The sequence below is a fragment of the Kitasatospora sp. NPDC085895 genome, assembly GCF_040702125.1.
In the GTDB taxonomy this organism is placed as follows: domain Bacteria; phylum Actinomycetota; class Actinomycetes; order Streptomycetales; family Streptomycetaceae; genus Kitasatospora; species Kitasatospora arboriphila.
This window is the reverse complement of record NZ_JBFBJY010000027.1, coordinates 1-57,671: the sequence shown is the minus strand read 5'-3', so window position 1 is coordinate 57,671 and position 57,671 is coordinate 1. Positions and strand designations below refer to the sequence as shown.

The following is a 57,671-nucleotide window of genomic DNA, read 5'->3' as shown; positions in this document are numbered from 1 at the left end:
GGTCGTAGGCGTGCGACTGGCAGTCGATGTCGAAGCCGACCCGGGTGCCGATGCCGTGCACCACCATGTGCAGCGGGCGGGAGGCGGTGACCAGCGGGTCCTTCATGCGCAGCGAGCCGGCCGCGGCGTTGCGCGGGTTCATGAACAGCCGGACCATCGCCCGCGGCCGTCTGCCCTCCTTGGCCCGCTCCTCGTTCTCCAGGCGGCGGCGCTCGTTCTCGGCGGCGAAGGAGGCGTTCAGCGCCTCGAAGGCCTCCGTCGGGAAGTACACCTCGCCGCGGATCTCGACCAGCTCGGGGACGTTGTCGCCCTGCAGCCGGTGCGGGATCTCCTTGATGGTGCGCACGTTGGCGGTGATGTCCTCGCCGACCCGGCCGTCGCCGCGGGTCGCGGCCAGCACCAGCTCGCCGCGCTCGTAGGTGAGGTTGACGGCGAGGCCGTCCACCTTGAGCTCACACAGGTAGTGGTAGTCGAGGCCGTCGAGCTCGCGGGCGACGCGCTCGGCCCAGGCGGCGAGCTCCTCGTCGTCCATCGCGTTGTCGAGGCTGAGCAGGCGCTCCCGGTGCTCCACCGAGGCGAAGCCCTCGGCGACGGCGCCGCCCACCTTCTGGGTGGGCGACTCGGGCGTGCAGAGCACCGGGTGCTCGGCCTCGATCGCCTGCAACTCCCGCATCAGCAGGTCGAACTCGGCGTCGCTGACGACCGGCGCGTCCTGCTCGTAGTAGCGGACGCGGTGGTCCTCCACCTCGGCCGCCAGCTCGGCGTGCCGCCTGCGGACCTCCGCGGGAACGTCCTCCCAGCCCTCGACCGCCGCCACCGTGCGCCTCCTACCGTCTCACTCCGGGTTGTCCGCCAGGCTCTGCGCGGCCCTGGCGCTGTGCGTCAGCGCCCGGCGCGCGTACGCGGGGGACGCCCCCGCCAGCCCGCAGGTCGGTGTCACCACCACGCGGCGGGCCAGCAGCTCAGGGCCGAACCCGAGCCTCTTCCACAGCGTCCTGACACCCTGGACACTACCGGCCGGGTCCGACACCGCCGTGTCGGTGGAGGGCACGACACCGGCGAGGATCACCGTGCCCGCCTCGACGGCCTCGCCGAGGTCGTCGTCCTCACGCTCCGTCAGCAACGAGAAGTCCAGCGACACTCCGGCCACCCCGGCCCGGCGCAGCAGCGGGATCGGCACGCCGGGGGCGCAGCTGTGCACCACCACGGGGACGTCCAGGGCGCGGATCACCGAGCGCAGCGCCTCCTCGGCGACCTGCCGGTCGACGGCGCGCAGCCGCTGGAAGCCGCTGGCGGTCTTCACGGCGCCGGCCAGCACGGCGGGCAGCGAGGGCTCGTCCAGCTGCAGGACGGGCTGCGCGCCCGGCACCCGGCGGCGGACGTCGGCGAGGTGGCGGCGCAGGCCCTCGGTGAGCGACTCGGCGACGTCCCGGCAGGCGCCGGGGTCGGCGAGGGCCTTCTCGCCGTGCTTGAGCTCCACCGAGGCGGCGAGCGTCCACGGGCCGACGGCCTGCAGTTTGAGCGGGCCCTCGTGGCCCTGGGTGAACTCCTCCAGGGCGTCGAGGTCCTCGCCGAGCCAGGAGTGGGCGCGCCGGGTGTCGCGGCCGGGCCGGTCGGCGAACCGCCAGCCGCTCGGCTCCACCTGGGCGAACAGTTCGACCAGCAGACCGGCCCCGCGGCCGATCATGTCGGCGCCGGGGCCGCGGGCCGGCAGCTCCGGCAGGTGGGGCAGGTGCTCCAGCGCGCCGACCGCCGTCCGGGCCGCCTCACGGGCGTCCGTACCGGGCAGCGACCCGACGCCGGTGGCGGCGCCGTACAGCTCGGGGAAGGGGAATTCAGTGGTCACACCGCCCGAGCCTAGCCAGAACGGGCGGCCGCACGCCGCCGAGGCCGCCGACGGCTACGGAGCCGGAGCCGTCACCCGGTGGGACTCGAGGGCGAGAGCGGGGCCGCCGAAGGCACTGCCGTAGGCCGCCGCATGGCCGGCGCCGTCCAGCAGCGCGATCCCGGTGACCGTGCAGTGGTCGTTGAGGCCGGGCGCCCATACGGGCACGGTGACGGTGCCGTCCGACGCCACCGCGGGCGCGTCGACCGTGGTGGCGGAGCAGGCGTAGGGGTCTGCGGTCTCCACGGTGACCGACGCGATGCCGCCCTGCACGCCTTCGGGCTTCAGCGTGAGCGGCACGCTCACGCCGCCCGCCGAGGTGTCGAAGGTCGCAGGGATGCTGAAGCCGGAGGCGCTCAGCACGCTGTTCCGGGTGAGGTGCAGTGCCGCTGCGGCCGGGAGGTCCTTGGCGACGGCGGTGTTACCCGCGTTGTCCGCCAGCCGGAGCCGGCTGGGTGTCCAGGTGCCTTCGGGGGTGTCCGCCGGGAAGGTGACCGGCAGATTGCAGTAGACCGCGCCGGGGCTCGTCTCGAAGCCGTCCGGGCCGCACTCGATCAAATCCCAGCTCAGCGTGTTGGTCTCGACGTCACCGGTGACGGCGGCACCGCCGGGACCTCCGACCGTCAGCCTCGCCCGGTGGAACCCGGACTCCTCGTCCAGAGCGGTGAAGGAGTACTGGTAGGCGACCGGGTTCCCGTCCAGGTACCGGAAGCGGGACTGCGACTTCAGGTAGAAGGACTCGTAGCCGGGTCCGGTGCCGTCCACCAGCTCCGTGGCCGTGACCGAGGTGTGCGGGCCGTTGAGCCGGGAGCGGCCCACCGTGAGCGCAGTGCCCTGGTCGTCCTTGGCGGTGACCTTGACGACGGCCCAGGTCGCGGTCGGCGTGGCGGCGTAGCGGGGCACCGGGAAGTCGTACCGGTAGACGGCGGACTGCGGCGTGCCGGACACCGCATTGGCCTTGAACCAGCTGTCGGGCTGGTGTCGGAAGGTCACGTGGTGCTCCGGACCGATGCCCCGGCCGTCCGCCCCGACCTGCTGGACGACGACGTCACCCGTGACGTCGGTCGCCGCGGCGTTGCCGTCGGTGAGCGTCCATTCGAGCGTCGCGGTCGCCTCGCCCGAGGTCGCGTCGACGGTGCTCTGCGCGAAGGCCACGGACGTCAGTACCAGCCTCGGTGCAGGAGCTGCGTGCGCCTGTCCTGCGACCGTTGCCGCGGCCAACACGCCGGCCGCCACGACCGAACCTCCGCGCACCCCGCGCGATCCGACTGCCCGTCCCGGCATTCCGCCTTCTCCCCTGCCCGTTCGCCCGAAGATCACCGCGGGAGGTTAGCGGCGGGCAGGAGGACAAAGGGATTTCCGGGAGGTCCGCTACCGGCCCGGACGGACGGTGATCTCGGTGAGTTCGGCGTCGCGCGGGAGGTCGAGCGCGGTGAGGATCGCGGTGGCCACGGACTCGGGGGCGATCCACTGCGCCGGGTCGTACGCGCGGCCCTCCTGGCGGTGGACCTTCTCCTGCATCGGGGTGGCGGTGCGGCCCGGGTACACGGTGGTGACCCGGACGCCGTTGCCGTGCTCCTCGGCACGCAGGGCGTCGGCGAGCGCCCGGACGGCGAACTTGCTGGCCGCGTAGGCGGCCCAGTCGGCGTCGGCGCGCAGCCCCGCACCGGAGTTGACGAAGACCACGTGGCCGCGGGCCAGCCGCAGCGAGGGCAGCAGCAGCCGGGTGATCTCCGCGGGGGCGACCGCGTTGACGTTCAGCTGCTCCTGCCAGGCCTTCACCGGGAGGTCGCCGACCCGGCCGAGTTCGACCACGCCGGCGATGTGCAGCAGCGAATCCAGCTCGACCGGCAGGCTCTGGTGGCCGAACGCCCAGGACAGCTTCGCCGGGTCGCCGAGGTCGCCGACCAGGGTGGCGGCACCGGTGAAGCGCTCGCGCAGTTCGGCGGCGCGCCGGGCGTCCCGGGCCAGCAGCAGGACGTCCTCGCCGCGGGCGAGCAGTCTCTCGGCGACGACCGCGCCGATGCCGGAGCCGGCGCCGGTGATCAGGTGGGTTCCCATGGGGTGGTCCTGTCGTCAGAGGCGGTCGAGGGCCGCGAAGGCCTCGGCCGGGGTGGTGGCGAACACGACGAGCTCGGCCAGCGGACGCGGCAGGAAGCCCTCGGTCTCCATCCGCTCCAACTGGGTGCGCAGGCCCGCGTAGAAGCCCTCGGTGTCCAGGAACACCACCGGTTTGTCGTGCAGGGCGTGCTTCTTGAGCTCCAGCACCTCGGTGACCTCGTCCAGGGTGCCGAGGCCGCCGACCAGGACGACCACCGCGTCCGCGCGCTCCAGCAGCCGGGCCTTGCGGTCGGCCAGGTCGGGCGCGGTGACCAGCTCGTCGGCGCCCTCGTAGGCCTTGTGCGCGAGCAGCTCCACGGAGATGCCGACGAGCCGGCCGCCGGCCTCCTTCACGCCGTCGGCCAGCAGGCCCATCAGGCCGGCGTGCGAACCGCCCCAGACCAGGGTGTGGCCGCGCTCGCCGAGCAGCCGGGCGAACTCGGCGGCCGGTGCGGTGTAGCGCTCGTCGAGCGAGTACGCGGAGCAGAAGACGGTGATGTTCACAGGACCCCAGATCTACCACGGGCGGCATCCCGCCCGACGAACGATTTCGGTGCGCGGTCGGCGGCGCGGCCGGTCAGCGCCGTACGGCGACGCAGCCCGGACGGCGACGGTGCTCAGACGGCGACGGTGCGGCGCTCGGTGGTGGCGATCGTCGCCGAGCCCACCACCCGGGTGCCGTCGTACAGCACCACCGCCTGGCCGGGGGCGATGCCCCGGGCCGGGGTGTCCAGCCGGACGCGCAGCACCTCGCCGTCCAGCTCGGCGGTGACGGGCACCTCCTCGCCGTGCGCGCGCAGCTGCGCCGTGTACCGGCCCTCCCCCGCGGCGGGCTCGCCGCACCAGCGCGGCTTGACCGCGGTCAGCCCCAGCACGTCCAGTCCCTCGGCCGGGCCGACGGTGACGGTGTTGGTCACCGGCGAGATGTCCAGCACGTAGCGGGGCTTGCCGTCCGCGGCCGGACGCCCGATCCGCAGGCCCTTGCGCTGGCCGATGGTGAAGCCGTACGCGCCCTCGTGCTCGCCCAGCTTGGTGCCGTCGGTGTCCACGATGTCGCCGGTGGCGGTGCCGAGGTGCCGGGCCAGGAAGCCCTGGGTGTCACCGTCCGCGATGAAGCAGATGTCGTGGCTGTCCGGCTTCTTCGCCACGGCCAGACCGCGGCGCTCGGCCTCCAGCCGGATCTCGTCCTTGGTGGTGTCTCCGAGCGGGAACAGCGAGTGCGCCAGCTGGTCGGCGTCCAGCACGCCGAGGACGTACGACTGGTCCTTCGCGCCGTCCACCGCGCGGTGCAGCTCGCGGCCGCCACCGGGGAGGTCGACGATCCGGGCGTAGTGGCCGGTGCACACCGCGTCGAAGCCGAGGGCGATCGCCTTGTCGAGCAGCGCCGCGAACTTGATCTTCTCGTTGCAGCGCAGGCAGGGGTTGGGGGTGCGGCCCGCGGCGTACTCGGCGACGAAGTCGTCGATGACGTCCTCGCGGAAGCGCTCGGCGAGGTCCCAGACGTAGAACGGGATGCCGATCACGTCGGCGGCCCTGCGGGCGTCGCGGGAGTCCTCGATGGTGCAGCAGCCGCGGGCACCCGTCCGGAACGACTGCGGGTTCGACGACAGCGCCAGATGCACGCCGGTCACGTCGTGGCCGGCCTCGGCGGCACGGGCCGCGGCGACGGCGGAGTCCACACCGCCGGACATCGCGGCGAGCACACGGAGGCGGGGGGCGGTCGGGGCACCGGCGAAGTCACTCATGATGGCCCCAAGCCTACGTGCTCCACCCGACCACACTCAGGGGCGCGGGGAACTGCGCAACCCGGATGTGGCGAATCCTGCTGATCAGGGCCGACCCCGAATCCGCACAGTGCACCTGTCCCCGCATTGCGCAGTTCTCCCCCGGTCTTCGACCGGGAGGTGCCCCCACGCGCCCCTGACGCGCTGCCCCTGCGTTGCCTTTCCCGGCGGAGCGCGTCAGCGGCGGGCGGTGGCGAGGCCCGCGTTGCGGGCGCGTTCGACGGCCGGGGTGATGGCGGCGGTGAGGGCGTCGACGTCCCCGGGGGCGGAGGTGTGGCCGAGGGAGAAGCGGAGGCTGGCGCGGGCGAGCAGCGGATCCGCCCCCATGGCGAGCAGCACGTGGCTGGGCTGCGGCACGCCCGCCGAGCAGGCGGAGCCGGTCGAGCATTCGACGCCCTGGGCGTCGAGCAGCATGAGCAGGGCGTCGCCCTCGCAGCCGGGGAAGGAGAAGTGGGCGTTGGCGGGGAGCCGTCCGGCCGGGTCGGGGTCGCCGTTGAGGACGGCGTCGGGGACGGCGGCGGTGACGGCGGCGACGAGTCCGTCGCGGAGGGCGCCGACCGTGGTGGCGAAGTCGCTGCGCCGTTCGACGGCGAGTGCGGCCGCGGCGGCGAAGCCCGCGGAGGCGGGCACGTCGAGGGTGCCGGAGCGGACGTCGCGTTCCTGGCCGCCGCCGTGCAGCAGCGGGACGGGGGTGGCGTTGCGGGCGAGCAGCAGGGCGCCGATGCCGTACGGGCCGCCGATCTTGTGGCCGGTGACGGTGAGTGCGGTGAGTCCGGAGTCGGCGAAGGAGACCGGGACCTGGCCGAGCGCCTGGACCGCGTCCGCGTGCATGGGGATGTCGAACTCGCGCGCGACGGAGGCGAGTTCGACGACGGGCTGGAGGGTGCCGACCTCGTTGTTGGCCCACATGACGGTGATCAGGGCGACGTCGGCGGGGTTGCGGAGCACGGCCTCGCGCAGCGCGTCGGGGTGGACCCGTCCGTACGCGTCGACGGGCAGGTAGTCGACCTGGGCGCCCTCGTGCTCGGAGAGCCAGTGGACGGCGTCGAGGACGGCGTGGTGCTCGACGGGGCTGCACAGGATGCGGCGACGGGCCGGGTCGGCGTCGCGGCGGGCCCAGTAGAGGCCCTTGACGGCGAGGTTGTCCGACTCGGTGCCGCCGGCGGTGAGGACGATCTCGCTGGGTCGGGCGCCGAGGGACTCGGCGAGGGACTCCCGGGACTCCTCGACGACCCGGCGGGCGCGGCGGCCGGCCGCGTGCAGCGAGGAGGCGTTGCCGACGACGCCGAGGTGGGCGGTCATGGCGGCGACCGCCTCGGGCAGCATCGGCGTGGTGGCCGCGTGGTCGAGGTATGGCATGGCGGCTCCCAGTGTAGGGGCCGTCACCGGGTGCGCCGGGCGGGAGGTCCCCCGGGGTCACGATTTGGCCATTGCAGCCCGTGCAACGCGCCGTTAGCCTCCTGCCTCACTGCCGTGCGTTGAGGGGTGGACGGATGTCGCAGACGGTGGACCGGGCCCTGACGATCCTCGCCTCGCTCGGAGAGGGTCCCGCCTCGCTCGAACAGGCGGCCGCCCGGATCGGCGTGCACAAGTCGACGGCGCTGCGGCTGCTGCGGACCCTGCAGGAGCACGGCTTCGTGCACCGCCAGCCGGACCACCGCTACCGGCTGGGCGGGCGGCTGTTCGGGCTGGCGCAGCAGGCCCTGGAGTGCATCGACATCCGGCAGGTCGCCGCGCCGTACCTGGCCTCGCTGTGCGAACGGTACGGGCACACGGTGCAGCTGGCGGTGCTGGAGGACGGCTCGGTGCTGTACCTGGACCGGGTCGAGGGCCGGTACCCGGCGGAGCCGAGCGGCGCCCCGGAGGCGGCCGGCCGGATCGGCACCCGTGTCCCGGCGGCGGCGAGCGCGGCCGGCAAGGTGCTGCTGGCCGATCTGCCGGAGGAGCAGCTGACGGCCCTTCTGGACGGCCTGGACGACGGGCCCGGGAAGGCCGGTCCCCCGGCCGGCGGGCTGCGGGCCGACGGGCTGCGGGCGGAACTGGCGGCGGTGCGCCGGCAGGGCTGGGCGGCGGGACAGGGCGGATACCGGGACTCGGTGGACTGCCTGGCGGCGCCGATCGTGGGCGCCGAGGGCCGGTCCATCGCGGTGTGCACCATCTCCGCCCCGCCCCGCCTCGCACCGGACGCCGAACTGAGCCGGCTGCTGCCGGAGCTGCTCTGCACGGCGGAGGCGATCTCGCTGGCGTACGGCGGTTCGCCTACTCCTCGCTGGTGCGAGAATCGTTGCGGTGCCAAGCACGCGGTGCGCGCCAGCCGTACCTGAGCGCGAGCATCCGGATGGCGAAGGCGCTGAGCGCGGCCGCACCGGCGTTCAGCGGGGTGAGCCGGTTGCCGGCGATGAGCGCCGCGACGACGGTGGAGCCGACCAGGGCGGGCACGGCGTAGATCTCGCGGTCCCAGCGCAGCAGGGCGGGCGGTTCGAGGGCGAGCAGGTCGCGGACGACGCCGCCGCCGGCCGCGGTGAGCATGCCCAGGGCGACGGACGGGACGAAGCCGAGGCCGTAGTCGTGGGCCTTGATGGTGCCGGCGACGCAGAACAGACCGAGTCCGGCGGCGTCCAGGGTCTGCACGGCGGTGTTGATCCGTTCGACCTGCGGGTGCAGGAAGAAGACGACGAGCCCGGCGGCGAGCGGGGTGGAGAAGTAGCCGAGGTCGGAGAAGGCCGCCACCGGTGTGGCCCCGATGACCAGGTCGCGCATGACGCCCCCGCCGAGGGCGGTCGCCTCGGCGAGGACGCAGATGCCGAAGATGTCCATGTTCTTGCGGACGGCCAGCAGGCCGCCGGACAGGGCGAAGACGAAGATGCCGACCAGGTCCAGGGCCTGCTGCAGCCCCGGGGAGAAGATGTGCGAGCTCACCGCCCCATCCTCCCCGGTCGGATTGTCCGATCTTGCACCACCCGGCCACGAGGTACGCCCGGTCGGGGCACCGCCCCGGGCGGCACCGTTCCGGCGGACTCCGCTGCAGGGCCGAAGGACGGGGGCGCGGGTGCCGTACGGCGCTGTCGACCGGTGCGACTGCGGAGCCGCCCGGCCGGACGGGCGGCAGCCGGTCTGCCGCCTGCCTGACGCCGTACGCACTGCTGCGGCCGGGGCCGGTGCTGCGGCCGGAGTCCCCGACCGGCACCGTCGAACCGGCCGCCGGCGAGCAGGCGGTGCTCGGCCGGGACCCGGTGCAGTCGCCGTACGCGTACCTCTTCCGGGACCTGCCCATCATGTCGGCGTGCCACCTGAGGGCCGGACTCCCGCCCGCGGACCGCGTCGGAGAGGTCGACGACCACGTCGGCGGCGAGCGCGTCGACGGCGAGGTGCGGCTCCGGCTGCACGGCACGGAAGGCGGCACCCCGCCGTCGGGCGGTTCGGTCCTTCGCCCGATCGGGTCAGGCGAAGGACTCCTGCGGGGCCGGGCCGCCGAGGGCGTTGCGCCGCTCGGGCATCGCCAGGGTGGTCATCCGCCGCCAGCCGAGGGCGCGTTCGTAGAGGTAGACGCCGTGGATGCCGGCCGCGAGCGCCGCCGACTTGGCGCGCGGCCAGCGGAGGATCGCCCCCATGTGCGCCATGACGGCGAGGCTGACGTCGCGGTAGGTGCGGATCTCGGCGTGCGCGGTCCGCTGAAGGGTGGTCAGGATCGCCCGGCCGTGGCCCTCGGCGGCGAGGCGCAGCAGCTCCTCGTGGCAGAAGGCGAGGTGGTTGTCCTCGTCGTTGGAGATCATCCGTACCGCGCGGCCGACCACCGGGTGGTCGCCGAAGACCTTCTTCAGCAGCTGCATCTGCTCGGCGGCGCGCTGCTCGGTGACCCGGCTGTGCGCGAGGTAGGTGATGACGTCCTGCTGGGTGAGCGGTTCGTCGCGCTTGAGCCTGGTGTGGGCGAGGCCGATGCCCTGGCGTTCCAGCATCATCGTGTAGTCGGTGTCGTCGGGGACGTCGACCGGTGCGAGGCCGCGCTTGTGGAGCAGGGCGTTGAAGATCCGGCCGTGCTTGTCCTCGTCGGCGCCGTGGCGGGCGATCTTGGGGGCGAGGACCTGGTCGGAGACCAGCTTGGAGATCCGCCCGTTCTCCCAGCCGCCCTGGTCCTCGCCCTTGGCGGCGATGCTGCAGAACAGCCGGAACGAGTCGTCGTTGTCGTGGATCTCCTGGAACAGGCTGCGTGCGGAGAGCATCTGGCCACCTCCCCCGGCCGCCGGGCAGGCGCCGTCGTCGATCGGATCCGAACACCGTCAGTGAACGCAGCCTCCCGGGCGCCCGCAACAGCAGGCCGGGCGGCACTGGTCCGGACGAAGGACCCGCGCCGCCCGGGGCCGCTCAGCCGCGGGTTCCGGTGGCGACCAGTGCGGCGACCGGCAGGCCCCTGGCGGCGTACGGGGCGGCCAGCCGGAGGTACTCGGTGCGGATCGCGTCGATCTCCTCGGGCGGGCGGCCCTCGACCAGGGCGGCGGTGATCACGGTGCCGCCGAGGACGTGCCGCCACCAGTCGGCCGGGTCGACCCGGTGCGTCCAGCGGACGCGGTCGACCGACACCTCGGTGAAGCCGGCGCCGGCGAGCAGGGCGGCGAGGCCGTCGGGCGAGGCGTACCGGGTGAAGGGGGCGGCGCCGGGGAGTCCGGCGGGCGGCGGGCCGCCGACTGCGCGGACGGCGTCGAAGACCAGGCCCTGTGCCCGGTTGGCGGCAAGGGTGTCCCAGCAGGAGAGGGCGAGCCGGCCGCCGGGGGCGAGCACCCGGTGGAGGTCGGCCGCGGCGGCGGGCGGGTCGGGCACGTGGTTGATCACGAAGGCGCCGACCGCCGCGTCGAACCGGCCGTCCGGGTACGGGAGTCCGGGCAGGGCCGCCCGTTCGACCCGGGCGCCGGGCAGCGCGGCCGCGGCGGCCTCGACCATCTCGGGGACGGCGTCGGTGGCGGTCACGTCGGCGCCGCGCCGCAGGGCGAGCGCGGCGAGCCGGCCGGTGCCGCAGCCGACCTCCAGCAGCCGGGTGCCGGGGCCCGCGCCGACGGCGTCGAGCAGGGCCGGGTGGGCCCCGGTGGTCATCGCGCCGAAGCCCTCGCCGTAGGTGGTGCTGCGGGCGGCCCAGCCGCGCCGTTCGAACGCGGCGAAGTCCGCCGCCCCTGCGCCGCTCACTGGACGCAGAACTCGTTGCCCTCGGGGTCGGCGAGGGTGACGTGCCTGGTGCCGGGCTCGTCGATCCGGGCGAGCACGGTGGCGCCCAGGGCGACCAGCCGGTCCACCTCGGCCTCCCGGCGCTCGGGCCCGGCGTGCAGGTCGAGGTGGAGGCGGTTCTTGACGGTCTTGGCCTCGGGGACGGCCTGGAAGAGCAGGCGCCGGCCGTGGCCGATGCCGGTGGCCGGGTCGAAGGGGTCCTCGGGGTGCCGGACGGCGGCCATCGCCTTGAAGGCCTTGCGGCCGTCGACGACCGTCCAGGCCTCGGCGGGCAGCACGCCGCCGGTGATCAGCCGCTCCACGACGGGGCTGTTGTCCTCGACGAGGTAGCCGAGGGCCTCGCCCCAGAACGCGGCCTGGCGGTGCGGGTCCGCGCAGTCCACGACGATCTTGTAGTCGAGAGTCATGCTACCGGTTATAGTGGTTACATGGACGACGCCGCAACCGGACTCGTGCTGAACCACCCCGACGGCACCTCCCACCGCTTCGACCCCGGCGCGCTCTGCCTGGAGCTGCTGCCCACCGGCGGGCCCGGCGCCCACGCCCGCTACGAGGTGCTGCACCGGCCGGCCGACCTCGCCGACTGGATCGCCGCCTGCCGGCTGGACACCGGCGAGGTCGCCGTCGACGAGGCCGGGGTTGCCGCCGCCCGGGAGCTGCGCGACGCGCTCTGGCGGCTCACCGAGGCCAGGGCCGAGGGCCTCCCCGGCGCCCCCGAGGACTACGCGGCGGTCAACCGGGCCGCCGCCGCTCCCCCGCCCGTCCCCCGGATCGGCCCCGACGGACGGCGCGCCGGACCCGCGCCCACCACCGCGGTCGCGGTGCTCTCCGCGGTCGCCCGGGACGCCGTCGAGCTGTTCACCGGCCCGTACGCCGACCGGATCCGCGTCTGCGGCGCCCACGACTGCCAACTGCACTTCGTCGACACCTCGCGGCCCGGCCGGCGGCGCTGGTGCTCGATGGAGCGCTGCGGCAACCGGCAGAAGGTCCGGGCGCTGCGCGCCCGGCAGACCGCACGGGGAGACGACTGACGCCCACCGGACCCACCCGCGACGCCGGCTGACGGATCGGCGTCCCGCGCACCCCGCCGCACCGGGCCGCGGTGACCGACGCCCTGGAACGCCTCGGCCCGGGTGCCTGGATCAGGCACCCGGGCCGGGTGGGTACTGCTCCGGACGGACCCTGCGGGTCAGCGGCCGCGCTGGGCGTGGATGCCCGGCTTGCGCGTGCCGACCGACAGGTCGTCGTTCTCCGGGAAGTGGCAGGCCACCTGGTGGCCCGGCCGCGCGGCGACGAGCGGCGGCTCCTGGGTGGCGCAGACGTCCTGCGCCTTCCAGCAGCGGGTGCGGAAGCGGCAGCCGCTCGGCGGGTTGAGCGGCGACGGCACGTCACCGGTGAGCAGGATGCGCTCGCGGCGCTCCTTGCGGCGCGGGTCCGGCGTCGGCACCGCCGACATCAGCGCGTTGGTGTACGGGTGCATCGGCACGCTGTAGAGCGAGTCGCGGTCGGCGATCTCGACGATCTTGCCGAGGTACATCACCGCGACGCGGTCCGACACGTGCCGGACGACCGAGAGGTCGTGGGCGATGATCAGGTAGGTCAGGCCCAGCTCGTTCTGCAGGTCGTCGAGGAGGTTGACCACCTGCGCCTGGATCGACACGTCGAGCGCGGAGACCGGCTCGTCCGCCACGATCATCTTCGGCTTGAGGGCCAGCGCGCGGGCGATGCCGATGCGCTGGCGCTGGCCGCCGGAGAACTCGTGCGGGTAGCGGTTGTAGTGCTCCGGGCTCAGGCCGCAGAGCTCCAGCAGCTCCTGCACGGCCTTCTTGACGCCGCCCTCGGTGGCCACCTTCTGCAGCCGGAACGGCGCGCCGACGATGGTGCCGACGGTGTGCCGCGGGTTCAGCGACGAGTACGGGTCCTGGAAGATCATCTGGATGTCCCGGCGGAGCGGGCGCATCGCCGAGACGCCGAGGTGCGTGATGTCCGTGCCCTCGAACTCGATCTTCCCGCCGGTGGGCTCGTCCAGACGGGTCACCAGGCGGCCCATGGTGGACTTGCCGCAGCCGGACTCGCCGACCACGCCGAGGGTCTCGCCGGGCCGGACCTCGAAGTCGAGGCCGTCCACGGCGCGCACGGCGCCGGCCTGGCGGCGCAGCAGCCCCTTGGTGATCGGGAAGTGCTTGGTCAGCCCGGTCACCTTGAGCAGGGGCTGACGGTCGGAGGCGGGCGCGGGTGCGGGGATCGCCGCCGTCTTCGAATCCGTCATCGGTTGTCTCCTGAGTGTGTTGCTGGCGGCCGGGTCACAGCCGGGGCGCGATCTCGTCGGCGAAGATCCGGTGCCGTTCGGCGATCGGCAGGTGGCAGGCCGCGAGGTGCCGGGGGGCGGCCTCGGCCAGCACGGGCACCTCGGAGGTGGACCGGCCGCCGGTCAGCTCGGCGTACGGGCAGCGCGGGTGGAAGGCGCAGCCGGACGGCACGTTGATCAGGCTCGGCGGGGTGCCCTTGACCGGGATCAGCCGGTCCTGGAGCTCCCGGTCGAGCCGGGGCATCGAGCCGAGCAGGCCCCAGGTGTAGGGGTGCTCGGGCGCCTCGAAGAGGGACGCGGCGGGGCCGCGCTCCACGGACTTGCCGCCGTACATCACCAGGATGTCGTCGGCCAGTTCGGCCACCACGCCGAGGTCGTGCGTGATGATGATGACGGCCGAGCCGAACTCCTTCTGCAGGTCCCGGATGAGGTCCAGGATCTGCGCCTGGACGGTGACGTCCAGGGCGGTGGTGGGCTCGTCCGCGATCAGCAGCGACGGGTCGTTGACCAGGGCCATCGCGATCATGGCGCGCTGGCGCATGCCGCCGGAGAACTCGTGCGGGTAGGCGTCCACCCGCTTGTCCGGCTGCGGGATGCCGACCCGGTCGAGCATCTCGATCGCGCGGGTGCGCGCCTGCTTCTTGGTGGCGCCCGGGTGGTGGGCCCGGTAGCCCTCGATGATCTGCGCGCCGACCGTGTAGTACGGGTGCATCGCGGTCAGCGGGTCCTGGAAGATCATCGCCATCTTCTGGCCGCGGAGCTTGCGGACCCGCTCGGGGTCGGCGGCGACGAGCTCCTCGCCGTCCAGCCAGACCTCGCCGGTGATCCGCGGGGCGCCGCGCTTGGTGCCGGTGCGGTGCAGGCCCATGATCGACAGCGAGGTGACGGACTTCCCGGAGCCGGACTCGCCGACGATGCCGAGGGTCTTGCCCTTCTCCAGGTCGAAGGTGAGGCCGTCGACCGACTTGACCAGTCCGTCCTCGGTGGGGAAGTGCACCCGCAGGTCGCGCACCGAGAGGAAGGCGGAGGGCTTGGTGGTGTTCAGGGTCTTGCTCATGCCAGCCTCACCCGAGGATCGACAACGGCGTACAGCACGTCAACCAGCAGGTTGGCGATGATGATGAAGAAGCCGGCGAAGAGCGTGACACCCATGATCACCGGGAGGTCGCTGGAGCTGACCGCGGAGACCGCCTCGTAACCCAGACCACGGAAGTTGAAGGTCGACTCGGTGAGCACCGCGCCGCCGATCAGGGCGCCCAGGTCCATGCCGAAGACGGTGAGGATCGGGGTGAGGGTGGAGCGCATGGCGTGCTTGCCGATGACCGTCCGCTCGCCGAGGCCCTTGGCCCGGGCGGTGCGGATGTAGTCCTCGCCGAGCACCTCGAGCAGGGTGGCGCGGGTGAGGCGGGCGTAGGTCGCGGCGTAGAGGAACGCCAGGGTGACCCACGGCAGCACCAGGTTCTGGAACCACGCGACCGGGTCGTCGCCCAGGTTCACGTAGTCGTGCGGGAACCAGCCGAGCTGGTAGACGAAGATCGCGCTGGCGAGCATGCCGGTGAAGTAGATCGGCAGCGAGACGCCGGCCAGGGCGGTCGTCATGGTGAAGCGGTCCAGCAGGGTGCGGCGGCGCAGCGCGGAGACGACGCCGGTCGCGGTGCCGAACACGAGCCACAGGGTGGCCGCGCCGGCGGCGAGCGAGGCGGTGACGCCCAGTCGGTCCAGCAGGACGGGCCACACCTCCTGCTCGGTCTTGAAGGAGTAACCGAAGCACGGCGCGGAGCAGTGGGTGACGTCCACGCCGGTGCTGTAGTCGCGCCCGACGAACAGGCCCTTCAGGAACAGGAAGTACTGCTCGACGATGGACTTGTCGAGGCCCATCTTGTGTCGGATACCCTCGACGGCCACCTTGTCGGCGATCTTGCCGACGTAGAGCAGCGCGGGGTCGGTCCCGGTCAGTTTCGGCACCATGAAGAAGATGCCGAAGGTGACCGCGGAGACCACCAGCAGCATGGCGACGACATTGACGAGCCGTCGGATGAGATATACGAGCACTGCGGTCGGCCCCGCCCCGGACCGGCCGCGTCCCTGTGGGGACGCCGGCCGGCCCGGGCGGAGCCTTCACCTGCCCTTCGGACTAGCTGTGCGAACTACGATTGCGGGCGGGGCAGGTCACTTGCCGTCGGAGACGCCCAGGGCCTGGAAGTCGACCTCGCCGAACGCGTCGGTGATGAAGACGTTGGTCAGGCGCGGGTTGCGGTAGTTGAGCGCCTTGTCGGCCACGATGGGCAGCCACACCGCGGTGTCGACGACCTTGTGGTTGATCTGCTTGTAGAGGTCGGCGGCCTTGGCCGGGTCCGTCTGGGCGGCGGCGTCGTCGAAGAGCTTGTCGATCGCCGGGTCAGAGGTCTCGGGGTAGTTGCTGTTGCCGTTCTTGGTGATGAAGCGGCTGTCCATCAGGGGCTGCATGTAGCCGGCGCCGTTCGGGTAGTCGGCACCCCAGCCGGCGACGATCAGGCCGTAGCCCTTCTGGTGGACGACGTCCGGCGCACCGGCGACGGAGGCGAGCAGCTTGCCGTCGTACTGGTCGACGTTCACCGTCACGTTGATGGCCTTGAGGGCGGTCTGCAGCGCGACGGCCGAGTTGACCTCCTTGGCCTTGTTGCCGCGGACGGCGATCGTGGTGGTGAAGCCGTCGGCCTTGCCGCACTCCTTGAGCTCGGCCTTGGCCTTCTCCAGGTCGGCCTTGCCGTCGGTCAGGCCGAACGGGTCGTACTCGTCCGAGCCGAGGATGTTCGGGGGCAGCATGTTGCCGTAGGTGGAACCGGCCACCGAACCGCCGCGGGCGGTCTGCAGCGCGGTCGGGTCGGCCGCGTACAGCACGGCCTTGCGGCAGTGGATGTTGTCGAAGGGGGCGACCTTCTGGTTCAGCGCGATGAAGCGGATGAAGCCGTTGTACGGGTCGTCCGTGTTGGCCTTCAGCTTCTCGTCCTGCAGGACCTTGACCTGGGCGGCCTGGGAGAGACCGGTCTGGCCGAAGTCGATGTCGACGGAGCCGGCCAGCAGGCGGGCGTCCATGTCGTCGGCGTTCGAGGTGACGGTCAGCTTGACGGTGTCCGGCAGCGCCTTGCGGAACGGGTCGGTGGCCGGGTCCCAGTTCTCGTTGCGGACCAGCTCGTAGCCCTTGCCCGGCTCGACCTTGGCGAACTTGTAGGGGCCGGAGGAGACCGGCTTGTCGCCGTACTTCGCGCCGGTGTCCAGCTTCTGCGGGACGGGGGCGGCGGAGCCCATCGCGAGCAGGTACGGGAAGGAGGAGTCCGCCTTCGCCAGCTTGAAGACGATGGTGGTGTCGGTCGGGGTCTCGACCGACTTCAGACCCAGCTTGTTGGGGTCGGTGTCGGTGTAGGGGCCCTTGTAGTTCTGGCCCTGGTCCAGGGACTGGATCAGGTAGGTCGGGCCGCCGGAGACGACGTCCTGCGCGAAGATGCGCTCGATGCCGTACTTGATGTCCTTCGAGGTGATCGGCGAGCCGTCCTCGAACTTCAGACCCTGCTTCAGGTGGAAGGTGTAGGTCTTGCCGTCGGAGGACACGGCCGGCTGGTTCGCCGCCAGGTCCGGGACGAGCTTGAGGCCTTCCTTGCCCGGCTTGGCGTCGTAGGCCAGGAGGGTGCGGGCGTAGTAGCGCTCGAAGTTCCACACCGAGGCGTAGTAGGCGCGGCCCGGGTCGAGCGAGTCGACGTCGGTGCTCGTCCAGAGGTTGAGCGTGCCGCCCTTCTTGTCGGAGGGGTTCAGCACCTTGTCAACCGCGGCGTTGAAGCCGGCCGAGCCCTTGCTCGCGCTGTCGCTCGTGCCACCGCCCTTGGTGCCGCCGCAGGCCGCGGTGGTCAGGGCGAGCGCAGCCACGAGGGAAGCTGCGGCAAGTGTCCTGTTGCGCTTCATGGGTACGGAGTCCTCCTGGTGATGTGCGGGCACGAACGGTCCGCCGGGGGTGGGCAGGCTGAGAGGGACCTGCCTGGTATGTGGGGGGAGAGGGAGGGCTAGTTGCCCTTGGGGTCGAGCGCGTCCCGGAGGCCGTCGCCGAAGAGGTTGAACGCGAGCACCGTGACGAAGATCGCGAGACCGGGGACGACCATGTAGGTCGGGTCGGCCTGGTAGATCCGGGTCGCCTCGGAGAGCATCTGTCCCCAGGAGGGCGTCGGCGGCTTCACGCCGGCGCCCAGGAAGCTGAGCGCCGCCTCGCTGAGGATGTTGGTGGGGATGATCAGCGTCGTGTAGACGAGGATCGGGGCGACCAGGTTCGGCAGCAGCTCGCGGAAGAGGATGTGGATGCTGCCGGCGCCGAGGCTGCGGGCGGCGTCCACGAACTCCCGCTCGCGCAGCGACAGCGCCTGGCCGCGGACGATGCGGCCGATGTACGGCCAGCCGAAGAAGCCGATGACCAGGACCAGGATGCCCATGCGCAGGGCGGTGCCGCCGAGGCCGAGCAGCGAGTTCGGCATGACCGAGACGAGCGCGATGGAGAACAGCAGCTGCGGGAAGGCCAGCAGCACGTCCATCACCCGGCTGATCGCCGCGTCGACCCAGCCGCCGAAGTAGCCGGCCGCGGCGCCGAGCACGACGCCGATCAGGACGGACACGCCGGCCGCGAGGAAGGCCACGGTGAGCGAGATCTGGGCGCCGTAGAGGATCCGGCTGAAGACGTCGCGGCCGAACGTCGGGTCGACGCCGAGCAGGAAGTCGCCGCTCATGCCGCCGAACGCGCCCCTGGGGAGGCCGAGGTCCGGGTTGATCTGGTCCGGGTGGGGCTCGTCGACCGGGTGGCCGAACAGCGCCGTCAGCACCGGCGCGAAGATCGCGGCGAGGATCAGCAGGAGCACCACGGTGCCGCCCGCGAGGGCGACCTTGTCACGCTTCAGCCGGTCCCAGGCGATCCGGCCCGGAGAGCGGCCCTGGATGCGCTTGGCCGGGGCGGCAGGTGCGGCCTCGGGCCGGGCAGAGCCGGTGGTCTCGGTGGGTGTGGTCATGAGTCAGTTCGTTCCCCTCGCCGACGGTGGCCGGCCCACGGCCCGGTCCGGCGGGGCGACCCGGGCCCGATCAGGGCCCGGACCCCGGTGCGGTCCGGAGTTCGCGACAGGTGCGGTGCAGAGCGGTGCGGTGGTTCCGTACGCCGGTGCGGCGGTGCAGAGTTCGTTTTCGGGGTGCCGGAGCCTGCCGTCCGGGCACGGGGCCGGGGCGGCGGATCACGGCGTTTGCGGGGGTACTGCGGGTCCTGCGTGGTGCCGGAGTGCGCGGCATGCACATCGCGCGGTTCGGCGTCGCCAGGGCGCGATCACCTTTGTGGGGATCGGCTCGCGCACTGGCCGTGGGCAGCACTCTCTGTCATCGGGGAGAGGTTCCGCCAGAGGGGGCAACCGAAGGATGCCTAACTGTGATCTGTCGGCATGCAGCCCGTTGTGACCGCGAATACGCCTCTTCACACGGCTGAAACAAGCCTGTCAAGACGGGTACTGACGGAAGCCCGCCAACGGCGGGAAACCGCCACCACCTGGGCATGACCCGCCACTGGCGGACGGCCGCCACAAGGACGGGTAAAGGGGAGGGAAAGGGAAAGGATCAGCGGCCGGGATAGCCCGGCCACGGCTGCTGGGGCCACGGCTGCGGACCCGGCGCCGATTGCGGAGAGTAACCGTAGGGCGGGTAGGGGGCCGCGCCCTGCGGGTGCCCGAACTGGGTGTCGCGGTCGAAGAACGGGCGGGCGTTCGCCCGCATCCACATCGCGACCGGATCGAACTCGTCCGCCATCGCGACCGTCGACACCGCCAGCCCCTCCGGGGCGAGCTGCGCGGCCCGCTGTACCAGGGCGCGGGCGGCCTCCACCGACGGCGGAGAGTTGTCGTACAGGTCCAGGCCGACGGCCAGGTACGCCTCGCCCAGCGCGGGCTGCACCCACGCCTGGCGCAGCGAGCGCAGCGGACGGGTCTGCACGGCCTGCTGCTCCAGCAGCCCGTAGAACTGCGGCGCGTTCAACCGCGGCTCGGAGATCCGCAGCGGACCGGCCGGCAGCCGGTCCAGGCCGACCGCGATGCGTCTCAGGTCGGCCCAGGGGACGCCGACGCCGCCGCCCGGGGCGTGCGGGTTCAGCCACAGGCCCCAGCGGGTGCGGAAGAGCGCGGCGGCGATCTCCTGGCCGGAGATCACCTCGTGGGCGCGGGCCCAGCCGCTGGCGGCGAGCTGCTCGGCCGAGGTGACGGCGGGGGCGTAGCCGTGCCCGCCGATGTCCATGTTCCCGTACTGGGCGTCCGGGCTGCCGGGCGTGCCGTGCCAGAGCAGCATCCAGACCTGCCCCTGGGCGAGCGCCCGCAGCAGGTTCTCGTACGCGTCGTAGCGCTCCGGGACGACCGCGCCGAGGGCGCGCTCGATGGCGCCCGGGTCACCGCCGGGCGGTGCCACGGGTGCCTGGCCCCACGGGCCCGGCCCGCCGCCTGCCGCTGCCGCGCTCATGCGCCCGCCTCGCTCCGCTCGCTCACGTCGCCGTGCCCCGTCTTGTTCCGTCTTCCGCCGCTCGTGCCCACTGCCGGGCAGCACCCTATTGCGCGCGGCCGACAGGCGTCATGCCGCATACCCCCTCGTGATACCCCCGGGCGGCGCCGGTGTCCCGCCGGCAGGCGCCCGGGCCGGCCGGACCGGCGGTCACGCCCGGACGTAGAAGGGCGCCACGCAGGTCAGCAGCCACTCGACGACGGGGTCGTCGGCCATGTCCAGCAGCACCAGGTGGACGCCCCACGGCGGCGGCGCGGTTCCGAGCGCGCGGCCGAGCGCCTCGTTGACCTGCACCGGATCGGCCGGCCCGGCCGGGTCGAGCTGGATCCCGACGTACAGCTGCGGGGCGTCCGCCTCCACCCGGGCGAGCGCCCGACGGGCCGTCAGCACGCCGGGCAGCCGGGACAGTTCGGAGGTGGCCGCGGCGAGGAAGGCGTACGGCTCCTGGTGCGGCTCGGGCTCGCGCAGCGCCACCGAGGCGCCCTCGGCGACCTCGCCGGGGGTGCGGTCGCCCTGCGGTCCGCGGCGGAGCTCGCCGACGCCCTCCGGCGGCACCGGGATGCCCACCGGCGCCTCCGGGTTGACGGCGATGCCGATGCCGAGCGGCAGCCCGCGGGCGAACTCCCACACCGGTGCGATCGCGAACGCCATGCCCGGGGCGTGCTGCAGGAACTGCTCCTGCGAGGAGAACACCGGCACGTAGGGGGTGCCGGCGAGTTCGATGGTCGGCAGGTCCAGCGAGGTGCCCTGCGGGTCGGCGCCGGCCGGCAGCGGGATCCACACCTGGCTGCGGGCGAGCACCTCGATCACCCGGGGCGTGGCGCCGGGGTCGCCGAGCGCGGCGGTGAGCACCTGCTCCAGTTCGTTGGACGGCCAGGTGCCGCCCTCCGGCGCCGTGCCGGGTGCGGCCCACGCCTGTGCCTCGCCCGCCGGATACCCCATGTACGGCCCCTTCGCTCGTCCCCTGCACAGAGCCTAGCGGGCCGCCCCCTCTCCCATCAGGCCCGGCGGCATGCCATGATGAGCGCGCTCGACCCTCCAAGTTCATACTGGCCGCTCGAACCCGCGCGGGAGAGTCCGGAACGCCCCCAGGGGCGAGGCCGGCGCCGAAGGAGCAAGTCCTCCCCGGAATCTCTCAGGCACCCATACCGCACGGGCGAGGCACATCTGGAAAGTGGACACGGCCGCGCCGTGCGCCCACCCACGGTGCAAGCCGCCATCCTTGAGGTGGCGGTGAACCTCTCAGGTTGTTGACGACAGACGGGGAGACTCCATCCGCCGTCCTGCCCGTTTCCGGGCGGGAGGGTCGCCCGTGTGCCCGCAGAGCAGCCAAGGAGTCCTGCCGTCATGTCCCTCCGCCTCACCGCGCTCGACGCGCTGCACCGCTCGCTCGGTGCCACCATGACCGACTTCGCCGGCTGGGACATGCCGCTGCGCTACGGCAGCGAGCGCGAGGAGCACCTCGCCGTCCGCACGAAGGCCGGTCTGTTCGACCTCTCGCACATGGGCGAGATCACCGTCTCCGGCCCGCAGGCCGGCGAGATGCTGGACCACGCGCTGGTCGGCTTCATCTCGGCGCTGGGCGTGCTGCGCGCCCGCTACACCATGATCTGCCGCGAGGACGGCGGCATCCTCGACGACCTGATCGTCTACCGCACCGCGGAGGACGAGTACATGGTGGTCGCGAACGCCTCCAACGCCCAGGTGGTGCTGGACGCGCTGACCGAGCGCGCCGAGGGCTTCGACGCCGTCGTCCGCGACGACCGCGACGCCTACGCGCTGATCGCCGTCCAGGGCCCGGAGGCGAACGGCATCCTCGCCTCGCTGACCGACGCCGACCTGCCCGGCCTGAAGTACTACGCGCTGCTGCCCGCGACCGTCGCCGGCAAGCAGGTCTGGCTCGCCCGTACGGGCTACACCGGCGAGGACGGTTTCGAGGTCTTCTGCGCCCCGGCCGACGCCGAGCACCTGTGGTCGGCGCTGACCGCGGCCGGTGCCGACAAGGGCCTGGTGCCGTGCGGCCTGTCCTGCCGCGACACGCTGCGCCTGGAGGCGGGCATGCCGCTGTACGGCCACGAGCTGTCCACCGACCTGACCCCGTTCGACGCCGGTCTCGGCCGCGTGGTGCGCTTCGACAAGACCACCAACGAGGGCGCCTTCGTCGGCCGCAAGGCCCTGGAGCAGGCGGCCGCCGAGGCCGAGTCCGCACCGCCGCGCAAGCTGGTCGGCCTGGTCTCCGAGGGCAAGCGGGTGCCGCGCGCCGAGTACGCGGTGGTCGACGCCGAGGGCGACCCGATCGGCCGGATCACCTCGGGCGCGCCCTCCCCCACCCTCGGCAAGCCGATCGCCATCGCCTACGTGGACGCGGCGCACGCCGCGCCCGGCACCGCCGTCGCGGTCGACGTGCGCGGCAAGGCCGAGCCGGTCGAGGTCGTGGCGCTGCCGTTCTACAAGCGCGCCCGCTGAGCGCCCCCGCCGCTCCCAGCACCGTCCTGAACCGTCCTGCCCGGGGCGGTCCGCTCAGCGGACGGCCACGCCCCTCCCTCTTGCGATCCTGGAGAATGACGCCATGAGCAACCCCACGCACCTGCAGTACACCAAGGAGCACGAGTGGCTGACCGCCGCCGTGGACGGGGTGTCGACGATCGGCATCACCGCGCACGCGGCCGACGCCCTCGGCGACATCGTCTACGTCCAGCTCCCGGAGGTCGGTGACGGCGTCACCGCCGGTGAGACCTGTGGCGAGCTCGAGTCCACCAAGTCGGTCAGCGACCTGTTCTCGCCCGTCACCGGCGAGGTCGTGGAGGTCAACCAGGCCGTCCTCGACGACAACGCCCTGGTGAACAGCTCCCCGTTCGAGGATGGCTGGCTGTTCAAGGTCCGCGTCGAGGCGACCGACGAGCTGCTCGACGCCGAGGCGTACACCGCGTTCATCGGCGGCTGACCGCCCGCCCAACGGGGCGGCCGCAGTGCGGCGGCCGCCCCGCTCCAGCCCTTCGCTCCACGGGGAGACCCCACCTCATGACGGTTCTGAACCAGTCCCTGCACGCGCTCGACCCGGAGATCGCGGCCGCGGTCGACGCCGAGCTGCACCGCCAGCAGACCACCCTCGAAATGATCGCCTCCGAGAACTTCGCCCCGGTGGCGGTCATGGAGGCCCAGGGTTCGGTCCTGACCAACAAGTACGCCGAGGGCTACCCCGGCAAGCGCTACTACGGCGGCTGCGAGCACGTCGACGTCGCCGAGCAGATCGCCATCGACCGGGTGAAGGCGCTGTTCGGGGCGGAGCACGCCAACGTCCAGCCGCACTCCGGTGCGCAGGCGAACGCCGCCGCGATGTTCGCGCTGATCCAGCCGGGCGACACCATCCTGGGCCTGAACCTGGCGCACGGCGGCCACCTGACCCACGGCATGAAGATCAACTTCTCCGGCAAGCTCTACAACGTGGCCGCGTACCACGTCGACGAGAAGACCGGTCAGGTCGACATGGCCGAGGTCGAGCGCCTCGCCAAGGAGCACCAGCCCAAGCTGATCATCGCCGGCTGGTCCGCCTACCCGCGCCAGCTGGACTTCGCCGAGTTCCGCCGCATCGCGGACGAGGTCGGCGCGCTGCTCATGGTCGACATGGCGCACTTCGCCGGCCTGGTCGCCGCGGGCCTGCACCCCTCGCCCGTGCCGTACGCGGACGTGGTCACCACCACCACCCACAAGACGCTGGGCGGCCCGCGCGGCGGCGTCATCCTCTGCAAGGAGCAGTGGGCCAAGAAGATCAACTCCGCGGTCTTCCCCGGCCAGCAGGGCGGCCCGCTGGAGCACGTGATCGCCGCCAAGGCCGTGGCCTTCAAGGTCGCCGCCTCGGAGGAGTTCAAGGACCGCCAGCGCCGCACCCTGGAGGGCGCGAAGATCCTGGCCGAGCGCCTGCTGCGCCAGGACACCGTGGACGCCGGCGTCTCGGTGCTCTCCGGTGGCACCGACGTGCACCTCGTCCTGGTCGACCTGCGCAACAGCGAGCTCAACGGCCAGGACGCCGAGGACCGCCTGCACGAGGTCGGCATCACCGTGAACCGCAACGCGGTGCCGAACGACCCCCGCCCGCCGATGGTCACCTCCGGCCTGCGCATCGGCACCCCGGCGCTGGCCACCCGCGGCTTCGGCGCGGAGGACTTCCGCGAGGTCGCCGACGTCATCGCCGAGACCCTGCTGCCCGGCTTCGACGAGGCCAAGGCCACCGCGCTCAAGGCCCGGGTGACCGCGCTCGCCGCGAAGTACCCGCTCTACCCCGAGCTGTGATCCGCACCCCGCGGTAGGACCGACCGGCGACCGGAGCGCGACGCCCCCGATCGCCGGCCGGTCTCGGCGGTTCGTCCCCCGGTGACCGGCCTCACCCCGGCCGGACACCAGGAATTCCGGGGCACCGCGCACACTGGACAGTGCGCGCGGTGCCCCCTTCCGTGTCACCCAGCAAGTCCTTCCACGAGACCAGACAAGGACGTCCCCCCGTGGCCATCAGCGTCTTCGACCTCTTCTCCATCGGCATCGGGCCGTCCAGTTCCCACACCGTGGGCCCGATGCGGGCGGCCCGGATGTTCGCCCGCCGCCTGCACTCGGAGGGGCTGCTGGAGAGCACCGCCTCCGTCCGGGCCGAGCTCTTCGGCTCGCTCGGCGCCACCGGCCACGGCCACGGCACCCCCAAGGCCGTCCTGCTGGGCCTGGAGGGCAACTCCCCGCGCACCGTCGACGTCGACCAGGCCGACCTCGACGTCGAACGCATCCAGCGCGACAAGCGGCTGCGGCTGCTCGCCCAGGACAAGGACGTCCAGCACGAGATCGCCTTCGACCCGGCGACCCAGCTGGTGCTGCACCGCCGCCGCTCGCTGCCGTACCACGCCAACGGCATGACCCTGGCCGCGTTCGACGAGGCCGGCGCGCCCGTCCTGGAGAAGACCTACTACTCGGTCGGCGGCGGCTTCGTCGTCGACGAGGACGCGATAGGCGCCGACCGGGTCAAGCCGGACGACACCGTGCTGCGCTACCCCTTCCGCACCGGCGAGGAGCTGCTGCGGCTCACCCGCGAAACCGGCCTGTCCATCTCCGGCCTGATGCTGGAGAACGAGAAGGCCTGGCGCAGCGAGGCCGAGATCCGGGCCGGGCTGCTGGAGATCTGGCACGTCATGCAGGAGTGCGTCGCGGCCGGGCTCGGCCGCGAGGGCATCCTGCCGGGCGGCCTGAAGGTCCGCCGCCGGGCCGCCTCGGCCGCCCGGGCGCTGCGCGCCGAGGGCATCGGCCCGGCCAACGCGATGGAGTGGGTGACCCTCTACGCGATGGCGGTGAACGAGGAGAACGCCTCCGGCCGCCGGGTGGTCACCGCGCCGACCAACGGTGCCGCGGGCATCGTCCCGGCCGTGCTGCACTACTACCTGAACTTCGTGCCCGGCGCCGACGACGAGGGCATCGTGCGCTTCCTGCTGGCGGCCGGCGCGATCGGCATGCTCTTCAAGGAGAACGCCTCGATCTCCGGCGCCGAGGTCGGCTGCCAGGGCGAGGTCGGCTCGGCGTGCTCGATGGCGGCCGGCGGCCTCGCCGAGGTGCTCGGCGGCAGCCCCGAGCAGGTCGAGAACGCCGCGGAGATCGGCATCGAGCACAACCTCGGCCTGACCTGCGACCCGGTCGGCGGCCTGGTGCAGATCCCCTGCATCGAGCGGAACGGCATGGCGTCGGTGAAGGCCGTCACGGCGGCGCGGATGGCGCTGCGCGGCGACGGCCGGCACCACGTCTCCCTCGACAAGGCGATCAAGACCATGAAGGAGACCGGCGCCGACATGAAGATCAAGTACAAGGAGACCTCGCGCGGCGGCCTCGCCGTGAACGTCATCGAGTGCTGACCGGGCCGGGTGGCAGCCCGGCCTGACGGCAGGCATTCATAGGCTGTTCATCCGGGTTTGGCAAGTCTTCGAAGGTTGCGAGGGGTCTGCACCTTTGGATCGATTTGTCCAGACCGGCTCCGGCATGCGACAGTGGAGGCATTCCACGGCCTCCACCGACCCGGTTCGGCCGTTCCCACCGCGCGGCGCGCACCCCCTTGGCCGCGCGGTGACGCGCACGGGCCCCCGACACCGCACACCGAGCGGAACGGGGGCCCTGCTCATGTCCGGGCACCCGGGCCCGCCGCGTCAGGCGGCGCGCTCGCGCACCCTCAGCTCGCACCAGACGGACTTGCCGCGCGGCAGCAGGTCCGCGCCCCAGCGGTCCGACACCGCGTCGACCAGCACCAGCCCGTGGCCGTTCTCCGCCCCGCCGCGCTCGGCCGCCACGATCAGGCAGGGCAGCGCCCGCGAGGAGTCCCGGACCTCGATCCGCACCCAGCCCGGCCGGCGGGCCATCTTCAGGCCGACGGTGCGCCCCCCGGCGTGCCGCACGGCATTGGCGACCAGCTCACCGGCCAGTAACTCGCCGGCGTCCAGCTGCTGCACCAGCTCCCAGGCGCCGAGCACGGCGACGACCAGGCGGCGGGCGATCCCGGCCGACTCGGGGCGGGAGGGCAGCCGCACCTCATCCTGGGCCGCCGGGTCGCGCAGCAGCTCGAAGGCGGCCTGCTCCAGCTCGTCCGCGGTCAGCCGCTCCAGGTCCGCCAGCGCGAGGCCGCGGCCGGCCGACGCGACGTCACCGGCCGTGCCGAGCACCCGATTCGACGCCTGGTCCGCCTCACGCCATCCCGCCATGGCGCCCATCATTGCGGAACGCATGCGGGTGCGCACGGACAATGAGCAAACGATCACGGCGGGGGACATATGACAGCGGCACGCCGGACGGGCCTACCAGGCAGTCCAGGGCACGTTCCACCCGCTCAGGCCGTTCTCGCCGGACACCCGCGGCCCGTCGGAATTCACCACGGTGACGACGTCGCCGATCATTGACGCGTCGTAGAAGCGGCCGGCGTCGGTGCCGTCGCTGCCGTAGCGGGTGTCGGCGATGCCGATGCAGCCGTGGCTGGCGTTGGAGCGGCCCATCGAGCCGATCGCCCAGGAGTTGCCGTGCACGTAGGTGCCGGTGTCGGTGAGCCGCATGGCGTGCGGCACGTCGTCGAGGTCGTACTCGTCGCCGGCCTTGATGCCGCTGACGCCGGTGGAGGACATCCGCGTCCTGCGGGCCATCTCCTCGATGACCATGGTGCCGTTGAAGCTGTCGAACCCGGCCTTGCCCGCGGTGAACTTCACGGTGTCCACCGTCCGCCCGTTCTCCACGACGGTCATCCGGTGGGTGTCGACGTCCGCCGTGCTCACCCGGGAGCGGCCGACGGTGAAGTGCTCCTCGCCGTCCTTGCCGCCGTAGACGCCCGGGGCGAGCTCGGCGCTCTTCAGCCGGTACTTCACCGTCACCCCGGTACCGGGCTTCCAGTACTCCGCCGGGCGGAAGTCGACCCGGTCGTCGCCGAACCAGTGCGGCTTCACCGCGGTGCCGTCGGAGGTCTCGAAGACCACCGCGCGCTCCACCTCGGCGCGGTTCTGCACCGCCTTGCGGAAGCGCAGCGAGACGATCATGCCGACGCCGTAGGTCTGCCCGTCGTCCACGTTGCTGTAGGCGCCGGTCGTCCTGGCCGGGGTGAGCGTGCCGAAGGTGCTCTCGGCGGTGGTCACCAGTCCGTTCGGGTCGGTGGCCTGTGCCGTCACCCGGTACCGCTCGGAGACGGCGAGTGCGGCGGCGGGCGTCCAGCCGAGGCCGTCCGCGGCGAGCGTGCCGGGCACCTCCCGGCCGTCCCCGCCGGTCACCTTGACGGAGGTCAGCTTCCCGCCGGTCGCGGTGACCTTCAGCGCCCCGGACGGCTTGACGTCGGTGGCGCCGTTCTTCGGCTCGACGGTCACCACCGCCGCCGGGACGGTGGGCCGCGGCCGGGCTGCCGTCGTCCCCGCGGCGGAGGCCGCGCCCCCCGGCGACCCGGACGGCCCGCAGGCCGCCGCCGCCAGCACCAGTGCTCCCCCGAGCAGACCCGTCGTCAGACCTCTGCGCACGGACCCCATGCCGGTCCCCCTCCGTCCCCGCCGCGCACTCCCCGTCGCGGCACCCACCGAGTACACGCTCCGGGCGGGGCCGGAGTTGCGGCCCGCAGCGCGACGATCCGGTCACGAACCCGCAACGGCCCGGCCGCTCGCGGGGAGCGCCCGGGCCGTCGGCGGGGTCACCGGGTGTCCGGAGGGCGTGCGGCCTACCAGTTGCTCCAGGGGAGCGTCCAGCCGCTGAGGCCGTTGTCCGGGGAGACCGTGCGGCCCTTGGAGTTGACGATCTTCACCACGTCGCCGACCAGCGAGCTGTTGAAGAAGGTGCCCGCCGAGGAGGACTCGCTGCCGCCCTTGACGTCCTTCAGGCCGATGCAGCCGTGGCTGGCGTTGGACTTGCCGAAGGCGTTGCCCCAGTAGTTGCCGTGCACGTAGGTGCCCGTGGTGGTGAGGCGCATCGCGTGCGGCACGTCCGGGACGTCGTACTCGTCGCCCTTGACGTTGGCCACGGTGGCCGAGTTCATCCGGGTCACCTTCTCCTTGCTGGAGATGACCATCGTGCCGTTCCAGGACGGGTTCTGGTCGTTGCCCGCGGTGATCGGGATGCTCTTGGTGGCGCCGCCGCCGCTCGCCACCGTCATCACGTGCTTGGCGGCGTCGACGGTGCTGACCTGGTAGCGGCCGATGGTGAACGGCTCGTCGCGGTCCACGTCGCCGTAGACGCCCGGGGAGACCTCGACGCTCTTCAGCCGGTACTTGACCGTCACCTTGGTGCCGGGCTTCCAGTACTCCGCCGGGCGGATGTCCAGGCGCTGCGAGCCGAACCAGTGGCCCTTCACGACGGTGCCGTCGCTGGCCTCGACGGTGATGCCCTTGAGGACGGCGTCCTTGTTCTTGACCGGCTTGCTGAACGCCACCGAGACGATCATGCCGACGCCGTAGGTGCCGTTGTCGGCGATGTTGTCGTTGGTCGCGACCTTCTTCGCCGGGGACAGCGTGGTGAAGCCGGAGGAGATCGCGGCGGGCAGGCCGGCGTCGTCCTTGGCCTGCGCGTTGACGGTGTAGGCCATGCCGACCGCGAGCGGCGCGCTCGGCTTCCAGCTGAGGCCGTCGGCGGCGATGGTGCCCGCGACCGCCTTGTCGTTCTTGTCCTTCAGCTCGACGGAGGTGAGCTTGCCGCTCGCGACCGTCACGGTGAAGCCGCCCGGCTGGACGTCGGTGGCGCCGTCCTTGGCGCTGACGGTGAGCACCGCGGCGGACGCCTTGGGGGCGGCCTGCGTGGTGGAGCCGCCGGACGAGCCGGCCGCGCCGCTCGCACCGCCGGAGGCGCCCGCGGCGGCCGAACCGCCGGATCCGCCCGAGCCGCCGTCGTTGCAGGCGGCGGTGAACAGCAGCACCCCGCCCATCGCCAGCGCGACGGCCGCGGTGCGTGCGGTACGACCGGTGCGGCCCGTCCCGGCCGCACCTCTGACTATCGCGGCCTCGGCCGCCTGAACCGGCTTCACTCGGTTGCTCCCCTCCCGGTATCCACGCTGGATACACGCATCCGCGCCCGGGTCGGTTTCACCGGGGGTCGGACTTCTTCCGCGCGCCGCCGACGGGGAAGAGCCCCCGGCCCGCGCGGCACGCCAGGATAACTGCCCCGGATGAGTGAATCTTCCGCAGGTGGGGGGTGCCGGTTCGGTGAATCACCGGGTGCAGGTCAGCGCGGTGCGGGACCCAGTGCGCTGCCCTGCAGCCAGGCCGTCCAGGGCAGGTTCCAGCCGTTCAGGCCGTTGGACGGCTGGACGACCGCGCCGGTGTCGCCGCGCACCTCCAGCACGTCGCCGACCAGGGTGTGCTCGAAGAACCAGCCGGCCGGCGAGTCGGCGTCACCGCCCTGCCGGTCGGCGATCCCGATGCAACCGTGGCTGGTGTTGGCGGCGCCGAACACCTCGTCCTCGGCCCAGTAGTTGCCGTGCACGAAGGTGCCGGAGTCGGTCAGCCGCATCGCGTGCGGGACGTCCTTGATGTCGTACTCGTCGCCGAGGCCGACCGTCCGGGCGTTCATCCGGGTCTCCTCGAACTTCTCCGAGACCACCATGACCCCCCGGTAGGTGGGGTGCTGCGGGCCGCCGGCGGTGATCTTCAGGGTGCGCACCGGCACCCCGTCCTCACGCACCGTCATGGTGCTGCTCGCCAGGTCGACGGTGGACACCCGGGCCCGGCCGACGGTGAACGCCACCTCCTTGGCCTGGGTACCGAACTCACCGGGCGCCAGCTCCACGTCCTTCAGCCGCAGGGTGACGGTCACCCGGGTGCCCGGCGCCCAGTAGGACCGCGGCCGGACGTCCAGGCGGCGGTTGCCGAACCAGTGCGCGGCGAGCGGCACCGGCGGGTCGGCGGCCACCTCGACGGCCCGCTCCGCCGCCGGCCGGTCCGCGACCGGACGGGTGAACCGCAGCGAGACGGGCATCCCCACCCCGACCAGCGTCCCGTCCTCCGGGGTGACGAGGGCGGCCACGGTGTGCGCCGGACCGGCCGTCACGAAGGCGGAGTGGTGGGCGGCGCGCAGCCCGTCCGCGTCCTGGGCGAGGGCGTCGACGGTGTACGGGGTGGCCGGGGCGAGCGGCTCCTCCGGGGTCCAGCGGGAGCCGTCCGGGGCGGTGCGGCCGGGCACCGCCACCCCGCGGTCGTCGGCCAGCCGCACCGACAGCAGCCGGCCCTCGGCGACGGTGACGGACACCTCGGCGTCGGAGTGCACCTCCTGGGCGCCGTCCGCCGGCAGCGCGGTGACCACCGCGCGGGAGATCGGCGGCCGGCCGCCCGCCGGGCCGCCGTCCCCGCCCCCGGCCGGTCCGCCGGTGCAGCCGGCCGGCAGCGCGAGGAGCGCGGCGGCCGCCGCCACCGCCCAGTGCCGTGCCACCGCGAGCATGTTCGTCCCTCCAGGTCCGCCGCTTCCCGCCGCGCTTCCGGTCGGCCGCGCGCCGTCGCGCCCAGGGCGCCCGGCACCCGGTCAAACGAGGCCGCGGGGCGCCGGACACGAGCCGGCGCGCCACCCGGCGGACGCCGTCCCGTTCACCCAGCGTCACAACACGATCGGCCACGTGACACCTGCACGGGATCAGGGAACAACTGGAGGGCGGGTACGGGACCCCCGCGCAGGGAGGGTGCGGCGATGACGGCGTGGCAGGAGCTGGCACGGAGCACGCGCCGGGAGACCGGCCGCCCACCCGCGGCCGCGCCCGAACGCGCCGCCGACGCGCCGCCGGCGCCGCCCGCCGACCCCTGGCCGGGCAGCTGGCAGCCGCTCGGCGCCCGCTTCCGCACCGCCCCGGACGGCGGCTGCGGCACCAACTTCGCGCTCTGGGCGGCCGGCGCCGAGGCCGTCGACCTGTGCCTGTTCGCCGAGGACGGCACCGAGACCCGGCACCGGCTCACCGAGCAGACCTTCCAGACCTGGCACGGCTACCTGCCCGGCGTGCTGCCCGGCACCCGCTACGGCTACCGGGTGCACGGCCGCTGGGACCCGTGGACGGGCGCCCGCTGGAACCCGGCCAAGCTGCTGCTCGACCCGTACGCCCGGGCGATCGACGGCGACTACACCAGCCACGACGCCACCTGCAGCGCGGTGCGCGGCTGGCCCGAGCCGGACGTCGCCGACACGGTGCGCGACAACCGCGACTCGGCGCCGTACGTGCCGAGGGCGGTGGTCGTCCACGACGACGACGACTGGTACGACGACCAGCGGCCGAAGACCCCGTGGGCCGAGACGGTGCTGTACGAGGTGCACGTGCGCGGCTTCACCATGCGCCACCCCCAGGTGCCGCCCCAGCTGCGCGGCACCTACGCGGGCCTCGCCCACCCGGCGGCGATCGCCCACCTCACCCGGCTCGGCGTCACCGCGGTGGAGCTGCTGCCCGTCCACCACCACGTCAGCGAGGACCACCTGCAGGCCCGCGGGCTGACCAACTACTGGGGCTACAACACGCTCGGCTACTTCGCCCCGCACGCCGGCTTCTCCGCCTCCGGCAGCCGCGGCGGCCAGGTCGGCGAGTTCAAGCGGATGGTGCGGGCGCTGCACGCGGCCGGCATCGAGGTGATCCTCGACGTCGTCTACAACCACACCGCCGAGGCCGGGGTGATGGGCCCGGCGCTGTCGCTGCGCGGCATCGACAACGGCGGCTACTACCGGCTCGACCGCAGCCGCCGCGGCTACGCCGACTACACCGGCTGCGGCAACACCCTGGACACCCGACAGCCGCACGTCGTCCGGCTGATCACCGACTCGCTGCGGTACTGGGTCGGCGAGATGGGCGTCGACGGCTTCCGCTTCGACCTCGCCGCGGCGCTGGCCCGCGGGCACGACGGCGTGGAGATGCACCACCCCTTCCTCGCCGCGGTCTCCCAGGACCCGGTGCTCAGCCGGGTCAAGCTGATCGCCGAGCCGTGGGACGTCGGCCCGGGCGGCTACCAGGTCGGCGGCTTCCCGCCGCTGTGGGCCGAGTGGAACGACAAGTACCGGGACACCGTCCGTGACTTCTGGCGCGGCGCCAGACCCGACGTCCGGGAGCTCGGCTACCGGCTCTCCGGCTCCTCCGACCTCTACCAGCGCGGCGGCCGCCGCCCCTACGCCTCGGTCAACTTCGTCACCGCGCACGACGGCTTCACCCTGCGCGACCTGGTCTCCTACAACCGCAAGCACAACGAGGCCAACGGGGAGCAGAACCGCGACGGCACCGACGACAACCGGTCCTGGAACCACGGCGCCGAGGGCGAGACCGACGACCCGGCGGTGCGCACCCTGCGCCGCCGCCAGCTGGCCAACCTGCTCGCCACCCTGCTGCTCTCCGGCGGCGTGCCGATGCTCACCGCCGGCGACGAGCTCGGCCGCACCCAGCACGGCAACAACAACGCCTACTGCCAGGACAACGAGACCGGCTGGCTGGACTGGTCGCTGCTGGACGACCCGGAGTGGTCCTCGCTCACCGACCTGGTCTCCCGGCTGGTCCGGCTGCGCCGCGCCCACCCGGTGCTGCGCCAGCGGGCGTTCTTCTCCGGGCGCGAGACGGCGCCCGGCGGCCAGCGCGACCTCGCCTGGTTCACCCCGCGCGGCGAGCAGATGACCGAGGCGGACTGGTTCGCGCCGACCGCGGTGCTCGGCATGCTGCTCTCCGGCAGCGCGATGTCCGAGCGCGACCAGCGGGGCCGGCCGCTCGCCGACGACAGCTTCCTGCTGCTGGTGAACGCCGGTGCCGAGCCCGTCCCCTTCGCGCTGCCCGGCGCGCCGTGGGCGGACTCCTACGAGACGGTCGTCGACACCGCGGCCCCGGCCGGCGGGCCGGGGCCGCACCACCCGGCGCCGGGCAGCGTGCTGCTGGGCGGGCGCTCGCTGCAGCTGCTGCGGGCGCCCGCCCCGGACTGACCGCGGCTCAGCCGAGCGGGCGGTTGACCTCGACGTTCTCGAGCAGTCCGAGCGCGTCCGGGACGAGCACGGCGGCCGAGTAGTAGGTGCTGACCAGGTAGGAGATGACGGCCTTGTCGTCGATGCCCATGAAGCGGACGTTGAGGCCGGGCTCGTACTCGTCGGGCAGGCCGATCTGGTTGAGGCCGATCACGCCCTGCTCCGCCTCGCCGACGCGCATCGCGACGATCGAGGTGGTGTGGCCCTCGGTGACCGGGATCTTGCCGCAGGGCAGGATCGGCACCCCGCGCCAGGCCGGCAGGTGGTGGCCGCCGACCTCGACGGTGCCGAAGTACAGGCCGCGGCGGTTGCACTCCCGGCCGAAGGCGGCGATCGCCCGCGGGTGGGCGAACAGGTGGGTGGTCTGGCGCCGCATGCTGAGCAGCTCGTCCAGGTCGTCGGGGGTGGGCGGGCCGGAGTGGGTCTGGATGCGCTGGTCGTAGTCGGCGTTGGCGAGCAGGCCGAAGTCGGGGTTGTTGACCAGCTCGTGCTCCTGGCGCTCGCGCAGCGCCTCGATGGTCAGCCGCAGCTGCTGCTCGGTCTGGTCCATCGGCTCGTTGTAGAGGTCGGCGACCCGGGTGTGCACCCGCAGCACCGTCTGGGCGACGCTCAGCTCGTACTCGCGGGGGGCGAGTTCGTAGTCGACGAAGGTCGCCGGCAGCTCGTGCTCGCCGGTGTGGCCGGCGGACATCTCGATCGCGGCCTCGCCGTGGGCGTTCTGCGGCCGGTGCCCGTTGCCGGACAGGCCCAGGACGTGGTCGCGCAGCTGCTGGTACTCGGCGGCGACCAGCTGGTACGCCTGGTGGGGCAGGGCCAGCACGGTGACCGCGGTCGCCGCCTTGGCGGTGAACTCCCAGTCGCCGTCGAGCCCGCCGAGCACGTGGCCGCCGAAGGACGCGCCGTCGGCGAGCACGCCGAGGACGGTCTCCTCGCCGTACTTGCCGGCGCCGATCTGCTCCACCTTGCCGTGCGCGATCAGGTAGACGTGGTCGGCCGGGCGGCCGCGCTCGACGATCACCTGGCCCGGCTCGAACTCCTGCTGGACGAAGCGGCCGGCCAGCGCGCCGAGCGCCAGCGGCTCGTCGAAGCCGCGCAGCAGCGGCAGCTCGCCGAGCTCCGCCGGGACGACCTGGACCCGGGAGCCGGTCTTCACGAAGGTCAGCCGGCCGTCGCCGACGGCGTAGCTCAGCCGCCGGTTGACCCGGTAGGTGCCGCCGGACACCTGCACCCACGGCAGCGCCTTGAGCAGCCACCGCGAGCTGATCTCCTGCATCTGCGGCTGCGACTTGGTGGTGGTGGCGAGGTTGCGCGCCGCCGCCGTGCTGAGGCTGCTGAGCTGGATCCGGTCCTGTGCGCCGGCCGGCTGCGCCGCGGGCTGTGTCTCGACCGTCATGGGACACCTCTCGAACGTCGTGGGAGGCCGCCATGGCAGGTCGGCGGCCACTCTCCGCACACGGATCACATCGCACGGCGACACCCGGACGGCCGAGGCGCGCACGGCGCGCGGGTGCCACGGATGCACTCGAATGGCCTCACGCCCCCTGCACACCTCCCGCGCTGCGCGCGACCACCGGCCCGTCCGGCCGGAACCCGACGTCAGGTGCGAAAAACCGGATGAGAAATGACCGGACAGCGCCTACCCTCGGGCGCGATGTCCACGAACCAAGCCCCCGACGGCCCCCGCCGGTCCACCGTGCGCTCGCTGCTGCGCCTGTGGCCGTACGCCCGCATCGCCCGCTGGCGGATCGCCGGCTCGGTCGCCGCCGCGCTCACCGCCTCGGTGAGCGTGCTCGCCGTGCCGGTGGTGCTCCGGCGGATCGTCGACGGCCCGATCGCCGACCACGACATGGCCGCGCTGTGGCCGCTCGCCGGCCTGCTCCTGCTGCTCGGCCTCGCCGAGGCGGGCCTGTTCGGGGTGCGCCGGGTGGTCGTCGCCCGCCCGCTGGCCCGGGTCGAGGCCGCCATGCGCGGCGACCTGTTCGCCAAGCTGCAGCGGCTGCCGGTCTCCTTCCACGACCGGTGGCCCTCCGGGCAGCTGCTCAGCCGGGCCACCTCCGACATGTTCACCATGCGGCTGTTCCTGGCCTTCCCGCTGGTCTTCCTGATCGTCAACTGCACGGTCTTCCTCGTCGGCACCGGCCTGATGTTCGCCCTGGACTGGCGGCTCGCCCTGATCGCGCTGGTCCCGATGGGGCCGCTGACCTGGCTGACGCACCACTTCGAGCAGCGGTACTCCGGCGCCGCCCGCCGTGCGCAGGACCAGAACGGCGACCTCGCCACGGTGGTCGAGGAGTCGGTGCTCGGCATCCGCATCCTCAAGGCCTTCGGTCGGCACCGCACCATGGCCGAGCGCTTCGCCGAGCAGTCCCGCTCGCTGCGCGAGACCGAACTCGGCAAGGCCGGGATGCTGGCCAACCTCTGGGCGGTCATCGTCGGCCTGCCGGAGCTCGCGCTCGGCGCGGCCCTGGCGCTCGGCGCCGTCCTGGTGGCCCACGACGAGATGTCGGCGGGCACCCTGGTGGCCTTCCTCTCCACCGCGCTGGCCCTGCGCTGGCCGGTCGAGTCGCTGGGCTGGCTGGTCGCGTACGCCAACGAGGCCGCCACCGCCACCGACCGCTTCTACGAGGTGATGGACGAACCCGAGCCCTCCGACACCGAGCCCTCCGGCACCGAGCAGGCCGGGCCCGGCCCCGCCGTCGGCGGCGAGCGGGGCATCCGGCTGTCCGGGGTGCGCTTCCGCTACCCCGACGCCCCCGCGGACGGCCCCGACCTGCTGTGCGGCATCGACCTGCACGTCCGGCCCGGCGAGACGATGGCCCTGGTCGGCGCGACCGGCAGCGGCAAGACCACCCTCACCGCCCTGCTGCCCCGGCTGTACGAGGCCACCGGCGGCACCGTCGCCCTGGACGGCCGGGACATCCGCACGATCCCCCGCGCCGAGCTGCGCGAACTGGTCGCCGTCGCCTTCGAGGAGCCGACGCTCTTCTCCGCCTCGGTCGCCGAGAACGTGCTGATGGGCGCACCGGCCGCCGGCCCCGAGCAGCTGGCCGCCGCCCTCGACACCGCCCAGGCGCACTTCGTCGACCGGCTGCCGGCCGGCACCGCGACCCAGGTCGGCGAGCAGGGCCTCAGCCTCTCCGGCGGCCAGCGCCAGCGCCTCGCCCTGGCCCGCGCGGTCGTCGGCGACCCGCGCTTCCTGGTGCTGGACGACCCGCTCTCCGCCCTGGACGTGCACACCGAGGCGCTGGTCGAGCAGGCGCTGCGGCGCGTCCTCGACGGCACCACCGCGCTGGTCGTCGCGCACCGCCCGAGCACGGTCATGCTGGCCGACCGGGTGGCCGTGCTGCACGAGGGCCGGATCGCCGCCGTGGGCACCCACCACGAACTGCTGCAGAGCTCCGCCGTCTACCGCGAGCTGATGACGGGCGAGGCCGCCCCCGTACCGGAAGGGATCAGCACCCGATGAGCACCACCGCGGTCGACGCCGCCGAGGAGCTGGCCGAGGAACTTCCGGCGCCGGCCGAGGACGAGGACATCCCCGTCCCGCCGGGCGCCGCCCGCCGGCTGCTCGGCGAACTGCTCGGCCCGCACCGCGGTCGGATCGCCGCCGCCATGCTGGTGATCCTCGTCCAGCAGGCCGCCCTGCAGGCCGGACCGCTGCTGGTGGCCTTCGCGATGGACCGCGGCATCCCGGCCCTGCGGGAGCACGACAGCGGCCCGCTGATCGCGGTGATCGCCGCCTACCTGGGCTGCGCCGCGCTCAGCACCGTGCTGCAGCGCGCCTTCATCCGCTTCAGCGCCCGGATCAACCAGGACGTCCTGCTGGAGCTGCGCGGCCGGATCTTCCGGCACGCCCAGCGGCTCAGCCTGGACTTCCACGAGCGCTACACCTCCGGCCGGATCATCTCGCGCGCCACCAGCGACGTCGACGCCCTGCGCGAACTGCTCGCCGAGGGCCTGCAGGAGCTGCTCTCGGTCGTCCTGTCGGTGTTCTGGATCTCGCTGGTCCTGATGGTGATGGACTGGCGGCTCGGCCTGCTGTCGCTGCTGTCCTTCCTGCCGATGTACCTCAGCGTCCGGTCGTTCCGCCGGCGCTCGCAGCGGGTCTACCGGCGCTCCCGGACGGCGGTGGCCGCGGTGATCGTCCGGTTCACCGAGACCATGAACGGCATCCGCCCCGTCCAGGCCTTCCGCCGCGAGCGGGCCAACGACGAGGCCTTCGGCAGGGTCAACCACCAGTACGCCGGCACCACCGCGGACGGCCTGCTGGAGATGGCCCGCTACGTCACCACCTCCCGGGCGATCGCCAACGTGTGGATCACCGGCGTGGTGGTGGCCGGCGCCCTGCTGGTCGCCGACGGCTCGGTCGAACTCGGCGTGCTCACCGCCTTCGTGCTGTACCTACGCCGGCTGTACGAGCCGCTCGACCAGCTGGCGATGTTCCTCAACAGCTACCAGTCGGCGGCCGCCGCGCTGGAGAAGATCGCCGGCCTGCTGGCGCACGAGCCCTCGGTGCCCGAGCCGGCCGTCCCCGCACCGCTGCCGGAGCACCCGGTGAAGGGCCGCACCGTCTCCTTCGACGGCGTCCGCTTCGCCTACCGCACCGGCAAGGAGGTCCTGCCCCGCTTCGACCTGGTGCTCCCCGCCGGGCGCACCACCGCGGTCGTCGGCGCCACCGGCGCCGGCAAGTCCACCCTGGCCAAGCTGCTCGCCCGGTTCTACGACCCGACCGACGGCCGGGTCGCGCTCGACGGCGTCGACCTGCGCGAGCTCTCCGGGGACGAGCTGCGGCGCAACGTCGTCATGGTCACCCAGGAGTCCTTCCTGTTCTCCGGCACGGTCGCCGAGAACATCGCGATCGGCCGTCCCGGCGCCACCCGCGAGGAGGTCGAACGGGCCGCCCGGGACATCGGCGCGTACGAGTTCATCACCGCGCTGCCGGAGGGCTTCGACACCGACGTCCGCAAGCGCGGCGGCCGGATCTCGGCCGGGCAGCGGCAGCTCGTCGCCTTCGCCCGGGCGCTGCTCGCCGACCCGGCGGTGCTGATCCTCGACGAGGCCACCAGCTCGCTGGACGTGCCGGGCGAGCAGGCGGTGCAGCGGGCCATGCGGACGGTCCTGGCGGGCCGCACCGCGGTGGTCATCGCCCACCGGCTCTCCACCGTCGAGATCGCCGACCGGGTGCTGGTGATGGACCAGGGCCGGGTCGTCGAGGACGGCCGCCCGGCCGACCTGATCGGCGGCCGCGGCCGCTTCGCCGACCTCCACCGCGCCTGGCGCGACAGCCTGGTCTGACGGGGAAACCACTGAGGGGCGCGCGGGGGTACCTCCCGGCCGAAGGCCGGGGGAGGACTGCGCGAGACGGAAGGTGCGGACCGCAGCCTCCCGCTTCGCGCAGTTCCCGCGCCCCTCGGCGGTTTCCCCGAGTCTGCCCGCGCGCCCCTCGTGGCGGCCCCCACTCGTTCCCGGTGGTGGCCTCCGTCTAGCCAGGTGACTAAGCGCTTGCTTAGAATCGGGCCCGGGTGCCGCGCCGCTGCGGCACGGCCGCCAGCGACAGGAGCCTGCCATGACCGCAGCCAACCGCCAGATCCGACTCGCCGCCCGGCCGCAGGGCGCGGTCAAGCCCACCGACTGGGAGCACGCCACCACACCGGCCGCCGAGCCCGGCGAGGGCGAGTTCGCCGGCCGTACCCGCTTCCTCTCGCTGGACCCGGCGATGCGCGGCTGGCTGGACGACCGCCCCTCCTACCTGCCGCCGGTCGGCATCGGCGAGGTCATGCGGGCCGGCTCGGTGATCGAGGTGACCGCCTCCAACCACCCGAAGTACGAGGTCGGCGACCACGTGGTCGGCACCTTCGGCGTCCAGGAGCACGTGGTCTCCGACGGCCGCGGCACCATCAAGGTCGACCCGGCGGCCGCCCCGCTCTCCACCTACCTGGGCGCCCTCGGCATGCCGGGCATGACCGCCTACTTCGGCCTGCTGGAGGTCGGCGCCCTCAAGGACGGCGAGACGGTGGTGGTCTCCGGTGCCGCGGGCGCCGTCGGCAGCGTCGTCGGCCAGATCGCCAAGGTGAAGGGCTGCCGGGTGATCGGCATCGCCGGCGGCGCCGAGAAGTGCGCGCTGCTCACCGAGGAGCTCGGCTTCGACGCCGCGATCGACTACCGCAGCGAGGACGTCCGCAAGGCGCTGCGCGAGCACTGCCCGGACGGCATCGACGTGTACTTCGACAACGTCGGCGGCCCGATCCTGGACGCCGCGCTGACCCGGCTGGCGATGCACGCCCGGGTGGTGATCTGCGGCGCGATCAGCCAGTACAACGCCGAGTCGAAGGTCGAGGGCCCGTCCAACTACCTGTCGCTGCTGGTCCGCCGGGCCCGGATGGAGGGCTTCGTGGTCTTCGACCACGCCGCCCGCTACAAGGAGGCCGCCACCGAGATGGCCGGCTGGATCGCCGCGGGCCGGCTGAAGGTCAAGGAGCACATCGTGCGCGGCACCGTCGACGACTTCCCCGAGACGCTGCAGATGCTGTTCCGCGGCGAGAACGTCGGCAAGCTCGTGCTGGAGCTGGTGTGACCGCACCGCACCCGCGCGACTGGGCGTCCTTCCAGTACGAGATCTACCTGAACGGCCTGATCAGCGGCAGCGTGCCGCGGCTGCCGACCGATCTCACCCGGCTGGAGCAGCTGGCGGAGCACCGGCTCGGCCCCGGTCCGTTCGGCTACGTCGCGGGCAGTGCCGGCAGCGGGGCGACCGAACGGGCCAACCGGGCCGCCCTGGACGCGCACCGGATCGTGCCCCGGATGCTGCGCGACGTGTCGGCCCGCGACCTGCGGACCGAGCTGTTCGGCCGGACCCTGCCGGCGCCGCTGGCGCTGGCTCCGGTCGGGGTGCTGTCGATCCTGCACCCGGACGCCGAGCCGGCCGCGGCCCGGGCCGCGGCCGCCGAGGGCGTGCCCTTCGTGCTGTCCTCCGCCTCCAGCACGCCGATGGAGGAGGTCGCCGCGGCGATGGGCGACGGCGAGCGCTGGTTCCAGCTCTACTGGTCGAAGGACCGCGAGGTCACCCGGTCCTTCCTGGACCGGGCCGGGGCAGCCGGGTTCACCGCGCTGTTCGTCACCCTGGACACGCCGCTGCTGGCCTGGCGCCCCCGCGACCTGGACCAGGCGTACCTGCCCTTCCTGCACGGCGTCGGGACGGCCAACTACTTCACCGACCCGGCCTTCCTCGCCGGGCTGGCGAAGCCCCCGCACGAGGACCCGAACGCGGCCGTCCTGCACTTCGTGTCGCTCTTCGCCGACCCCGGCAAGACCTGGCCGGACCTGGCCTGGCTGCGGGAGCACTGGGACGGCCCGATCGTGCTCAAGGGCGTCCTCCACCCGGACGACGCCCGGGCCGCGGTCGAGGCCGGCATGGACGGCGTGGTGGTCTCCAACCACGGCGGCCGCCAGGTCAACGGCTCGATCGGTGCCGCCGCCGCCCTGCCCGCGGTGGCGGCCGCGGTGGGCGACCGGGTCCCGGTGCTGTTCGACAGCGGGATCCGGACGGGCGACGACGTGTTCAAGGCGCTCGCCCTGGGCGCCCGGGCGGTGCTGCTCGGCCGCCCGTACGCCTACGGCCTGGCCCTGGACGGGCAGGCCGGGGTGGCGCACGTGGTCCGTTCGCTGCTCGCCGAGTTCGAGCTGACGCTGGCGCTCTCCGGGCACCGCACCCCGGGCGGCCTGGACGCCTCCGCGCTGGACGGGCCCACGCACGGGAGCTGACCGCCGGCACGCGCAGGTGCCGGGCGGGCCGATCGGCCCGCCCGGCACCTGCGGTCGTCCGGCCGGCTCAGCGCAGCACGCCGGCGTCCATCCCGCCCGACTCGACCGGCGCCGCGACCAGCCCCGGCTCGGCCGGCGAGGCCAGCAGCCGGTGGGTGGGCAGCACCCGCACGGTGTAGCCGAACGGGCCGGTGCGGTCCAGCGCCAGCGGCCCCTCGTAGCGGTGGCGGCCCTCCAGGTCCGGTCCGCCCGCCGGCTTGAGGGCGAGCACCGCGGCGTCCGAGATCCGGTCGGACTCGTCCACCCGGCCGGAGACCACCTGGACCTCCACGTCGGCCGGCTCCAGCACGCCGAGCGAGACCTGCACCCGCAGCTCCAGAGCCGAGCCGAGCTCCTGCGCCTCGCGGCAGCCCTCCGCCTCGACGTGCTCGACCCGGACGGCCGGCCAGGCCTCGCGGACCCGGGCCTTCCACTCGGCGAGCTCGCGGGCACCGGCGTGGTCGGTGCCGCCGGACCCGGCGGCGAGGGCGCGCTGCGCGGTCGCCGCGGGGGCGTACAGCCGCTCGACGTACTCGCGCACCATCCGGCCGGCCAGGACCTTGGGCCCGAGGGTGACCAGGGTGTGCCGGACCATCGAGATCCAGCGGTGCGGCAGGCCGTCGGCGCCGCGGTCGTAGAACCGGGCGGCGACCTGGTGCTCGATCAGGTCGTAGAGCGCCGCCGCCTCGATGTCGTCGCGCCGCTCGGCCTCCGGGCTGTCCGGGTCGACCCGCTCGGGGCCGGAGACGTCCGCGGTGGGGATCGCCCAGCCGTTGCGGCCGTCGAACCACTCGTCCCACCAGCCGTCCAGGATCGAGAGGTTGAGGCAGCCGTTGAGGGCGGCCTTCATCCCGGAGGTGCCGCAGGCCTCCAGCGGGCGGAGCGGATTGTTCAGCCAGACGTCGCAGCCCGGGTAGAGGTGCTTGGCCATGGCCATGTCGTAGTCGGGCAGGAAGACGATCCGGTGGCGTACCGCCGGATCGTCGGCGAAGGCGACCAGCTGCTGGATCAGCCGCTTGCCGCCGTCGTCGGCCGGGTGGGCCTTGCCCGCGACGACGATCTGCACCGGCCGCTGCGGGTCCAGCAGCAGCGCCCGCAGCCGGGCCCTGTCCCGCAGCATCAGGGTGAGCCGCTTGTAGGAGGGGACGCGGCGGGCGAAGCCGATGGTCAGGACGTCCGGGTCGAGCACGCCGGAGGTCCAGCCGAGCTCGGCGTCACCGGCGCCGCGCTGACGCCAGGAGGTGCGCAGCCGGCGGCGGGCCTCCTCGACCAGCTGGGCCCGCAGGGTGCGGCGGACCTCCCAGATCTCCTCGTCGCCGATCCGCTCGATGCCCGTCCAGCGGCGGGCCTCGCCGGTGGTGATGGCCTCGTCGGCGCGCTCGGCGCCGATCTGCCCGGCGCCGAGCCGGACGACCGCCGGGTCGATCCAGGTCGGCGCGTGGACGCCGTTGGTGATCGAACCGATCGGCACCTCGGCCGAGTCGAAGCCCGGCCAGAGCCCGTTGAACATCGAGCGGCTGACCTCGCCGTGCAGGGTCGAGACGCCGTTGGCCCGCTGGGCCAGCCGCAGGCCCATCGCCGCCATGTTGAACAGCTTCGGGTCGCCGCCGTGCCAGCTCTCCGCGCCGAGGGCCAGCACCCGGTCGACCGGGACGCCGGCCAGTGCCGCGTCGCCGCCGAAGTGACGGGCGACCAGGTCGCGGTCGAAGCGGTCGATGCCGGCCGGGACGGGCGTGTGGGTGGTGAACACCGTGCCGGCCCGGACGGCCTCCAGGGCGGCGCCGAAGTCCAGCCCGCGGCCGCCCTGCTCGGCCGGCGCGACCAGCTCGCGGATCCGCTCCACGCCGAGGAAGCCGGCGTGGCCCTCGTTGGTGTGGAAGACCTCGGGGGCGCGGTGGCCGGTGAGCCGGCAGTAGGTGCGCACCGCACGCACGCCGCCGATGCCGAGCAGCATCTCCTGGAGCAGCCGGTGCTCGCTGCCGCCGCCGTACAGGCGGTCCGTCACGTCCCGGTCGGCCGGGGCGTTGGACTCGATGTCGGAGTCCAGCAGCAGCAGCGGGACGCGGCCGACCTGGGCCTTCCAGATCCGCGCGCCGAGGGTGCGGCCGGCCGGCAGGGCGAGGTCGACCCGGCAGGGGCTGCCGTCCTCCTCGCGCAGCAGGCTGACGGCGAGTTCGTCCGGGTCGAGCAGCGGGTAGCGCTCCTGCTGCCAGCCGTCCCGGTCCAGTGACTGCCGGAAGTACCCGTGCCGGTAGAACAGGCCCACGCCGATGATCGGGACGCCGAGGTCGCTGGCGGCCTTGAGGTGGTCGCCGGCCAGGATGCCGAGGCCGCCGGAGTACTGCGGCAGCGCCGCGGCGATGCCGTACTCGGGCGAGAAGTAGGCGATCGCCTCGGGCAGCGGGCTGCCGGCCTCCCCGACCGGCGGCGCCGACTGGTACCAGCGCGGCCCGGCCAGGTACTCCCTCAGGTCGTCGTGGAGGTCGCCCAGTCGGCGCAGGAAGCGGCGGTCGGCCGCCAGCGCGGCGAGCCGGGCGGCCGGCACCTCGCCGAGCAGCCGGACCGGGTCCTCCCCCACGGCCGCCCAGACCTCCGGGTCGACGGAGCGGAACAGCTCCCTCGTCTCAGGGTGCCAGGACCAGCGCAGGTTGAGCGCGAGCTCGTGCAGCGGCTCGAGTTGTTCGGGCAGGACGGTGCGGACGGTGAATCTGCGGATTGCCTTCACAACGTGAAGCCTAGAGCCTCCGGGCCGCCTGAACGGGTGTCAGCGGACGCTTTGCACACCCGTTCGGCGTATTGGTGAGATCGCAATCGGCGCAGTGCTGCGAACGGGGGGCGCACGGGGCGCACGCAGCCGAAAAGGCGCGCCCCTGGCGCGTGAATATCCAGCAACGGCCGCGTTTCCACTGGCCGATATGCCCCTGCATACCGTCCGAAATCGCGCGATTACCGGCCCGTAGGTCTTGCCGGTGGTGCGAGGATGCAGAAAGGTCGTTGGTGCGGCAGGGAGTGCAGGCCGAAAGGCGCCCCCTGCTGTTCCATGTCCGGAACATGCCCTGCTGACGAGCCCTCACCCTCCATCGCCCATTCGGCCGCTGCCGCTGCTCCTCGGCGTGTCCTCACACCTCACCCGGTCGTTTTTCGGGTGGGTCGGGTCGCTCCGGGGCGCGCCCTTCGAGGCGCGCGCCGGGACGCACGCGCCTCGAGGGGCGGGTCGCGTCGGCCGGCGGTCGGGTCGCCGGCCCGCCGGCACGGCACCGTTCCGAACACACGGCCACCCCACCCCACAGTCCTCCCGGTAACTCCCCCGGCAACGCACCAGCCGTCGGGAGCCGCCGCCGATTCGGGCAGGAGTTTGGCATGCAGGGCGACACGCGGGACCAGTCCACCGCAACCACGGAGGGCCCCGACACACCGCCGACCACGGAGCCGCCGCTGCCGGCCCCGCGCGCCGCCCGCAGCACCGCACCGGCCGCCCCCGCGGCCGGGCGGACGGCGGCCCGCAAGAGCACCACCGGCAAGAGCACCGCCGGCAAGACCGCCGGCAGCAGGACCACCACCGGCAGGAGCACCACCGGGTCCACCACCAGGACCACGACCACCGCGACCGGGGCCCCGGCGAAGAAGACCGCCGCGAGGACGACCGCCGCCAAGAAGACCGCGGCGAAGAAGACCACCACCGCCCGCAAGAGCGCCACCCGCAAGACAGAGAGCGACACCGTGATCGGCCGCATCCCCGTCCTGGACGTCAGCCCCCTCGTCGACTCCGGGCGGCGCCCGGCCAAGGCCGTGGAGGGCGAGAGCTTCCAGGTCACCGCCACCGTCTTCCGCGAGGGCCACGACGCGGTCAACGCCAACGTGGTGCTCCGCGACCCCCGCGGCCGCAGCGGCCCCTGGACGCCGATGCGCGAACTCGCCCCGGGCACCGACCGTTGGGGCGCGCACGTCACGCCGACCGCGGCCGGCCGCTGGTCCTACCTGGTGGAGGCGTGGAGCGACCCGGTCGCCACCTGGCGGAGGACCGCCGCGGTCAAGCTCCCGGCCGGCATCGACACCGCGCTCGTCCTGGAGGAGGGCGCCCAGCTGCTGGAGCGGGCCGCGGCCGGGGTGCCCAAGAAGGAGGGCCGGGCGCACGTGCTGGCCGCGGTGGACGCGCTGCGCGACCCCGGCCTGCCCCCGCTGAGCCGCTACGCGGCCGCGCTCGCGCCCGAGGTGCTGACCCTGCTGGAGCGCCACCCGCTGCGCGAACTGGTCAGCGCCACCCGGCCGCTGCCGCTCCAGGTGGACCGCAAGCGGGCGCTGTACGGCGCCTGGTACGAGTTCTTCCCGCGCTCCGAGGGCGCCGTGGTCGACCCCTCCGGCGTCCAGCCGCCGGTCTCCGGGACGCTGCGCACCGCCGCCGAGCGGCTGCCCGCGATCGCCGCGATGGGCTTCGAGGTGGTCTACCTGCCGCCGATCCACCCGATCGGCCGCGCCCACCGCAAGGGCCCGGACAACTCCCTGACGGCCGGTCCGCACGACGTCGGCTCGCCCTGGGCGATCGGCTCGCCGGAGGGCGGCCACGACGCCGTCCACCCGGACCTCGGCACCCTGGAGGACTTCGACCGCTTCGTCGCCGAGGCCGGGTCGCTGGGGCTGGAGGTCGCGCTGGACTTCGCCCTGCAGTGTTCCCCCGACCACCCCTGGGTCAACAAGCACCCCGAGTGGTTCAGCCACCGCCTCGACGGCACCGTCGCGTACGCCGAGAACCCGCCGAAGAAGTACCAGGACATCTACCCGATCAACTTCGACCAGGACTTCGAGGGGCTGGTCAAGGAGACGGTTCGCATCCTGCGCTTCTGGATGGGCCACGGGGTGCGGATCTTCCGCGTCGACAATCCGCACACCAAGCCGGTGGTGTTCTGGGAGAAGGTGCTGGGCGACATCGCCCGGACGGACCCCGACGTGATCTTCCTGGCCGAGGCGTTCACCCGTCCGGCGATGATGCACACCCTGGGGAAGATCGGATTTCACCAGTCGTACACCTATTTCACCTGGCGCACCACCAAGCAGGAACTCACCGAATACCTCACCGAACTCACCGGTGACGCGGCCTCGTACATGCGGCCCAACTTCTTCGCCAACACCCCGGACATCCTGCACGAGTACCTGCAGCAGGGCGGCCCGGCCGCGTTCGCCGTCCGCGCGGTGCTGGCCGCGACCCTCTCCCCCAGCTACGGCGTCTACGCGGGCTACGAGCACTACGAGAACGAGCCCGTCCACCCCGGCTCGGAGGAGTACGCGCGCTCCGAGAAGTACGAGCTGCGCCCGCGCGACTGGAGCCGTCAGGACTCCCTCGCCCCGCTCCTCACCGCCCTCAACCGGCTCCGCCGGCGCCACCCCGCCCTGCAGCAGCTGCGCGACCTGCGCTTCCACCCCACGGACAACGACCAGGTCATCGCGTACTCCAAGCGGGCGACCACCGAGGACGGCATCGAGGACCACGTGATCACCGTGGTGAACCTGGACCCGCACCACGCCCAGGAGGCCACCGTGACCCTGGACTCGGACCTGCCGCTGACGGTGCACGACGAGCTCACCGGCGCCACCTACGACTGGGGCCGCCGCAACTACGTCCGGCTCGACCCGTCTGCCGAGCCGGCCCACCTCCTCACCGTCCGGAGGCACCCTCAGTGACAGTCAACGAGCCCGTTCCCGACACCTTCGCCGAAACGCCGGCCAGGGACCGCGACCCGGAGTGGTTCAAACGCGCGGTCTTCTACGAGGTCCTGGTCCGTTCCTTCCAGGACAGCAACGGCGACGGCGTGGGTGACCTCAAGGGGCTCACCTCGAAGCTCGACTACCTGCAGTGGCTGGGGGTGGACTGCCTCTGGCTGCCGCCCTTCTTCGCCTCGCCGCTGCGGGACGGCGGGTACGACGTGGCCGACTACAAGTCGGTGCTGCCGGAGTTCGGCGACCTCGCCGACTTCGTGGAGTTCGTCGACGCCGCCCACGCCCGGGGCATGCGGGTGATCATCGACTTCGTGGTCAACCACACCAGCGACCAGCACCCGTGGTTCCAGGCGTCCCGCAACGACCCGGACGGGCCGTACGGCGACTTCTACATGTGGGCCGACGACGACAAGCAGTACCCCGACGCCCGCATCATCTTCGTCGACACCGAGACCTCCAACTGGACGTACGACCCGGTCCGCAAGCAGTACTTCTGGCACCGGTTCTTCTCCCACCAGCCGGACCTCAACTACGACAACCCCCGGGTCCAGGAGGAGGTGATCGCGGCCCTGAGGTTCTGGCTGGACCTCGGCATCGACGGGTTCCGGCTGGACGCGGTCCCCTACCTGTACGCCCGGGAGGGCACCAACTGCGAGAACCTGCCGGAGACCCACGAGTTCCTCAAGCGGCTCCGCAAGGAGATCGACGCGGACTACCCGGACACGGTGCTGCTGGCCGAGGCCAACCAGTGGCCCGAGGACGTCGTCGACTACTTCGGGGACTTCGCCTCCGGCGGCGACGAGTGCCACATGGCGTTCCACTTCCCCGTGATGCCGCGGATCTTCATGGCCGTCCGCCGGGAGTCGCGCTACCCGGTCTCGGAGATCCTCGCGAAGACGCCGGAGATCCCCTCCGGCTGCCAGTGGGGCATCTTCCTGCGCAACCACGACGAGCTGACCCTGGAGATGGTCACCGACGAGGAGCGCGACTACATGTACGCGGAGTACGCGAAGGACCCGCGGATGCGGGCCAACGTGGGCATCCGCCGGCGGCTCGCGCCGCTGCTGGAGAACGACCGCAACCAGATCGAGCTCTTCACCGCCCTGCTGCTCTCGCTGCCCGGTTCGCCGGTGCTGTACTACGGCGACGAGATCGGCATGGGCGACAACATCTGGCTCGGCGACCGGGACGGCGTCCGCACCCCGATGCAGTGGACGCCGGACCGCAACGCGGGTTTCTCCTCGGCCGACCCGGGCAGGCTCAGTCTGCCGCCCATCATGGACCCGGTGTACGGCTTTCAGGTGACCAACGTCGAAGCGCAGCAAAGCAGTTCGAGTTCCCTGCTGCACTGGACGCGTCGCATGATCGAGATCCGCAAGCTCAACCCTGCGTTCGGCCTCGGCAGCTACACCGAGCTGCCCTCCAGCAATCCCGCGGTGCTGGCCTTCGTGCGCGAGCACGAGGGAGACCTGGTCATGTGCGTGAACAACTTCTCGCGGTTCGCGCAGCCGACCGAACTGGACCTGCGGCGGTACGGGGGGCGGTACCCGGTCGAGTTGATCGGCGGCGTGCGCTTCCCGTCCATCGGTGAGTGGCCCTACCTGCTCACCCTCGCCGGGCACGGCTTCTACTGGTTCCAGCTCAGGAAGCCCGGAATCAAGTAGCGGCGGGCGTCCGGCGCCCGAAGTAACGATCCACCAGCCAGGTCCGAGGGGACCACCCTGCGGGGCGCGAGAGTCACGACCCCCGCGCCCCGCAGGGGTCTTCGCACCGTCGGGTACGGAGAACAGCCCAACGGCCACCCACACTATGGCGTGACACCCGAGCCCCGCTCGCGTGCCTCCGCCGCCGCGCCGCCGAAATCCGGAAGACTGACAGGCCCGGTGACGACCTCGGGCAGCCGGCCCGCTTCCGGGGAAAGGGAGTCATGTCCGAAACCTCCCGTTCTCAAGCCCACGTGCACCGCGACCTACCCGACGGCGCCCCCGGGCCCGTCGGCACGCGCGGGACCACGGGGCGGAGAACCACCGCGGGTGTCAGCGAGCTCGTGGGCGCCGCCCTGCCGCTGATCGCCGACTGGCTCCCCACCCAGCGCTGGTACGCCGGGAAGGGGCGCGCGATCAGCGGGCTCACGCCGGTGGTGGGCACTCCGCTGCAGGTCGGCGACCCGACCCTGCTGCACCTGCTGCTGCGGGTGGAGCACGGCACCGGGGCGGCCGCCCAGGGGGACATCTACCAGCTGCTGCTGGGCATCCGGTCCCAGGCCCCGTCCGGGATCGGCCCGGGCGCCGTCCTCGGCCGGCTGGCCGGCGGCGGCCCGCACGACGGCGCGGTGCTCTACGACGCGGTGCACGACCCGGAGCTGACCGGCCGGCTGCTGGAGCACCTGGCCACCGGCGACCGCTTCGGCGCGCTCTCCTTCCGGCGGACCCCGGGTCCGGGCCTGCCGAGCAACCTGCCGGGCCGGGCCTCCACGGCCGAGCAGTCCAACAGCTCGGTGATCTACGGGACCTCCTTCATCCTCAAGCTGTTCCGGCGGATCAGCCCCGGCACCAATCCGGACCTCGAACTGTCGCTGGCGCTCTCCCGGGCGGGTTCCACCCGCATCCCGCGGGTCGCCGCCTGGTTCGAGTCCCGGCTGGAGCGATCGGAACCGGCCACTCTCGGACTGCTCCAGCGCTACCTGCCGGACGCCGAGGACGGCTGGGAGCTCGCCCTCGACCAGGTGGCCCGGCTCAAGGGCGACCCGACGCCGGGGAACTTCGCGGTCGAGGCGCACCGGCTCGGCCGGGCCACCGCCGAGGTGCACCGGGTGCTGTCCCGTTCGATGCCGACCGCCCGCCTCGACCGGGCCGAGACCGGCAGGCTGGCCGGCGCGATGGCCGACCGGCTGGACAGCGCGGTCGCCGCGGTGCCCGGGCTGCTGCGCTACCGTTCGGCGCTGCGCGCGGCCTTCCAGCAGCTCACCGCCGACCACCTGGAGGGCCTGCCCGTCCAGCGGATCCACGGCGACCTGCACCTCGGCCAGGCCATGCGCACCCCGCACGGCTGGGTGCTGCTGGACTTCGAGGGCGAGCCGGCCAAGCCGCTGGCCGAGCGCCGGCTGCCGCAGCCGGCGCTGCGGGACGTGGCGGCGATGCTGCGCTCCTTCGACTACGCGGCCGCGCACCTGCTCGCCGGGGCCCCCGGCCCCGACCCGGAGCTGGCCCACCTGGCCAACGCCTGGGCGGCCCGCAACCGGGCCGCTTACTGCGCGGGCTACACGGCCGGCGGCGGGATGGACCCGGCCACCGCGCCGGAGCTGCTGCGCGCCCTGGAGATCGACAAGGCGGTGTACGAGGTCGTGTACGAGGCCCGGCACCGCCCGAGCTGGCTGCCGATCCCGCTGGCCGCCATCAACCGTCTGGCCCTGACCGTCTGACGCCCCGCAACCGCCTCCTGGAGGACCCGACGTGAACCCCCCCGGTCCCACGCACGACAGCTCCACCACCGCCGTGCCCGCCACCCCCCGGGCGGGCGCCGGCGCGTCCGCGCCCGCCCGCCGGGCCCGGGCGGCCAAGCGGCGCGAGCCCGTGGCGCCACCGCGGTCCGGCCCGTCGGCGTCCTCCCCGATGCGCCTCCCGGAGGCGCCGCTGCCGCCGGCCGAGGTGGACCGGCTGGTCTCCGGCGTGCACCACGACCCGCACGCCCTGCTCGGTGCGCACGCCACCCTGGAGGGCACCGCGATCCGGGTGCTGCGCCCGTTCGCGGAGCGGGTCGTGGTGGTGACGGACCAGGGCCCTGCGGAGTTGACCCACCAGCAGTCCGGCCTGTTCACCGGGCTGCTGGTGGGCCGGGAGTTCCCGGCGTACCGGCTGCGGGTGAGCTACCCGGGCGGCGAGCCGCTGGAGCAGGAGGACGGCTACCGGGCGGCGCCCACCCTCGGCGAGCTCGACCTGCACCTGATCTCCGAGGGCCGGCACGAGCAGCTGTGGCGGGTGCTCGGCAGCCACGTCCGCGAGGTCGACGGCATGGCGGGCACGTCCTTCGCGGTGTGGGCGCCGAACGCGGTCGGCGTGCGGCTGGTCGGCGGCTTCAACCACTGGGACGGCACCGGCCACCCGATGCGCTCGCTCGGCTCCTCCGGCGTCTGGGAGCTGTTCGTCCCCGGCCTCGCGGAGGGCGACACCTACAAGTACGAGATCCGCACCCGGCAGGGCTGGGTGCTGCAGAAGGCCGACCCGCTGGCCCGGGCCGCCCAGTGCCCGCCCGAGACCGCCTCCGTGGTGCACACCTCGCACTACACCTGGGGCGACGGGGACTGGATGGCCCGGCGGCAGCGGACGGTGCACCACCGGTCGCCGATGTCGGTCTACGAACTGCACCTGGCCTCCTGGCGGCCCGACCTGACGAGCTACCGGGAGATCGCCGAGGTGCTGCCCGGCTACCTCGCGGACCTCGGCTTCACCCACGTCGAGTTCATGCCGGTGATGGAGCACCCCTTCGGCGGCTCCTGGGGCTACCAGGTCACCGGCTTCTACGCGCCGACCGCCCGGCTCGGCGGCCCGGACGACTTCAAGCACCTGGTCGACGCGCTGCACCGGGCCGGCATCGGCGTGATCGTCGACTGGGTGCCGGCGCACTTCCCCAAGGACGGCTTCGGCCTGGCCCGGTTCGACGGCGAGCCGCTGTACGAGCCGGCCGACCCGCTGCGGGCCGAGCACCCGGACTGGGGCACCCTGGAGTTCGACTACGGCCGCACCGAGGTGCGGAACTTCCTGGTCGCCAACGCGGTGTACTGGTGCGAGGAGTTCCACGTCGACGGCCTGCGGGTGGACGCCGTCGCCTCCATGCTCTACCTCGACTACTCGCGCGAGGGCGGCGCCTGGTCGCCGAACGCCTTCGGCGGCCGGGAGAACCTCGACGCCGCCTCGTTCCTTCAGGAAATGAACGCGACGGTCTACCGCCGCTGCCCCGGCGTGGTCACCATCGCCGAGGAGTCCACGGCCTGGGACGGCGTCACCCGCCCCACCGACAGCGGCGGCCTCGGCTTCGGCCTGAAGTGGAACATGGGCTGGATGCACGACTCGCTGGTCTACATGTCCAAGGAGCCGGTGCACCGCAAGTACCACCACAACGAGATGACCTTCTCGATGGTGTACGCCTACTCGGAGAACTACGTCCTGCCGATCTCGCACGACGAGGTGGTGCACGGCAAGCAGGCGCTGGTCGCCAAGATGCCCGGCGACTGGTGGCAGCAGCGGGCCAACCACCGGGCGTACCTGGGCTTCATGTGGGCCCACCCCGGTAAGCAACTGCTGTTCATGGGGCAGGAGTTCGCGCAGGGCGCCGAGTGGGACCACGAGCACGGCCCGCAGTGGTGGGTGCTCGCCGAGGACTGGCCGGCCGCCGAGGAGCACCTCGGGGTGCGCCGGCTGGTCGGCGCGCTCAACCGCACCTACCTCGACTCCCCGGCGCTCTGGGAGCAGGACACCGTGCCGGCCGGCTTCCGCTGGCTGGACGGCGGCGCGGCCGACGACAACGTGCTGTCCTTCGTCCGGTACGCCGCCGACGGCACCCCGCTGGTCGCGGTCTGCAACTTCTCCCCCGTCGTCCGGCACGGCTTCCGGGTCGGCCTGCCGGAGCTGCCCGGCGGCGACCAGCTGTGGGAGGAGGCGCTGAACACCGACGCCGCGGAGTACGGCGGCAGCGGCCTCGGCAACTCGCGGCCCGTCAAGGCCGAGGCCACCGCGTGGAACGGCCAGGAGCACAGTGCCGAGCTGGTCCTCCCGCCGCTCGCCACCCTCTGGCTGCGGCCGGCCTGACGCCGCCGGACCCCGCCGGTTCCGGGCCCCCGGGGCGATCGCCCCGGGGGCCCGCCCACGTCCGCACCGGAACACCTGCCCGGGTAAGGTCAACAGTGACCGCTTCCCGGACGGCAGGACGGAGTGAGCCGCGTGGCGCGCAGCGTGTACGTGACCGGCATCGACCGGGGGGACGGCCGGCAGGCCGTCGAACTCGGGGTCATGGAGCTGCTGGCCCGCCAGGTCGACGCCGTCGGCGTCTTCCGGCCGCTGGTGCACGCGGACGATCCCGCCGAGAAGGGCACCGACCACGTCGTCGAGCTGCTGCGGGCCCGCTACCGGGTCGACCTGCCGGCGGAGGACCTGTACGGCCTCTCCTACGAGGAGGCCGCCGCCCTGCAGGCCGCGCAGGGCCAGGACGAACTGGTGTCGGTGCTGGTGGACCGCTTCCGCGCGGTCGAGCGGCGCTGCCAGGCGGTGCTGGTGCTCGGCACCGACTTCGCCGGCACCAACATCCCCGACGAGCTGGCCTTCAACGCCCGGCTCGCCAACGAGTTCGGCGCCTGGGTGCTGCCGGTCGTCGGCGGTCAGGGCGAGGACGCGCAGGCGGTGGTCGCGGAGGTCCGCAACGCCCACCGGGCCTACACCGACCTCGGCTGCTCCGCGCTGGCGATGATCGCCAACCGGGTCGCCCCCGCCGCGAAGCAGCGGATCCAGCGGACGCTGACCGAGAAGCTCCCGGTGCCGGTGTACGTGATCCCGGAGGAGCCCTCGCTCTCGGCGCCGACCGTGGCGCAGCTGGTCGACGCGACCGGCGCCGAGGTGCTGCTCGGCGACGCCGCGGGCCTGGCCCGGGACGTGCGCTCCTTCGTCTTCGGCGGCGCGATGCTGCCGACCTTCCTCGACGCGCTGACCGAGGGCGCCCTGGTGGTGACCCCGGGCGACCGGGCGGACCTGCTGATCGGCTCGCTGGCGGCGCACGCCGCGGGGGCGCCGCCGATCGCGGGCGTGCTGCTCACGCTCGGGCAGCACCCGGGGCCGAACGTGATGGCGCTGGCGGCGCGGCTCGCGCCGGGGACGCCGGTCGCGGTGGTGCCGGAGGGCAGCTGGTTGACCGCGGCCGCGCTGACCCACCTGGAGGGCCGGATCGGCCCGGACAGCCACCGGAAGGCCGAGACCGCCCTCGGACTGTTCGAACTCCACGTGGACACGGCGGAGTTGACCAAGCGGATCGAGCTGTCGCCGTCCGAGCGGGTGACCCCGATGATGTTCGAGCACGCGCTGCTGGAGCGGGCCCGGGCGCAGCGGCGGCACATCGTGCTGCCGGAGGGCGCCGAGGAGCGGGTGCTGCGGGCGGCGGAGGTGCTGCTGCGCCGCAACATCTGCGACCTGACCCTGCTGGGCGAGCGGGACGCGGTGCAGCGCCGGGCGGCCTCGCTCGGTCTGGAGCTGCCGCACCCGGAGGAGGCCGCGGACCGGGCCCGGCTGCGGATCGTCGACCCGGCGACCAGTCCGCTGCGCGAGAGCTTCGCGGAGCTGTACGCCAGGGCGCGGGCGCACAAGGGCATGACGCTGGAGCGCGCCCTGGACGTGGTCACCGACGTCTCGTACTTCGGGACGCTGATGGTGCAGGAGGGCATCGCCGACGGCATGGTGTCCGGTGCGGTGCACTCGACCGCGGCGACCATCCGGCCGGCCTTCGAGGTGATCAGGACGGCGCCGGGTGCGGCGATCGTCTCCTCGGTGTTCTTCATGTGCCTGGCCGACCGGGTGCTGGTGTACGGCGACTGCGCGGTGAACCCGGACCCGGACGCGCAGCAGCTGGCCGACATCGCGGTGCAGTCCGCGGAGACGGCGGCCCAGTTCGGGGTGGAGCCGCGGGTCGCGATGCTCTCGTACTCGACGGGCACCTCCGGTTCGGGCGCGGACGTGGACAAGGTGCGGGAGGCGACCGAGCTGGTCCGCCGGGCGCGCCCGGACATCCTGGTCGAGGGGCCGATCCAGTACGACGCCGCGGTGGACCCGTACGTGGCGGCGACCAAGCTGCCGGGCTCCTCGGTGGCGGGCCGGGCGACCGTGCTGGTCTTCCCGGACCTGAACACCGGCAACAACACGTACAAGGCGGTGCAGCGCTCGGCCGGCGCGGTGGCGGTCGGGCCGGTGCTGCAGGGCCTGCGCAAGCCGGTCAACGACCTGTCCCGCGGCGCCCTGGTCGAGGACATCGTCAACACGGTCGCGATCACCGCGATCCAGTCGCAGCGCCCCGCCGAAGGAGCCGAGCAGTGACCGAATCCACGCTGGTCCTCGTGCTGAACGCGGGGTCTTCCTCCGTGAAGTACCAGCTGATCGACATGCTGGACGGCTCCCGGGCGGCGGCCGGGCTGGTCGAGCGGATCGGCGAGGTGAACGGCCGGCTGCTGCACACCCCGGCCCGGGGCGAGCGGCGCGAGCGGTTGCGGGTCTTCGCCGACCACGCGGAGGCGCTCGCCGCGGTCGCCGAGGAGCTCGCCGCGGACGACCTCGGGCTGGGCTCCCCCGGCCTCGCGGCGATCGGCCACCGGGTGGTGCACGGCGGGCAGCGGTTCGCCGCGCCGACCCTGATCGACGACGAGGTGGTGGCCGAGATCCGCCGGCTGATCCCGGTCGCGCCGCTGCACAACCCGGCGAACATCGTCGGCATCGAGGTGGCCCGCGCGCTGCGGCCGGACCTGCCGCAGGTCGCGGTGTTCGACACGGCCTTCCACAGCACGGTGCCGGAGGCCGCCGCCACGTACGCGATCGACCGGAAGACCGCGGAGCAGCACCGGGTGCGCCGGTACGGCTTCCACGGCACCTCGCACCAGTACGTCTCGCGGGCGGCCGCGCGGCTGCTCGGCCGCGACCCGGCCGAGCTGAACGTGATCGTGCTGCACCTGGGCAACGGGGCCTCGGCCTCGGCGGTGTCGGGCGGGGTGTGCGTGGAGACCTCCATGGGCCTGACGCCGCTGGAGGGCCTGGTCATGGGCACCCGTTCCGGGGACGCCGATCCGGGCCTGGTCTTCCACCTTCACCGGGTGGGCGGCCTGACGATCGATGAGATCGACGACCTGCTGAACCGGCGCAGCGGCCTGGTCGGGCTGTGCGGGGACAACGACATGCGGGAGGTGCTGCGCCGGGCCGGCGAGGGCGACGGGGACGCGCAGCTGGCCTTCGACGTGTACGTGCACCGGCTGCGCAAGTACATCGGGGCGTACTACGCGGTGCTGGGCCGGGTGGACGCGGTGGTGTTCACCGCGGGGGTGGGCGAGAACGCGGCGCCCGTCCGGGAGGCGGCGTGCGCGGGGCTGTCGGCGCTGGGCATCGAGGTCGACCCGGTGCTGAACGCCGTGCGCTCCGGTGCGGCGAGGCTGATCTCGCCCGATCACGGGCGGGTGGCGGTCGCGGTGGTGCCCACCGACGAGGAGCTGGAGATCGCCCGCCAGGCCTTCGCGCTGGTGCACGACGGCATCTGAGATGACAGCCCGTCAGCGTCCCACCCTTCGGGATGGTTCGTTGGCGATTTCTCCCGGTTCGGGCGTGATGCACCGATAACTCGAACGGATAGACTGACGGATATGCGCCGAGCGAAAATTGTCTGCACCCTGGGTCCGGCGACGGACTCCTACGAACAGCTGAAGGCCATCGTCGAAGCGGGCATGAACGTCGCCCGACTCAACATGAGCCACGGCTCCCACGCGGAGCACGAGGAGCGGTACCGCAAGGTCCGCCAGGTGTCCGAGGACACCGGCCGCACCATCGGCGTGCTGGCCGACCTGCAGGGCCCGAAGATCCGGCTGGCCACCTTCGCCAACGGACCGGTGACCGTCGACAACGGCGACACCTTCACCATCACGACCGAGGATGTGCCCGGGGACCAGCACATCTGCGGCACCACCTACAAGGGCCTGCCCGGCGACGTGAAGCCCGGCGACCCGATCCTGATCAACGACGGCGTCATCGCCCTGGAGGTCGTCAGCGTCGACGGCCCGCGGGTGAAGACCGTGGTGGTCGAGGGCGGCGTGCTCTCGAACAACAAGGGCATCAACCTGCCCGGTGCGGCCGTCAACGTGCCCGCCCTCTCCGAGAAGGACAAGGAGGACCTGCGCTTCGCCCTCGAGCTGGGCGTCGACATGGTCGCACTGTCCTTCGTCCGCAACGCGGCCGACATCCACGACGTCCACAAGGTGATGGACGAGGTCGGCATCCGCGTCCCGGTCATCGCCAAGATCGAGAAGCCGCAGGCCGTCGAGGCGATGGAGGAGATCGTCCTCGCCTTCGACGCGATCATGGTGGCCCGTGGCGACCTCGCCGTCGAGTACCCGCTGGAGCGGGTGCCGCTGGTGCAGAAGCAGCTGATCACCCTGGCCCGCCGCAACGCCAAGCCGGTGATCGTGGCGACCCAGATGATGGAGTCGATGATCCACGCCTCGCGCCCGACCCGCGCCGAGGTCTCCGACGTCGCCAACGCCATCCTGGACGGCACGGACGCGGTCATGCTCTCCGCCGAGTCCAGCGTCGGCAAGTACCCGGTCGAGACCGTCCGGACGATGAGCCGGATCGCCGAGAAGGCCGAGGAGGAGCTGCTCTCGCAGGGCCTCCAGCCGCTGAACCCGGGCCGTAAGCCGCGCACCCAGGGCGGCTCGATCGCCCGCGCCGCGTGCGAGCTCGGCGACTTCCTCAACGGCCAGGCGCTGGTCGCGTTCACCAAGTCCGGCGACACCGCCCGCCGGCTGTCCCGCTACCGCTCGCCGATCCCGGTGATCGCGTTCACGCCGGACGCCTCCACCCGCAACCAGCTCTCGCTGAGCTGGGGCGTCGAGGCGTACGTGACCGAGCAGGTCGAGACCACCGACGAGATGGTGCAGCAGGTCGACCGCGAGCTGCTGCGCCTGAACCGCCTCGCCGAGGGCGACACCGTGATCGTCACCGCCGGCTCGCCCCCCGGCGTCCCCGGCAACACCAACATGGTCCAGGTCCACCACCTGGGCAGCCGCGACCACCACTGACACCCGGCGCAGCAACGCCGAGGGGCGGTTCCCCTCCTCCGGTGGGGGGGGGGGGACCCCCCCCCGGCGCGGTTCGCGCCGGGCGGGCCG

General features: G+C 73.1%; 42 protein-coding genes and 1 riboswitch (1 of these 43 running past the window's edge). Of the genes, 18 read left to right on the top strand and 24 right to left on the bottom strand.

The annotated features are described in order from the left end of the window. The 7 genes from ligA to AB0442_RS18870 all read right to left on the bottom strand — a co-directional run. Positions 1-817 carry the 5' end (the start) of an NAD-dependent DNA ligase LigA gene (gene ligA, locus AB0442_RS18900; RefSeq protein WP_366164106.1) on the bottom strand. It extends 1,508 nt beyond the left edge of the window, so only the first 817 of its 2,325 coding nucleotides appear in the window; its start codon is at positions 815-817; its stop codon lies beyond the left edge, outside the window. An 18-nt stretch (positions 818-835) separates the two neighbouring features. After that, entirely contained in the window at positions 836-1,846 is a 1,011-nt protein-coding gene (locus tag AB0442_RS18895; protein WP_366164105.1) for a methionine synthase, read from the bottom strand. A gap of 54 nt (positions 1,847-1,900) precedes the next feature. Then, positions 1,901-3,040, bottom strand: coding sequence for a hypothetical protein (locus AB0442_RS18890; protein WP_366164104.1), 1,140 nt, complete (start codon positions 3,038-3,040; stop codon positions 1,901-1,903). A gap of 216 nt (positions 3,041-3,256) precedes the next feature. Beyond that, the gene (locus AB0442_RS18885) at positions 3,257-3,946 is read right to left on the bottom strand and encodes an SDR family oxidoreductase (RefSeq protein WP_366164103.1); all 690 of its coding nucleotides are present in this window, start codon (positions 3,944-3,946) and stop codon (positions 3,257-3,259) included. A 15-nt stretch (positions 3,947-3,961) separates the two neighbouring features. Next, on the bottom strand, positions 3,962-4,489 hold the full coding sequence (locus AB0442_RS18880; protein ID WP_344622907.1) for a TIGR00730 family Rossman fold protein: 528 nt from the start codon (positions 4,487-4,489) through the stop codon (positions 3,962-3,964). A 113-nt stretch (positions 4,490-4,602) separates the two neighbouring features. Further along, entirely contained in the window at positions 4,603-5,730 is a 1,128-nt protein-coding gene (gene mnmA / locus AB0442_RS18875; RefSeq protein WP_366164102.1) for a tRNA 2-thiouridine(34) synthase MnmA, read from the bottom strand. A 216-nt stretch (positions 5,731-5,946) separates the two neighbouring features. Next, positions 5,947-7,128, bottom strand: coding sequence for a cysteine desulfurase family protein (locus AB0442_RS18870; protein WP_366164101.1), 1,182 nt, complete (start codon positions 7,126-7,128; stop codon positions 5,947-5,949). 134 nt (positions 7,129-7,262) lie between these two features. On the opposite strand from AB0442_RS18870, the gene AB0442_RS18865 reads away from it, so the two are divergent. Continuing rightward, the gene (locus AB0442_RS18865) at positions 7,263-8,093 is read left to right on the top strand and encodes an IclR family transcriptional regulator (protein ID WP_366164100.1); all 831 of its coding nucleotides are present in this window, start codon (positions 7,263-7,265) and stop codon (positions 8,091-8,093) included. On the opposite strand, the gene AB0442_RS18860 is transcribed toward AB0442_RS18865, so the two are convergent. From AB0442_RS18860 to AB0442_RS18845, 4 genes are all read right to left on the bottom strand, one after another. Next, positions 8,029-8,688 carry a trimeric intracellular cation channel family protein gene (locus AB0442_RS18860; RefSeq protein WP_366164099.1) on the bottom strand — a complete coding sequence of 220 codons (660 nt, stop codon included), beginning with the start codon at positions 8,686-8,688 and terminating at the stop codon, positions 8,029-8,031. The genes AB0442_RS18865 and AB0442_RS18860 overlap by 65 nt on opposite strands. A gap of 521 nt (positions 8,689-9,209) precedes the next feature. Continuing rightward, positions 9,210-9,989, bottom strand: a complete 780-nt coding sequence (locus AB0442_RS18855; RefSeq protein WP_363542719.1) for a ferritin-like domain-containing protein — start codon at positions 9,987-9,989, stop codon at positions 9,210-9,212. Positions 9,990-10,131: 142 nt separating this feature from the next. Further along, positions 10,132-10,944: a class I SAM-dependent methyltransferase gene (locus AB0442_RS18850; protein ID WP_366164098.1), complete on the bottom strand. Its 813-nt coding sequence runs from the start codon at positions 10,942-10,944 to the stop codon at positions 10,132-10,134. Beyond that, positions 10,941-11,390, bottom strand: coding sequence for a VOC family protein (locus AB0442_RS18845; RefSeq protein ID WP_366164097.1), 450 nt, complete (start codon positions 11,388-11,390; stop codon positions 10,941-10,943). Before AB0442_RS18845 ends, AB0442_RS18850 begins: the two co-directional genes overlap by 4 nt. 21 nt (positions 11,391-11,411) lie before the next feature. Between AB0442_RS18845 and AB0442_RS18840 the strand changes: the two genes are divergently transcribed. Beyond that, positions 11,412-12,014, top strand: coding sequence for a CGNR zinc finger domain-containing protein (locus AB0442_RS18840; protein WP_366164096.1), 603 nt, complete (start codon positions 11,412-11,414; stop codon positions 12,012-12,014). A 158-nt stretch (positions 12,015-12,172) separates the two neighbouring features. On the opposite strand, the gene AB0442_RS18835 is transcribed toward AB0442_RS18840, so the two are convergent. The 7 genes from AB0442_RS18835 to AB0442_RS18805 form a co-directional block, all read right to left on the bottom strand. Beyond that, a complete protein-coding gene (locus tag AB0442_RS18835) occupies positions 12,173-13,252 on the bottom strand; it encodes a dipeptide ABC transporter ATP-binding protein (RefSeq protein WP_344622894.1) in 1,080 nt (359 codons plus the stop codon). A 34-nt stretch (positions 13,253-13,286) separates the two neighbouring features. Continuing rightward, the gene (locus AB0442_RS18830; RefSeq protein ID WP_366164095.1) at positions 13,287-14,348 is read right to left on the bottom strand and encodes an ABC transporter ATP-binding protein; all 1,062 of its coding nucleotides are present in this window, start codon (positions 14,346-14,348) and stop codon (positions 13,287-13,289) included. Further along, positions 14,345-15,343 carry an ABC transporter permease gene (locus tag AB0442_RS18825; RefSeq protein ID WP_363542724.1) on the bottom strand — a complete coding sequence of 333 codons (999 nt, stop codon included), beginning with the start codon at positions 15,341-15,343 and terminating at the stop codon, positions 14,345-14,347. The genes AB0442_RS18830 and AB0442_RS18825 overlap by 4 nt, the downstream gene beginning before the upstream one ends. A 117-nt stretch (positions 15,344-15,460) precedes the next feature. After that, a complete protein-coding gene (locus AB0442_RS18820; protein WP_366164094.1) occupies positions 15,461-17,227 on the bottom strand; it encodes an ABC transporter substrate-binding protein in 1,767 nt (588 codons plus the stop codon). A gap of 98 nt (positions 17,228-17,325) precedes the next feature. Continuing rightward, a complete protein-coding gene (locus AB0442_RS18815; RefSeq protein WP_363542726.1) occupies positions 17,326-18,312 on the bottom strand; it encodes an ABC transporter permease in 987 nt (328 codons plus the stop codon). A gap of 589 nt (positions 18,313-18,901) precedes the next feature. Beyond that, positions 18,902-19,789 carry an enhanced serine sensitivity protein SseB C-terminal domain-containing protein gene (locus tag AB0442_RS18810; protein ID WP_363542727.1) on the bottom strand — a complete coding sequence of 296 codons (888 nt, stop codon included), beginning with the start codon at positions 19,787-19,789 and terminating at the stop codon, positions 18,902-18,904. Positions 19,790-19,978: 189 nt separating this feature from the next. Beyond that, entirely contained in the window at positions 19,979-20,770 is a 792-nt protein-coding gene (locus tag AB0442_RS18805) for an enhanced serine sensitivity protein SseB (protein ID WP_366164093.1), read from the bottom strand. Positions 20,771-20,886: 116 nt separating this feature from the next. Then, positions 20,887-20,989, top strand: a riboswitch (glycine riboswitch). Positions 20,990-21,175: 186 nt separating this feature from the next. Between AB0442_RS18805 and gcvT the strand changes: the two genes are divergently transcribed. The 4 genes from gcvT to AB0442_RS18785 all read left to right on the top strand — a co-directional run bounded on the left by gcvT (position 21,176) and on the right by AB0442_RS18785 (position 25,710). Continuing rightward, positions 21,176-22,294: a glycine cleavage system aminomethyltransferase GcvT gene (gcvT, locus tag AB0442_RS18800; RefSeq protein ID WP_366164092.1), complete on the top strand. Its 1,119-nt coding sequence runs from the start codon at positions 21,176-21,178 to the stop codon at positions 22,292-22,294. A 103-nt stretch (positions 22,295-22,397) separates the two neighbouring features. After that, complete coding sequence (gene gcvH, locus AB0442_RS18795; protein WP_363542730.1) at positions 22,398-22,772, top strand: glycine cleavage system protein GcvH; 375 nt, start codon at positions 22,398-22,400, stop codon at positions 22,770-22,772. A gap of 77 nt (positions 22,773-22,849) precedes the next feature. Next, on the top strand, positions 22,850-24,118 hold the full coding sequence (gene glyA / locus AB0442_RS18790; protein ID WP_363542731.1) for a serine hydroxymethyltransferase: 1,269 nt from the start codon (positions 22,850-22,852) through the stop codon (positions 24,116-24,118). A gap of 209 nt (positions 24,119-24,327) precedes the next feature. Then, the gene (locus tag AB0442_RS18785) at positions 24,328-25,710 is read left to right on the top strand and encodes an L-serine ammonia-lyase (protein WP_366164090.1); all 1,383 of its coding nucleotides are present in this window, start codon (positions 24,328-24,330) and stop codon (positions 25,708-25,710) included. 288 nt (positions 25,711-25,998) lie between these two features. Here AB0442_RS18785 and AB0442_RS18780 read toward each other — a convergent pair whose 3' ends face one another. The 4 genes from AB0442_RS18780 to AB0442_RS18765 form a co-directional block, all read right to left on the bottom strand. After that, on the bottom strand, positions 25,999-26,547 hold the full coding sequence (locus AB0442_RS18780) for an ATP-binding protein (RefSeq protein WP_366164089.1): 549 nt from the start codon (positions 26,545-26,547) through the stop codon (positions 25,999-26,001). A gap of 93 nt (positions 26,548-26,640) precedes the next feature. After that, positions 26,641-27,843, bottom strand: coding sequence for an Ig-like domain-containing protein (locus tag AB0442_RS18775; protein ID WP_366164088.1), 1,203 nt, complete (start codon positions 27,841-27,843; stop codon positions 26,641-26,643). 185 nt (positions 27,844-28,028) lie between these two features. After that, positions 28,029-29,324, bottom strand: coding sequence for an Ig-like domain-containing protein (locus AB0442_RS18770; protein WP_363542735.1), 1,296 nt, complete (start codon positions 29,322-29,324; stop codon positions 28,029-28,031). Positions 29,325-29,521: 197 nt separating this feature from the next. Further along, on the bottom strand, positions 29,522-30,733 hold the full coding sequence (locus AB0442_RS18765; RefSeq protein ID WP_366164086.1) for an Ig-like domain-containing protein: 1,212 nt from the start codon (positions 30,731-30,733) through the stop codon (positions 29,522-29,524). 243 nt (positions 30,734-30,976) lie between these two features. On the opposite strand from AB0442_RS18765, the gene glgX reads away from it, so the two are divergent. Continuing rightward, complete coding sequence (gene glgX, locus AB0442_RS18760) at positions 30,977-33,223, top strand: glycogen debranching protein GlgX (RefSeq protein WP_366164085.1); 2,247 nt, start codon at positions 30,977-30,979, stop codon at positions 33,221-33,223. A 7-nt stretch (positions 33,224-33,230) separates the two neighbouring features. Here the strand turns inward: glgX and AB0442_RS18755 are convergent, their stop codons facing one another. Continuing rightward, positions 33,231-34,655, bottom strand: coding sequence for a family 2B encapsulin nanocompartment shell protein (locus AB0442_RS18755; RefSeq protein ID WP_366164084.1), 1,425 nt, complete (start codon positions 34,653-34,655; stop codon positions 33,231-33,233). A gap of 258 nt (positions 34,656-34,913) precedes the next feature. Here AB0442_RS18755 and AB0442_RS18750 point away from each other — a divergent pair, with 258 nt between their 5' ends. The 4 genes from AB0442_RS18750 (at position 34,914) to AB0442_RS18735 (ending at position 41,023) form a co-directional block, all read left to right on the top strand. Beyond that, positions 34,914-36,728 carry an ABC transporter ATP-binding protein gene (locus AB0442_RS18750; RefSeq protein WP_366164083.1) on the top strand — a complete coding sequence of 605 codons (1,815 nt, stop codon included), beginning with the start codon at positions 34,914-34,916 and terminating at the stop codon, positions 36,726-36,728. Beyond that, on the top strand, positions 36,725-38,557 hold the full coding sequence (locus tag AB0442_RS18745; RefSeq protein WP_366164082.1) for an ABC transporter ATP-binding protein: 1,833 nt from the start codon (positions 36,725-36,727) through the stop codon (positions 38,555-38,557). Before AB0442_RS18750 ends, AB0442_RS18745 begins: the two co-directional genes overlap by 4 nt. Positions 38,558-38,828: 271 nt before the next feature. After that, positions 38,829-39,836 (top strand): NADP-dependent oxidoreductase, encoded by a 1,008-nt coding sequence (locus tag AB0442_RS18740; RefSeq protein ID WP_366164080.1) that lies wholly within the window; start codon positions 38,829-38,831, stop codon positions 39,834-39,836. Continuing rightward, the gene (locus AB0442_RS18735) at positions 39,833-41,023 is read left to right on the top strand and encodes a lactate 2-monooxygenase (protein WP_366164079.1); all 1,191 of its coding nucleotides are present in this window, start codon (positions 39,833-39,835) and stop codon (positions 41,021-41,023) included. The genes AB0442_RS18740 and AB0442_RS18735 overlap by 4 nt, the downstream gene beginning before the upstream one ends. Positions 41,024-41,090: 67 nt before the next feature. Here the strand turns inward: AB0442_RS18735 and glgP are convergent, their stop codons facing one another. Next, positions 41,091-43,787 carry an alpha-glucan family phosphorylase gene (glgP, locus tag AB0442_RS18730; RefSeq protein ID WP_366164077.1) on the bottom strand — a complete coding sequence of 899 codons (2,697 nt, stop codon included), beginning with the start codon at positions 43,785-43,787 and terminating at the stop codon, positions 41,091-41,093. A 995-nt stretch (positions 43,788-44,782) separates the two neighbouring features. Here glgP and AB0442_RS18725 point away from each other — a divergent pair. The 7 genes from AB0442_RS18725 (at position 44,783) to pyk (ending at position 57,581) form a co-directional block, all read left to right on the top strand. Next, positions 44,783-46,738: an alpha-1,4-glucan--maltose-1-phosphate maltosyltransferase gene (locus AB0442_RS18725; protein ID WP_366164118.1), complete on the top strand. Its 1,956-nt coding sequence runs from the start codon at positions 44,783-44,785 to the stop codon at positions 46,736-46,738. Beyond that, entirely contained in the window at positions 46,735-48,438 is a 1,704-nt protein-coding gene (gene treS, locus AB0442_RS18720) for a maltose alpha-D-glucosyltransferase (RefSeq protein WP_030272501.1), read from the top strand. The genes AB0442_RS18725 and treS overlap by 4 nt, the downstream gene beginning before the upstream one ends. A gap of 263 nt (positions 48,439-48,701) precedes the next feature. After that, on the top strand, positions 48,702-50,195 hold the full coding sequence (locus AB0442_RS18715; RefSeq protein ID WP_366164076.1) for a maltokinase: 1,494 nt from the start codon (positions 48,702-48,704) through the stop codon (positions 50,193-50,195). A gap of 31 nt (positions 50,196-50,226) precedes the next feature. After that, positions 50,227-52,578: a 1,4-alpha-glucan branching protein GlgB gene (gene glgB / locus AB0442_RS18710; RefSeq protein WP_366164075.1), complete on the top strand. Its 2,352-nt coding sequence runs from the start codon at positions 50,227-50,229 to the stop codon at positions 52,576-52,578. Between the two features lie 132 nt (positions 52,579-52,710). Continuing rightward, entirely contained in the window at positions 52,711-54,843 is a 2,133-nt protein-coding gene (gene pta / locus AB0442_RS18705) for a phosphate acetyltransferase (RefSeq protein ID WP_366164074.1), read from the top strand. Then, positions 54,840-56,048: an acetate kinase gene (locus AB0442_RS18700; protein WP_366164072.1), complete on the top strand. Its 1,209-nt coding sequence runs from the start codon at positions 54,840-54,842 to the stop codon at positions 56,046-56,048. The genes pta and AB0442_RS18700 overlap by 4 nt, the downstream gene beginning before the upstream one ends. 102 nt (positions 56,049-56,150) lie before the next feature. Continuing rightward, the gene (gene pyk, locus AB0442_RS18695) at positions 56,151-57,581 is read left to right on the top strand and encodes a pyruvate kinase (protein WP_359979958.1); all 1,431 of its coding nucleotides are present in this window, start codon (positions 56,151-56,153) and stop codon (positions 57,579-57,581) included. Positions 57,582-57,671 lie beyond the last annotated feature (90 nt).

Excerpts from the sequence above, each read along its gene's own strand:
- AB0442_RS18845 (WP_366164097.1), bottom strand. The coding sequence starts at position 11,390 with ATGACTCTCGACTACAAGATCGTCGTGGACTGCGCGGACCCGCACCGC.
- glgX (WP_366164085.1), top strand. The coding sequence starts at position 30,977 with ATGACGGCGTGGCAGGAGCTGGCACGGAGCACGCGCCGGGAGACCGGC.
- AB0442_RS18835 (WP_344622894.1), bottom strand. The coding sequence starts at position 13,252 with ATGACGGATTCGAAGACGGCGGCGATCCCCGCACCCGCGCCCGCCTCC.
- AB0442_RS18870 (WP_366164101.1), bottom strand. The coding sequence starts at position 7,128 with ATGCCATACCTCGACCACGCGGCCACCACGCCGATGCTGCCCGAGGCG.
- AB0442_RS18855 (WP_363542719.1), bottom strand. The coding sequence starts at position 9,989 with ATGCTCTCCGCACGCAGCCTGTTCCAGGAGATCCACGACAACGACGAC.
- AB0442_RS18780 (WP_366164089.1), bottom strand. The coding sequence starts at position 26,547 with ATGGCGGGATGGCGTGAGGCGGACCAGGCGTCGAATCGGGTGCTCGGC.
- AB0442_RS18830 (WP_366164095.1), bottom strand. The coding sequence starts at position 14,348 with ATGAGCAAGACCCTGAACACCACCAAGCCCTCCGCCTTCCTCTCGGTG.
- AB0442_RS18840 (WP_366164096.1), top strand. The coding sequence starts at position 11,412 with ATGGACGACGCCGCAACCGGACTCGTGCTGAACCACCCCGACGGCACC.
- AB0442_RS18750 (WP_366164083.1), top strand. The coding sequence starts at position 34,914 with ATGTCCACGAACCAAGCCCCCGACGGCCCCCGCCGGTCCACCGTGCGC.
- AB0442_RS18745 (WP_366164082.1), top strand. The coding sequence starts at position 36,725 with ATGAGCACCACCGCGGTCGACGCCGCCGAGGAGCTGGCCGAGGAACTT.
- AB0442_RS18885 (WP_366164103.1), bottom strand. The coding sequence starts at position 3,946 with ATGGGAACCCACCTGATCACCGGCGCCGGCTCCGGCATCGGCGCGGTC.
- AB0442_RS18815 (WP_363542726.1), bottom strand. The coding sequence starts at position 18,312 with ATGACCACACCCACCGAGACCACCGGCTCTGCCCGGCCCGAGGCCGCA.
- mnmA (WP_366164102.1), bottom strand. The coding sequence starts at position 5,730 with ATGAGTGACTTCGCCGGTGCCCCGACCGCCCCCCGCCTCCGTGTGCTC.
- AB0442_RS18755 (WP_366164084.1), bottom strand. The coding sequence starts at position 34,655 with ATGACGGTCGAGACACAGCCCGCGGCGCAGCCGGCCGGCGCACAGGAC.
- pyk (WP_359979958.1), top strand. The coding sequence starts at position 56,151 with ATGCGCCGAGCGAAAATTGTCTGCACCCTGGGTCCGGCGACGGACTCC.
- AB0442_RS18715 (WP_366164076.1), top strand. The coding sequence starts at position 48,702 with ATGTCCGAAACCTCCCGTTCTCAAGCCCACGTGCACCGCGACCTACCC.
- AB0442_RS18775 (WP_366164088.1), bottom strand. The coding sequence starts at position 27,843 with ATGGGGTCCGTGCGCAGAGGTCTGACGACGGGTCTGCTCGGGGGAGCA.
- AB0442_RS18865 (WP_366164100.1), top strand. The coding sequence starts at position 7,263 with ATGTCGCAGACGGTGGACCGGGCCCTGACGATCCTCGCCTCGCTCGGA.
- AB0442_RS18805 (WP_366164093.1), bottom strand. The coding sequence starts at position 20,770 with ATGGGGTATCCGGCGGGCGAGGCACAGGCGTGGGCCGCACCCGGCACG.
- gcvH (WP_363542730.1), top strand. The coding sequence starts at position 22,398 with ATGAGCAACCCCACGCACCTGCAGTACACCAAGGAGCACGAGTGGCTG.
- AB0442_RS18810 (WP_363542727.1), bottom strand. The coding sequence starts at position 19,789 with ATGAGCGCGGCAGCGGCAGGCGGCGGGCCGGGCCCGTGGGGCCAGGCA.
- AB0442_RS18820 (WP_366164094.1), bottom strand. The coding sequence starts at position 17,227 with ATGAAGCGCAACAGGACACTTGCCGCAGCTTCCCTCGTGGCTGCGCTC.
- AB0442_RS18765 (WP_366164086.1), bottom strand. The coding sequence starts at position 30,733 with ATGCTCGCGGTGGCACGGCACTGGGCGGTGGCGGCGGCCGCCGCGCTC.
- gcvT (WP_366164092.1), top strand. The coding sequence starts at position 21,176 with ATGTCCCTCCGCCTCACCGCGCTCGACGCGCTGCACCGCTCGCTCGGT.
- glyA (WP_363542731.1), top strand. The coding sequence starts at position 22,850 with ATGACGGTTCTGAACCAGTCCCTGCACGCGCTCGACCCGGAGATCGCG.
- AB0442_RS18740 (WP_366164080.1), top strand. The coding sequence starts at position 38,829 with ATGACCGCAGCCAACCGCCAGATCCGACTCGCCGCCCGGCCGCAGGGC.